General features: G+C 73.6%; 43 protein-coding genes (1 of these 43 only partly in view). 16 read left to right on the forward strand and 27 right to left on the reverse strand.

The genetic code is table 11. The annotated features are described in order from the left end of the window. Window positions 1–21, forward strand: partial view of a phosphatase PAP2 family protein gene (locus ABTY61_RS05915; RefSeq protein ID WP_350503666.1) — the end only. Its footprint begins 993 nt before the window's first position; the window shows 21 of its 1,014 coding nt (coding positions 994–1,014); its start codon lies beyond the left edge, outside the window; its stop codon occupies window positions 19–21. 11 nt (window positions 22–32) lie between these two features. Beyond that, entirely contained in the window at window positions 33–575 is a 543-nt protein-coding gene (gene mug / locus ABTY61_RS05920; protein ID WP_350503667.1) for a G/U mismatch-specific DNA glycosylase, read from the forward strand. Between the two features lie 14 nt (window positions 576–589). On the opposite strand, the gene ABTY61_RS05925 is transcribed toward mug, so the two are convergent. Continuing rightward, a complete protein-coding gene (locus tag ABTY61_RS05925; RefSeq protein ID WP_350503668.1) occupies window positions 590–1,504 on the reverse strand; it encodes a LysR family transcriptional regulator in 915 nt (304 codons plus the stop codon). Between the two features lie 137 nt (window positions 1,505–1,641). On the opposite strand from ABTY61_RS05925, the gene ABTY61_RS05930 reads away from it, so the two are divergent. Continuing rightward, window positions 1,642–2,640 (forward strand): NADP-dependent oxidoreductase, encoded by a 999-nt coding sequence (locus ABTY61_RS05930; RefSeq protein ID WP_350503669.1) that lies wholly within the window; start codon window positions 1,642–1,644, stop codon window positions 2,638–2,640. Between the two features lie 28 nt (window positions 2,641–2,668). Here ABTY61_RS05930 and ABTY61_RS05935 read toward each other — a convergent pair whose 3' ends face one another. The 3 genes from ABTY61_RS05935 to ABTY61_RS05945 form a co-directional block, all read right to left on the reverse strand. Next, window positions 2,669–3,625, reverse strand: coding sequence for a M48 family metalloprotease (locus ABTY61_RS05935; protein WP_350503670.1), 957 nt, complete (start codon window positions 3,623–3,625; stop codon window positions 2,669–2,671). A 3-nt stretch (window positions 3,626–3,628) separates the two neighbouring features. After that, the gene (locus ABTY61_RS05940) at window positions 3,629–4,054 is read right to left on the reverse strand and encodes a BlaI/MecI/CopY family transcriptional regulator (RefSeq protein ID WP_350503671.1); all 426 of its coding nucleotides are present in this window, start codon (window positions 4,052–4,054) and stop codon (window positions 3,629–3,631) included. Between the two features lie 122 nt (window positions 4,055–4,176). Then, window positions 4,177–5,088: a DMT family transporter gene (locus ABTY61_RS05945; RefSeq protein WP_350503672.1), complete on the reverse strand. Its 912-nt coding sequence runs from the start codon at window positions 5,086–5,088 to the stop codon at window positions 4,177–4,179. Here ABTY61_RS05945 and ABTY61_RS05950 point away from each other — a divergent pair. Continuing rightward, window positions 5,087–6,541: an aminotransferase-like domain-containing protein gene (locus ABTY61_RS05950; protein WP_350503673.1), complete on the forward strand. Its 1,455-nt coding sequence runs from the start codon at window positions 5,087–5,089 to the stop codon at window positions 6,539–6,541. The two genes, ABTY61_RS05945 and ABTY61_RS05950, sit on opposite strands and share 2 nt — an antisense overlap. A gap of 34 nt (window positions 6,542–6,575) precedes the next feature. Here ABTY61_RS05950 and htpX read toward each other — a convergent pair whose 3' ends face one another. The 11 genes from htpX to ABTY61_RS06005 form a co-directional block, all read right to left on the reverse strand. Continuing rightward, window positions 6,576–7,439, reverse strand: coding sequence for a zinc metalloprotease HtpX (htpX, locus tag ABTY61_RS05955; RefSeq protein ID WP_350503674.1), 864 nt, complete (start codon window positions 7,437–7,439; stop codon window positions 6,576–6,578). 185 nt (window positions 7,440–7,624) lie between these two features. After that, complete coding sequence (locus ABTY61_RS05960) at window positions 7,625–9,166, reverse strand: NADH-quinone oxidoreductase subunit N (protein WP_350503675.1); 1,542 nt, start codon at window positions 9,164–9,166, stop codon at window positions 7,625–7,627. Between the two features lie 56 nt (window positions 9,167–9,222). Beyond that, window positions 9,223–10,779 (reverse strand): complex I subunit 4 family protein, encoded by a 1,557-nt coding sequence (locus ABTY61_RS05965; RefSeq protein WP_350503676.1) that lies wholly within the window; start codon window positions 10,777–10,779, stop codon window positions 9,223–9,225. A gap of 53 nt (window positions 10,780–10,832) precedes the next feature. Continuing rightward, the gene (locus ABTY61_RS05970) at window positions 10,833–12,878 is read right to left on the reverse strand and encodes an NADH-quinone oxidoreductase subunit 5 family protein (protein ID WP_350503677.1); all 2,046 of its coding nucleotides are present in this window, start codon (window positions 12,876–12,878) and stop codon (window positions 10,833–10,835) included. Further along, the gene (nuoK, locus tag ABTY61_RS05975) at window positions 12,875–13,252 is read right to left on the reverse strand and encodes an NADH-quinone oxidoreductase subunit NuoK (protein WP_350503678.1); all 378 of its coding nucleotides are present in this window, start codon (window positions 13,250–13,252) and stop codon (window positions 12,875–12,877) included. Before nuoK ends, ABTY61_RS05970 begins: the two co-directional genes overlap by 4 nt. After that, a complete protein-coding gene (locus tag ABTY61_RS05980; RefSeq protein ID WP_350503679.1) occupies window positions 13,252–13,992 on the reverse strand; it encodes an NADH-quinone oxidoreductase subunit J family protein in 741 nt (246 codons plus the stop codon). Before ABTY61_RS05980 ends, nuoK begins: the two co-directional genes overlap by 1 nt. After that, a complete protein-coding gene (locus tag ABTY61_RS05985) occupies window positions 13,989–14,606 on the reverse strand; it encodes a NuoI/complex I 23 kDa subunit family protein (protein WP_350503680.1) in 618 nt (205 codons plus the stop codon). The genes ABTY61_RS05980 and ABTY61_RS05985 overlap by 4 nt, the downstream gene beginning before the upstream one ends. Then, window positions 14,603–15,562, reverse strand: a complete 960-nt coding sequence (gene nuoH, locus ABTY61_RS05990; protein ID WP_502895222.1) for an NADH-quinone oxidoreductase subunit NuoH — start codon at window positions 15,560–15,562, stop codon at window positions 14,603–14,605. The genes ABTY61_RS05985 and nuoH overlap by 4 nt, the downstream gene beginning before the upstream one ends. Beyond that, a complete protein-coding gene (locus tag ABTY61_RS05995) occupies window positions 15,559–16,692 on the reverse strand; it encodes an NADH-quinone oxidoreductase subunit C (RefSeq protein ID WP_350503681.1) in 1,134 nt (377 codons plus the stop codon). Before ABTY61_RS05995 ends, nuoH begins: the two co-directional genes overlap by 4 nt. Continuing rightward, window positions 16,689–17,324, reverse strand: a complete 636-nt coding sequence (locus ABTY61_RS06000) for an NADH-quinone oxidoreductase subunit B (protein WP_350503682.1) — start codon at window positions 17,322–17,324, stop codon at window positions 16,689–16,691. The genes ABTY61_RS05995 and ABTY61_RS06000 overlap by 4 nt, the downstream gene beginning before the upstream one ends. Next, on the reverse strand, window positions 17,315–17,731 hold the full coding sequence (locus ABTY61_RS06005) for an NADH-quinone oxidoreductase subunit A (RefSeq protein ID WP_350503683.1): 417 nt from the start codon (window positions 17,729–17,731) through the stop codon (window positions 17,315–17,317). Before ABTY61_RS06005 ends, ABTY61_RS06000 begins: the two co-directional genes overlap by 10 nt. Window positions 17,732–18,016: 285 nt before the next feature. Between ABTY61_RS06005 and ABTY61_RS06010 the strand changes: the two genes are divergently transcribed. Continuing rightward, window positions 18,017–19,237, forward strand: coding sequence for a sensor histidine kinase (locus ABTY61_RS06010; RefSeq protein ID WP_502895223.1), 1,221 nt, complete (start codon window positions 18,017–18,019; stop codon window positions 19,235–19,237). Between the two features lie 158 nt (window positions 19,238–19,395). Here ABTY61_RS06010 and ABTY61_RS06015 read toward each other — a convergent pair whose 3' ends face one another. After that, window positions 19,396–20,490, reverse strand: a complete 1,095-nt coding sequence (locus ABTY61_RS06015; protein WP_502895231.1) for a S1C family serine protease — start codon at window positions 20,488–20,490, stop codon at window positions 19,396–19,398. Window positions 20,491–20,712: 222 nt separating this feature from the next. Between ABTY61_RS06015 and galE the strand changes: the two genes are divergently transcribed. After that, window positions 20,713–21,699, forward strand: a complete 987-nt coding sequence (galE, locus tag ABTY61_RS06020; RefSeq protein ID WP_350503684.1) for a UDP-glucose 4-epimerase GalE — start codon at window positions 20,713–20,715, stop codon at window positions 21,697–21,699. A 39-nt stretch (window positions 21,700–21,738) separates the two neighbouring features. Here the strand turns inward: galE and ABTY61_RS06025 are convergent, their stop codons facing one another. Further along, the gene (locus tag ABTY61_RS06025) at window positions 21,739–24,174 is read right to left on the reverse strand and encodes an outer membrane protein assembly factor BamB family protein (RefSeq protein WP_350503685.1); all 2,436 of its coding nucleotides are present in this window, start codon (window positions 24,172–24,174) and stop codon (window positions 21,739–21,741) included. A gap of 425 nt (window positions 24,175–24,599) precedes the next feature. Between ABTY61_RS06025 and ABTY61_RS06030 the strand changes: the two genes are divergently transcribed. Continuing rightward, window positions 24,600–25,247, forward strand: a complete 648-nt coding sequence (locus tag ABTY61_RS06030) for a TetR family transcriptional regulator (protein ID WP_188307623.1) — start codon at window positions 24,600–24,602, stop codon at window positions 25,245–25,247. Window positions 25,248–25,514: 267 nt separating this feature from the next. Here ABTY61_RS06030 and ABTY61_RS06035 read toward each other — a convergent pair whose 3' ends face one another. From ABTY61_RS06035 to ABTY61_RS06060, 6 genes are all read right to left on the reverse strand, one after another. Beyond that, window positions 25,515–26,459 (reverse strand): beta-ketoacyl-ACP synthase III, encoded by a 945-nt coding sequence (locus ABTY61_RS06035; protein ID WP_350503686.1) that lies wholly within the window; start codon window positions 26,457–26,459, stop codon window positions 25,515–25,517. Between the two features lie 122 nt (window positions 26,460–26,581). Next, window positions 26,582–27,865: a L,D-transpeptidase family protein gene (locus tag ABTY61_RS06040; RefSeq protein ID WP_350503687.1), complete on the reverse strand. Its 1,284-nt coding sequence runs from the start codon at window positions 27,863–27,865 to the stop codon at window positions 26,582–26,584. Between the two features lie 115 nt (window positions 27,866–27,980). Then, window positions 27,981–29,144 (reverse strand): aminofutalosine synthase MqnE, encoded by a 1,164-nt coding sequence (gene mqnE, locus ABTY61_RS06045; protein WP_350503688.1) that lies wholly within the window; start codon window positions 29,142–29,144, stop codon window positions 27,981–27,983. A 100-nt stretch (window positions 29,145–29,244) separates the two neighbouring features. Further along, window positions 29,245–30,207 carry a threonine ammonia-lyase gene (locus tag ABTY61_RS06050; protein ID WP_350503689.1) on the reverse strand — a complete coding sequence of 321 codons (963 nt, stop codon included), beginning with the start codon at window positions 30,205–30,207 and terminating at the stop codon, window positions 29,245–29,247. Window positions 30,208–30,211: 4 nt separating this feature from the next. Then, complete coding sequence (locus ABTY61_RS06055) at window positions 30,212–30,670, reverse strand: Lrp/AsnC family transcriptional regulator (protein ID WP_030055719.1); 459 nt, start codon at window positions 30,668–30,670, stop codon at window positions 30,212–30,214. A 119-nt stretch (window positions 30,671–30,789) separates the two neighbouring features. Then, a complete protein-coding gene (locus tag ABTY61_RS06060) occupies window positions 30,790–31,464 on the reverse strand; it encodes a UbiX family flavin prenyltransferase (RefSeq protein ID WP_350503690.1) in 675 nt (224 codons plus the stop codon). Window positions 31,465–31,554: 90 nt separating this feature from the next. Between ABTY61_RS06060 and ABTY61_RS06065 the strand changes: the two genes are divergently transcribed. The 3 genes from ABTY61_RS06065 (at window position 31,555) to ABTY61_RS06075 (ending at window position 35,451) form a co-directional block, all read left to right on the forward strand. After that, window positions 31,555–32,301 carry a cyclase family protein gene (locus ABTY61_RS06065; RefSeq protein ID WP_350503691.1) on the forward strand — a complete coding sequence of 249 codons (747 nt, stop codon included), beginning with the start codon at window positions 31,555–31,557 and terminating at the stop codon, window positions 32,299–32,301. A gap of 109 nt (window positions 32,302–32,410) precedes the next feature. Beyond that, window positions 32,411–33,127, forward strand: coding sequence for an MOSC domain-containing protein (locus ABTY61_RS06070; RefSeq protein WP_350503692.1), 717 nt, complete (start codon window positions 32,411–32,413; stop codon window positions 33,125–33,127). A 278-nt stretch (window positions 33,128–33,405) separates the two neighbouring features. After that, on the forward strand, window positions 33,406–35,451 hold the full coding sequence (locus ABTY61_RS06075; RefSeq protein ID WP_350503693.1) for an LPXTG cell wall anchor domain-containing protein: 2,046 nt from the start codon (window positions 33,406–33,408) through the stop codon (window positions 35,449–35,451). Window positions 35,452–35,530: 79 nt separating this feature from the next. Here the strand turns inward: ABTY61_RS06075 and ABTY61_RS06080 are convergent, their stop codons facing one another. Together ABTY61_RS06080 and ABTY61_RS06085 are read right to left on the reverse strand one after the other, a co-directional pair. After that, the gene (locus ABTY61_RS06080) at window positions 35,531–35,899 is read right to left on the reverse strand and encodes a VOC family protein (protein WP_350503694.1); all 369 of its coding nucleotides are present in this window, start codon (window positions 35,897–35,899) and stop codon (window positions 35,531–35,533) included. Window positions 35,900–35,959: 60 nt separating this feature from the next. After that, a complete protein-coding gene (locus ABTY61_RS06085; protein WP_350503695.1) occupies window positions 35,960–36,802 on the reverse strand; it encodes a TetR/AcrR family transcriptional regulator in 843 nt (280 codons plus the stop codon). A gap of 96 nt (window positions 36,803–36,898) precedes the next feature. On the opposite strand from ABTY61_RS06085, the gene ABTY61_RS06090 reads away from it, so the two are divergent. From ABTY61_RS06090 to ABTY61_RS06100, 3 genes are all read left to right on the forward strand, one after another. Then, window positions 36,899–38,125, forward strand: a complete 1,227-nt coding sequence (locus ABTY61_RS06090) for an FAD-dependent oxidoreductase (protein WP_350503696.1) — start codon at window positions 36,899–36,901, stop codon at window positions 38,123–38,125. Between the two features lie 97 nt (window positions 38,126–38,222). Then, window positions 38,223–38,978 (forward strand): alpha/beta fold hydrolase, encoded by a 756-nt coding sequence (locus tag ABTY61_RS06095; protein WP_350503697.1) that lies wholly within the window; start codon window positions 38,223–38,225, stop codon window positions 38,976–38,978. A gap of 271 nt (window positions 38,979–39,249) precedes the next feature. After that, window positions 39,250–40,116, forward strand: a complete 867-nt coding sequence (locus tag ABTY61_RS06100; RefSeq protein ID WP_350503698.1) for an NAD(P)H-binding protein — start codon at window positions 39,250–39,252, stop codon at window positions 40,114–40,116. A 27-nt stretch (window positions 40,117–40,143) separates the two neighbouring features. On the opposite strand, the gene mqnP is transcribed toward ABTY61_RS06100, so the two are convergent. Together mqnP and ABTY61_RS06110 are read right to left on the reverse strand one after the other, a co-directional pair. After that, on the reverse strand, window positions 40,144–41,049 hold the full coding sequence (gene mqnP / locus ABTY61_RS06105; protein WP_350503723.1) for a menaquinone biosynthesis prenyltransferase MqnP: 906 nt from the start codon (window positions 41,047–41,049) through the stop codon (window positions 40,144–40,146). Beyond that, complete coding sequence (locus tag ABTY61_RS06110) at window positions 41,037–42,494, reverse strand: menaquinone biosynthesis decarboxylase (RefSeq protein WP_350503699.1); 1,458 nt, start codon at window positions 42,492–42,494, stop codon at window positions 41,037–41,039. Before ABTY61_RS06110 ends, mqnP begins: the two co-directional genes overlap by 13 nt. A gap of 94 nt (window positions 42,495–42,588) precedes the next feature. Between ABTY61_RS06110 and ABTY61_RS06115 the strand changes: the two genes are divergently transcribed. From ABTY61_RS06115 to ABTY61_RS06125, 3 genes are all read left to right on the forward strand, one after another. Continuing rightward, window positions 42,589–43,029, forward strand: coding sequence for a PLD nuclease N-terminal domain-containing protein (locus tag ABTY61_RS06115; protein WP_350503700.1), 441 nt, complete (start codon window positions 42,589–42,591; stop codon window positions 43,027–43,029). Window positions 43,030–43,480: 451 nt separating this feature from the next. Continuing rightward, window positions 43,481–45,082, forward strand: a complete 1,602-nt coding sequence (locus ABTY61_RS06120; protein WP_350503701.1) for an acyl-CoA carboxylase subunit beta — start codon at window positions 43,481–43,483, stop codon at window positions 45,080–45,082. Between the two features lie 73 nt (window positions 45,083–45,155). Then, window positions 45,156–45,365, forward strand: coding sequence for an acyl-CoA carboxylase subunit epsilon (locus tag ABTY61_RS06125; protein ID WP_350503702.1), 210 nt, complete (start codon window positions 45,156–45,158; stop codon window positions 45,363–45,365). Window positions 45,366–45,505 lie beyond the last annotated feature (140 nt).

The following is a 45,505-nucleotide window of genomic DNA, read 5'->3' on the forward strand; positions in this document are numbered from 1 at the left end:
GGGTGCACTCCCACTCCCTGAGGGCCACTCCGATGAAGCCCACCCCCGAACAGCTGCGGGCCGCGCAGGACACCACCATCCCGGACATCACCGGGCCCGGGCTGCGGGTGCTGTTCTGCGGCATCAACCCCGGCCTGTGGTCCGGGGCCACGGGGCACCACTTCGCCCGCCCGGGCAACCGCTTCTGGCCCGCCCTGCACCGCTCCGGCTTCACCGCACGCCAGTACCGCCCGGACGAGCAGGGCGAACTGCCCGCCCTCGGCCTCGGCATCACCAACGTCGCCCCGCGCACCACCGCCAAGGCGGACGAGCTCACCGCCGAGGAACTGCGCGCGGGCGGCGCAGCGCTGCGCGAACGGGTGCTGCGACTGCGGCCCCGCGTCCTCGCGGTGCTCGGCATCGGCGCCTACCGGACGGCCTTCGGGCAGCGGCGGGCCGCGATCGGGCGCCAGCCGGAGGGCATCGGCGACACCGAGGTGTGGGTCCTGCCCAACCCGAGCGGCCTCAACGCCCACTACACCCTGGACGCGCTGGCCGCGGAGTTCCGCAAGCTCCGGGAGAGCCTCGACGACTGAAACGTGCCGGTGGCTCAGGCCGGGCCCCGGGCGGCCGTCAGCCCCTCCGGCAGCGGTAGCTCGCGCAGTTCGCGGATCAACGCCCGGACGGCGGCCGTGCCGGCCAGCTCGGGGGTGGTGACGTACCCGACGAAGCGGCTGGGCGGCTGCGGGCCGAGGTCGGTGACGGCCAGCCCGGGCGGGGCGCCGAGCAGTGCCGTCCGGGGCATGACTGCCATGCCGAGGCCCTGGGCGACCAGCGAGAGCGCCACCGTGTCGTCCTCCACGTCGACGGTCGCGGGCGGGAGCCAGTCCTGCCGGCGCCACCAGTCCCTGGTGTAGGAGTCGCAGTTCTCCGCCCAGTCCACCAGCGGCAGCCCGCGGGGCTCCGGGTGGTCCTGCGGGTGGGCGAGGGCGTACGACTCCCGGTACAGCCGCACCGCGACCAGTCCGGGGACGGGCGGCGGGCCGCCGGCGTCCAGGGTGGCCAGCCCGAGGTCGGCGAGGCCGTCGGCGACCTCCCCCGCGGTGCCCCGGCCGAGCTCCCGGACGATCCGCACCCGCGGGGTGAGCCCGGGGTGCCGGGCGGCGAGCCGGGCCAGGACGGGCGGCAGCAGGTGGGCGGCGGCGCTGCGGAAGGCGGCGATCCGCAGCGTGCCGGTCAGCGGCCCCGCCGGGTCGGCGCCCGCGCCCCGCACCTCGGGGCCCATCACGGCCAGCAGCCGTAGGATCCGACGGGCGTACCCGACCGCCCGCGCGCCGGCCTCAGTGGGGCGTGCGCCGTGGCGCCCGCGCTCGAAGAGCACCGCGCCGAGCTTCCGTTCGCAGGCGCGCACGGCGTGCGAGACGGCGGACTGGGTGGTCTCCAGGCGCGCGGCGGCCGCCGTGAAGCTGTGCTCCTCGTCGACGGCGACCAGGACGCGCAGCTCGTGCGGGGCGAGTTCGGTCATACGGCGAACCTACCGGCATCCATCGACGCCGCTCATGGAACCCTCCGTTCCATCGCCGCCGCCCCCTGCCCGGCCGCTCCGCCGCTTCCTACCGTGGTCACGTCCGACCCCGCCACCGACCGTACGGAGCACCGCCGATGTCCCGCCCCACCGCCCGCGCCGTCCACCTGGTCTCCCGCCCCTCGGGCGCGCCGAGCGCCGAGAACTTCGCCTTCGTCGACGAGACCGTCCCGGCGCTCGCCGCCGGGGAGGCCCTGGTCGAGAACGTCTACCAGTCCGTCGACCCGTACATGCGCGAGGAGATGGACGAGGGCGGCTGGGAGCTGCACGCCCCGCTGGAGGGCCGCACCATCGGCCGGGTGGTGGAGTCCCGGGCCGACGCGCTGCCGGTCGGCGCCCTGGTGTTCCACCGGCAGGCCTGGCGCACCCACTCGGTGGTGACCGCCGACCGGGCCAACCTGCTGCCGGACTTCGACGGTGTCCCGGTCAGCGCCCACCTGTCGATCCTCGGCGGCACCGGGCTGTCCGCCTGGGTCGGCCTGACCCGGATCGCCAAGCTCCAGCCCGGCGAGACCCTGTTCGTCTCGGCCGCGGCCGGCGGTGTCGGCACCGCCGCCGGCCGGTTCGCCCGGCTGCTCGGCGCCGGCCGGATCATCGGCAGCGCCGGCTCCGCCGCGAAGGTCGCCCACCTCACCGAGCACGTCGGCTTCGACGCCGCCTTCGACTACCACGACGCCCCGATCGCCGACCGGCTGCGCGAGGCCGCCCCGGACGGGCTGCACGTCTACCTGGACAACGTCGGCGGCGCGCACCTGGAGGCCGCCATCGGCGCGATGCGCGACCACGGCCGGATCGCCTGGTGCGGTGCCGTCGCCCAGTACAACAGCCCGCTGGACCCGCCGCCGGCGCCGCGCAACCTCTTCGACGTGGTCGGCCGGAGCCTGCGCCTGGAGGGCTTCCTGGTCCGCGAGCACCTGGACGCCCGCCCCGGGCTGTACGACTTCGCCGTCCCGCACCTGCGCTCCGGCGCCCTCGTCCCGGACGAGACGGTCGTGGACGGCTTCGACCAGGTGGTGGAGGCCTTCCTGGGCGTGCTCAGCGGTGCCAACACCGGCAAGATGCTCGTCCGGCTCTGAGCCCCGGCCCCGCCCACGGCGGCCGGGCCTACAGCGGGGTGACGGCCTTCAGCACCACCAGCAGGGCCACCGCCGCGTTGAGCGCGCACAGCGCCGAGGCCGCCGTGCCGACCGCGGCGACCATCGCCGCCAGGCCCGCCGGGGTCTTGGCCGGCGGCCAGTTGCGGGCCGTCGGCACGGGGCCCAGCAGCGCGGCCACCCGGCGCGGCACCGGGCCGGGCGCGGGGGCCGGGGCGGCGAAGGCCGCGAAGCCGGGCACCGGGGCGGCGTGCGAGACCAGCGCCGCCCGGGCCACCGCCCGGGCGGTGATCCGCCGGTCCCCGACCGCCTGGGCCGACTCCTCGTCCGCCCACCGCTCCGCGCTGAACGCCACCGCGTCCTGCAGCGGCCGCAGGAAGGGGTTGACGCAGGCGGCGAGCTGGGTGGTCAGCAGGTAGCGGTGGTGGCGGTGGCGCAGGTGCGCCCGCTCGTGTGCGAGCAGCGCCTCCCGCTCGTCCTCGGCCAGCCCGGCCAGCATCCCGGTGGAGACCACCACCCGCCCGGGCGAGCCGGGCAGCGCGTAGGCGTACGGGCTGCGGTCCGGCAGCACCGCGAGGTCGTCGGCCCCGGCCGGCCCCTCGGGCAGCCCGGCCAGCGCCCGCCGGGCCCGGGAGCGGACCCGCAGGTGCCGCACGACCGTCCGGCCGCAGGCGAAGCCGACCATCACCAGCAGCCACATCGCGGCCGTGCCGACCGTCTCGTGGTACGGCAGCGCGTGCCGCACGACCGGGTCGGACCAGCTGTCCGGCAGCGGATTGCCGGGGATCTGCGCGGTGCCCACCACGCCGATCAACCCGAGGCAGAGCACGCTGCACACCGCCATCACGGCGCTGATCACGGTCATCAGCCGGGCGGCGCCGCGCGGGTGCAGGTGCTGCTCGGTCAGCCGGGCGATCGGCACCGCGGTCAGCGGCAGGATGAGCGGGAGGAAGACGAAGAAGCCCACGGGTCAGCTCTCACGGTCGGCCGCTGCGGGCTCCGCGGACGCGGCGTCCAGCAGCGCCCGCAGCAGTTCCTCGTCGTGCGGCAGCAGCGCGGTGACGAAGCTGGCGAGGACGGCGTCCCGGTCCGCCTCGCCGTCGAGCATCCGGCGCATCCGCAGCGCGGCCAGCCCGGCGGCGTCGGCGGAGGCCTGCCACAGGTACGAGCGGCCGGAGCGGCTCCGGGAGACGGCGTTCTTGGCGTGCAGCCGGGACAGGATGGTCATCACCGTGGTGTACGCCAGATCGCCCTCCAGGCGTTCCTGGACCCACCCCGCGGTGGCCGGGCCGGGCGCCCGCTGGAGCACCGCCAGCACCTGCGCCTCCAGCTCGCCCTGGCCGCGCCGTCGGGCCGGCGCGTCCCCGGACGCCGGGGCGTGCCTCTCGTCTGCCATGACGGCCCACTCCCTCCGGATGCCGCACCCCGGACCGACGCGGGGCGCGGGGTCATCCTAACGAGCGCAGGCCTCCTCCGGACGGCCCAACGCGAGGGTTCGGACCCGCACCAGGGCCCTGGCTAGCCACGGGCCCGCTGGGTGACCACGATGCAGAGCAGCACCACCCCGGCCGTCGCCGGCGCGGCGACCGGCAGGTCCTCGCCGAGCAGCAGCACCGACCAGACCAGCGTCAGCAGCGGCTGGGCGAGCTGGAGCTGGCTGGCCCGCGGCACCCCGATCACCGCCATCCCCCGGTACCAGAACACGAACCCGCCGAACTGGGAGACCGCCGCGATGTACCCCAGCCCGACCAGCGCCTCGGCGCCCAGCCGGACCGGTTCGGCGGACAGCCCGTAGGCGGAGGTCAGCAGCATCACGGGCAGCGCGGCCACCACCGCCCAGGCGATCACCCGGGCGCCCGGGAGGTCCCGGGACAGCCGGCCGCCCTCCGCGTACCCGGCCGCGCAGACCAGCACGCCGACGAGCAGGTAGAGGTCGGCGACGGTCGGCCGGCCGTGGCTCTGCAGCAGGGTGAAGCCGAGCACGGCCGCCGCGCCGGTCAGGGCCGCCGCCCAGAACGCCCGGGACGGCCGGCGGCCGGTGCGCAGCGCCGAGGCCACCGCCGTGGCCAGCGGCAGCAGGCCGATGACCACCGCCGAGTGGGCGGTCGAGGAGGTCCGCAGGGCGAGCGTGGTGAGCAGCGGGAAGCCGATCACGCAGCCGGCCGAGACCACCAGCAGGCCGGGCCACTGCCGGGCCTTCGGGAGCGGGGCGGCGGAGGCCAGCAGGTAGAGCGCGGCGATCAGGCCGGCCAGGGTGCCGCGCAGCCCGCTCGAGGTCCACGGGCCGAAGCCGGTGAGGGACCACGCGGTGGCCGGGAAGGAGAGCGAGAAGGAGGCCACCCCGAGGGCGGCGAGGGCGGTGCCGGAGGCCGGGCCGGCGGACCTGGGTGCTACCGCCGCAGAATGGGTAGCGCTATCTTGTGCCGTCATGAATGAGCGTAGCAGCGTGACCGAACTCGCCGACATCCTGCGGAGGGAGGTCGAGCGCTACCCGGAGGGGCGGAAGCTCCCGTCCAGCCGGGCGCTGATGGAGCGCCACCAGGTCAGCCCGGTGACGGTCTCCCGCGCCATCGCGGTGCTGGTCGCCGAGGGTCTGGTGGTCTCCCGGCCGGGCGCGGGGGTGTTCCGGGCGGCGGCCTTCGCGGCCGCCCCGGACTCCCCCGCGGCCCCGGCCGCCCGGCCCGGCGACCTCTCCTGGCAGGAGGTCGCACTCAGCGCCGACTCCGGCCCGCGCGACCTGCTGGCCGCCCCGGTGTTCGCCACCCTCCGGGTGCCGCCGCCGGGCGTCATCGACCTCAACAGCGGCTACCCGCACTCCTCGCTGCTGCCCGAGCGGCTGCTCGCCGCCGCCCTGGCCCGGGCCGGCCGCCGCCCGGGCGCCTGGGACCGCCCGCCCACCGACGGCCTCACCGAGCTGCGCGGCTGGTTCGCCCGCGACATCGGCGGCCACGCCGGGCCGATCGGCGCCGGGGACGTCCTGATCACCTCCGGCGGGCAGGGCGGGCTGACCGTCGCGATGCGCTCGCTGGCCGCGCCCGGCGCGCCGGTCCTGGTCGAGTCGCCGACGTACTCGGGCATCCTCGCGGTGGTCCGGGCGGCCGGGCTGCGGCCGGTGCCCGTCCCGGTCGACGCCGACGGCGTCCGCACCGAGCTGCTGGCCGATGCCTTCGAGGCCACCCGGGCCCGGGTGTTCGTCTGCCAGCCGCTGTTCCAGAACCCCACCGGCGCGGTGCTCTCGCCCACGCGCCGGGCGGAGGTGCTGCGGATCGCCCGGGCCGCCGGGGCCTTCGTGGTCGAGGACGACTTCGCCCGGCTGCTGGTCCACGCCGACGCCCCGGCCCTGCCGCGCCCACTGGCCGCCGACGACCGGGACGGGGTGGTGGTGCACCTGCGCTCGCTCACCAAGGCGGCCTCCCCCAACCTGCGGGTCGGCGCCCTGACCGCGCGCGGCCCGGCGCTCGCCCGGCTGCGGGCCACCCAGGTGGTGGACAGCTTCTTCGTGCCCCGGCCGCTCCAGGAGGCCACGCTGGAGCTGGTCTCCGACCCCGCCTGGGCCCGTCACCTGCGCACCCTCGCCGCCGAGCTGCGCGACCGCCGCACCGCCGCCGTGGCCGCCCTGCACCGCGAACTGCCCGGCGTGCTCGACGCCTACCGGCCCGGCGGCTACCACCTGTGGCTGCGGTTCCCGGACGGCACGGACGACGGCGCCCTGGCCGACGCCGCCCTGCGCAAGGGCGTCCAGGTGACCCCGGGCCGGCCGTACCACGCCGCCGAGCCCCCGTCCCCGCACCTGCGGTTGAGCTACGCCGCCGCCGACAGCCCCGCCCAGGTCGCCGAGGGGATCCACCGGCTGCGGGAGGCGTACCAGGAGTCGACCGGCTGAACGGGCCGAGTGGACGGGAGTTCGAAGAGGGGTGCTACGCCCGGTGCCCGGCCATCCGCTCCAGCCGGGCGATCCGCTCCGCCATCGGCGGGTGGGTGGAGAACAGCCGCGCACCGGCCTCGCCGGGGCGGAAGGGGCTGGCGATCATCATGTGGCTCGCCGTCTGCAGCTGGGGCTCCGGCGGGAGCGGCAGCTGGCGGGTGCCGGCGTCGAGCTTGCGCAGGGCACTGGCCAGGGCGAGCGGGTCGCCGGTGATCCGGGCGCCGTCGGCGTCGGCCTGGTACTCGCGGGAGCGGCTGACGGCCATCTGGATCAGCCCGGCGGCGACCGGCCCGAGGATCATGATGGCGAGCATCCCGAACAGCCCCGGACCGTCGTCGTCCTCGCTCCGGCCGAACGGGACCAGCCAGGCGAAGTTCACCAGGAACATCACCACCGAGGCCAGCGCCCCGGCCACGGAGGAGATCAGGATGTCCCGGTTGTAGACGTGGCTGAGTTCGTGCCCGAGCACGCCGCGCAGCTCGCGCTCGTCCAGGATCTGCAGGATGCCCTCGGTGCAGCAGACCGCCGCGTTGCGCGGGTTGCGGCCGGTGGCGAAGGCGTTCGGGGCCGGGGTCGGGGAGATGTAGAGCCGGGGCATCGGCTGGCGGGCCGAGGTGGAGAGCTCGCGCACGATCCGGTACAGCCCCGGGGCCTCGAACTCGCTGACCGGCCGGGCCCGCATGGCCCGCAGCGCGAGCTTGTCGCTGTTCCAGTAGGCGTAGGCGTTGGTCCCGAGGGCGACCAGCAGGGCGATCAGGAAGCCGGTCCGGCCGAAGAAGCCGCCGATCACCAGGATCAGCGCCGAGAGGCCACCGAGCAGGACGGCGGTCCTCAGTCCGTTGTGCCGGCTGTGCACGTCAGGCCCTCCAGTGGTGCGGTGGGGAAGCCCTTTCCGCCTCGTCCCTCTTGCCCGCTCAACGGGCGGGCCCCGGGACCTTGTTCCCTTGTGACCGACGAGACACCGCCGTGCCACCCGGACGGCCCCGGACCGGACCGCGGCCGGATCCCCTCCCCCGGCCCGCCCGGGGCCCGGCCGGCCGCTCAGAACAGACTGCCGCCGGCCACCTGGAGGACCAGCTGCGGGGCGACCGAGAGCACCACCGCCGCCGAGGCGGTGAGCCCCAGCGTGGCGGTCAGGCTGACCGGCAGCCGGCGCTCGGCGGTGTCGGCGACCGAGGCCGGGTCGGCCGGGGCGAACAGCCGGGCCGTCCACAGCAGGTAGTAGTACAGGGCGACGACCACGTTGACGGCCATCACCACGGCCAGCCACCCCAGCCCGGCGTCCACGGCCGCGCGGAACACCACGACCTTGCCGAACAGGCCGATCACGCCGGGCGGCAGCCCGGCCAGGCAGAGCAGGAAGAAGGCCAGCGCGAGCGCCGTCCAGCGGTTGCGGGCGAACAGGCCGCGGAAGTCGTCCACGCTCGTCCCGGCCCGGCGGCCGACGGCGGCGACCACCCCGAAGGCACCGAGGTTCACCACGCCGTAGATCAGCGCGTACGCGGCGGTCGCGCCCAGCGGGTCGGCCCCGGTCGGCGCGTAGCCGGCCGCGGCGAGCGGCACCAGCAGGTACCCGGCCTGGCCGACCGAGGACCAGGCCAGCAGCCGCACCGCGCTGTACCGGGTGTCGAAGCGCTGCCGCAGCGCGCCGACGTTGCCGACCGTCATGGTGACGGCGGCCAGCACGGCGAGCACCAGGCCCCAGGTGTGGGCGTAGGGGCGGAACGCGACGGTGGTGGCGAGCGCGAGCCCGGACAGGCCGGCCGCCTTGCCGACCACCGAGAGGTAGCCGGCCACCGGCAGCGGGGCGCCGGTGTAGGTGTCGGGCACCCAGAAGTGGAAGGGGACGGCGGCGACCTTGAAGGCGAAGCCGACCAGGGTCAGCACGGCCCCGGCCTCGGCCAGGGTCCTGAGCTGCCCTGGCGCGTGCTCCAGTCCCTGGGCGACGGCACCGAGGTGCAGGCTGCCGCCGGCCGCGTAGACGAAGCCGATGCCGAGCAGCATCACGGCGGTCGCGGTCACCGAGGAGACGAAGAACTTCAACGCGGCCTCGGCGCCCCGGCCGTCCCGGCGCAGCGCGACCAGGGCGAAGGCGGGCAGCGAGGCGACCTCCAGGGCGATCACCATGGTGGCGAGGTCGCGGGAGGCGGGCAGCAGGGCGGCGCCGGTGGCGCTGGAGAGCAGCAGGAACCAGTACTCGCCGCGGGGCAGCTTCTGGTCCTCCACCGTGTGCATCGACAGCAGCGCCGCGATCAGCGCACCGCCGAGGGCCAGCAGCTGGAAGACCAGGGCGAAGTGGTCGGCGACGTAGGAGCAGCCCGCGCTGTCAGTGGCCCCTGCTACGTTCCGGAGGCAGAAGGTCGCCCGGGGTGACCCCCCGGTCAGCGGAAGGAGGGCGAGGAGGGCGAGGGCGAGTCCGGCGGCGGCCAGCTGGCCGAGCCGGCGCTTGTGCCGCTCGGGCAGGAAGAGGTCGGTGACCAGCACCGCGAGGGCGGCCACGGCGGCGATCAGCGGGGGCGCGATCGCCACCCAGTCCACGGACTGGATCAGGCTGCCCGGGTTGGCTACGGCGAGGGAGGTCACAGTGTGCTGCCCCGTGGAGTGAGGTCCGAGTGCGGCGGTGTGGGCTGCGAGCACGGTCAGCCACCCCCGAGGAGGTGCTTGACGGCAGGATCGGAGAGCCCGAGCAGGAGGGCGGGCCAGAGTCCGGCCACCAGGGTGAGCGCGGCCAGCGGCGTCCAGCTGACGGCCTCGTACGGCCGCAGGTCGGCCACCTCGCCGACCGGCGCGGGCTGCTCGGGGTCGCCCATGCAGACGCGCTTGACCACGATCAGCAGGTAGGCGGCGGTGAGCAGGGTACCGAGGCCGGCCAGGGCCATGTAGGTGACGAAGGCCGGGCGGGACAGGCCGGCGGCCGGGTCGAAGGCGCCGAACATGGCGAGCAGCTCGCCCCAGAAGCCGGCCAGGCCGGGCAGGCCGAGGCTGGCCACGGCGGCGAAGGCGAGCAGCGCGCCGATCCGGGGTGCCCGGCCGTACAGGGCGGCGCCGGTGGCCCCGGACAGGGTGTCCAGGTCCGCCGTGCCGTAGCGGTCCTTGACGGCTCCGACCAGGAAGAACAGCAGGCCGGTGATCAGACCGTGGGCGATGTTGGCGAACAGGGCGCCGTTGACGCCCACCGGGGTGAGGGAGGCGATGCCGAGCAGCACGAAGCCCATGTGGCCGACGGAGGAGTACGCGATCAGGCGCTTGAGGTCGCCCTTGGCGCCGGGGCGGGCCAGCGCCAGGCAGGCCAGCGAGCCGTAGACGATGCCGACGGCGGCGAAGGCGCCCAGGTAGGGCGCGAGCGTCGCGGTGCCGTCCGGCACGACCGGGAGGAGGACGCGGACCAGGCCGTACGTGCCCATCTTCAGCAGCACGCCGGCGAGCAGCACCGAGCCGACCGTCGGGGCGGCGGTGTGGGCGTCGGGGAGCCAGCTGTGCAGCGGCCAGGCGGGGGCCTTCACCGCGAGCCCGACCATGATCGCGAGCGCGGCGACCACCTGGGTGGTGTGGCTCAGGCCGTTGCCGTGCCCGGCGGCCAGCGCCTGCATGTCGAAGGTGCCGGCCTTGCTGCCGATCAGCAGGAAGCCGAGCAGCATCACGGCCGAGCCGAGCAGCGTGTAGAGGATGAACCGGTTGGCGGCCGGGGCCTTCGCGCCGCTGCCCCAGCGGGCGATCAGGAAGTACATCGGGATCAGCACGATCTCGAAGGACAGGAAGAAGAGGATCAGGTCCAGCACCGCGAAGGTGGCGAGCATGCCGACTTCGAGGAGGAGGAACAGCCCGACGAAGGCCTGCGCCGAAGGCACTCCTTCTCCGTCCGGCAGCCGCTTCTCCGAGTACAGCGCGCAGAGAAAGGTCAGCAACGCGGTCAGCACGATCAGCGGCAGCGAGACGCCGTCCACGCCGAGGTGGAAGCGCACGTGCAGGGCCGGGATCCAGGAGACGTCGGTGGTGGCCTGCATCCGGGCCGGTGCGTCGTGGTCGAAGCCGGCCGCGAGGGCGACGGAGAGCAGCAGCACCGCGCCGGTGACGACGGAGTTCAGCCGCAGCGCCCGCCGGCCGGCGACGGCCCGGTCCGGGCCGAAGACCGGCGCCAGGGTGAGCGCGGCGCCGAGCAGTGGCAGCACCAGGAGGGCGATGAGGACCGCGTTCATCGGGGGCTCCCAGCGGAGGTGAACGGGACGGGGGTGGGGGTCGACAGCACCGGCTACACCGCCACCAGGACGGCCAGCAGGACGACCCCGGCCAGCAGGGCGCTGAGGTAGGTCTGCGCGTTGCCGGTCTGCGCGAGCCGGACGGCCCGGCCGAGCAGGTTGGCGCCGATCCCGCTGCCCTGCACGTAGCCCTCGACCACTTCGCGGTCGAGGAAGCGGACCAGCCGGGCCGCGGCGGTCACCGGGCGGACGAACAGCAGGTGGTAGAGCCGGTCGACGCCGAAGCCGTGCCGGGCCGGTCCGAACAGCGGGCCGAGCAGGGTGCGCCCGGGGTCCGCGACGATCACCTCGGCGGCCGGGGCTCCGGCCTGCTCGGGCACCCGCCCGGCGGCGGCCGGGGCGGGACGGCCGGTGCCCAGCCGCGCGGCGGCCGAGCGCCAGGCGCCGTACGCGGCGAGCACGCCGACCACGGCGAGACCGGTGCCGGTCACGGCGGTGACGCCGCTGGGGCGCAGCGAGCCGCCGTCCAGCAGGGCGGGCAGCCAGTCCGAGCGCAGTCCGGCGACGCCGAAGCCCATGGTCGGGACGGCCAGCACCCACAGCGGCCAGCGCATCGCGGGCGGCTCGGCGGTGGCCGGGTCGGCCTCGTCGGGCTCAGGCGAGTACGGCGCGTCGGCTTCGTGCTCGGCCGGGGCGGCCTGGGCGGCCGCGGCGGTCGGCGCGGCCGCGCCCGCCGGGCTGTGGAAGGCGACCAGGAACAGCCGGGCCGCGTACGCGCCGGTGAGCAGTGCGGTGAGCGCGGCCGAGATCAGCACGATCCACCCGGCCGCCTGGGGCACCGCCGAGGCCGGGCCGAGGCCGTTGGTCAGCGCCTCGCCGTTGGCGGCGTGCTCGGCGGCGGTCAGCACCGCCTCCTTGCTGAAGAAGCCGGAGAACGGCGGCAGCCCGGCGAGCGCGACCAGGGCGATGCCCATCGTCCAGTAGGCGTCCGGCACCCGCTTGCGCAGGCCGGGGACCCTGGACATCGCGGAGATCGAGTTGGTGTGCGCGGCGTGGATCACCACCCCGGCGGCCAGGAACAGCAGCGCCTTGAACGCACCGTGGCTGACCAGGTGGAACACCGAGGCCTCGCGGTCCCCGCTGGCCAGCGCGCCGGCCATGTAGCCGAGCTGGCCGACGGTGGAGTAGGCGAGGACCCGCTTGAGGTCGTCCTGGGCGAGCGCGCAGAGCGCCGAGCCGATCATCGTCACGGCGGCCATCACCGCGAGCACCACCAGCGCCGCCCCCGACTGGAGGAACACCGGCAGCAGCCGGGCCACCAGGTAGATGCCGGCCGCGACCATGGTGGCGGCGTGGATCAGCGCGGAGACCGGCGTCGGACCGGCCATCGCGTCCGGGAGCCAGGTGTGCAGCGGGAACTGGGCGCTCTTCCCGGCGACGCCGGCGAGCAGCAGCAGCGCGATCAGCGTCGGGTGGCCGAGCCGGCCCTCGCCCGCGGCCGCCAGCACGTCGCTGATCCGGAAACTGCCGGCGTCCGCGCCGAGCAGGAAGATCCCGAACAGGAACGGCACGTCGCCGAGCTTGGTGACCAGGAAGGCCTTGAGCGAGGCCGAGCGGGCGTCGGCGGTCTCCCAGTGGTGGCCGATCAGGAAGTACGAGCAGACGCCCATGACCTCCCAGCCGACCAGCAGCACCACGAGGTCGCCCGAGTAGACCACCAGGAACATCGCCGCGGTGAACAGCGAGACCAGCGCCGCGTACGAGGGGTAGCGCCGGTCCTCCTTGAGGTACGCGGTCGAGTAGACCTGGACGCAGGTGGCGACCAGGCCGACCAGCACCGAGATCAGCGAGGTGAAGCCGTCCAGGTGGACGGAGAGCGCGATGTCCGGGCCGCCGGTCGGGGTGAGCCGGGTGGCCGCGTCGAGCGTCTGCCCCGTGCCGAGCTGGAGGGCGACCACCAGGGCGAGCACGGCCGAGACGGCGACCGGGACGATCGCCAGCGGCCGGGCCAGCCCGGGCGCCTTCTTGCCGACGGCCAGGGTGGCGGCGGCCCCGAGCGCGGGCAGCGCGGGGACGAGGACGGGCAGGGCGAGGTTCATGCGGTGGCCCGGCCCTTCAGTGCCTCGGCCGCGACCGGCTCGTCCTCGGCCGGGGTGTGCGGCTCGGCCGGGTCGCCGAGCGCGGTGGCCCGGTCGATGTCGGCGGTGCCCCGGGCCCGGAACAGCAGCAGGACGATGGCCAGCCCCAGCCCGATCTCGGCGGCGGCGACGGTGATGGTGAACAGGGTGAGCGCCTGCCCGGCGTGCAGCGAGTCGCGCAGCCAGGCGTCGAAGGCGACCAGATCGAGGTTGACGGCGTTGAGCATCAGCTCGACGGACATCAGCACCAGGACGGCGTTGCGCCGGGCGAGCACGCCGTACACGCCGACGCTGAACAGCAGCGCGGCGAGCACGACGGGGTAGGCGAGGTGCATCAGCTCTCCTCCTCCGGCGCGGACGTCTGCGACGCGGACGTCTCCGGCGCGGCTTCCGGTACGGCTTCCGGCACGGCGGTCGGCGCCGTGCGCGGCACGGTCGCGGCCACGGTCCCGTTCGACCCGACCGGCCGTCCGGCCCGCACCTTGCCCGCCCGGGGCGCGGGCACCCGGCGCCCGGACCCGCGCGACAGCACGATCGCGCCGACCAGCGCCGCCAGCAGCAGCACGGACAGCGCCTCGAAGGGCAGCACCCAGTTGCGGAACAGGCTGGCCCCGGTGACGGAGGCCGAACCGCCGCCCGCACCGAGGTCGATCCAGGAGGTCCGGAAGGCGTCGACCACCAGCGTCACCAGCGTCCCGGCCGCGGCCAGCGCCACGACCAGGGCGACCCAGCGGTTCTTGGAGTCGGCGTCCGGCGAGCGCCCGATCGGCGCCTTGGTGAGCATCAGCCCGAACAGCACCAGGACGACCACCGAGCCCAGGTAGATCAGCACCTGCACCCAGGCGATGAACTCGGCCGTGAGCAGCAGGAACTCCACCGCCAGACCGCCGAGCGCGACCACCAGCCAGAGCGCGGCGTGCACCAGCTGCTTGGTGGTCACCGAGACCACCGCCGAGCCGAGCACCGCGATGCCGACCAGCAGGAAGACGATCTCCTGCCCGGACGGGGACAGGAACGAACGGGCGGCCGGCTCCAGGGAACCGGTCGCCGCGAGGAGCGTGGCAGCGGCGTTCACGCGTCGTCACCCTTCTCCTCGACGGACCCGACCGACCCGACGGACTCGACAGTCTCGGCGGTTGTGACAGCGGCAGCGGCCTCGGCGGCCGCAGCGGCGGCCGCCAGCTTGTCCGCCGCCTTGCGCGCGGTGGCGATCTCCTTGGGCTCCTCGGCCGCCGGGTCCAGCGCCGGCGGCGCCGGGACGGTCCACATCCACTCGCGGAGCTTCTCCCGCTCGTGGGTCAGCTCGTGGATGTCGGTCTCCGCGTACTCGAACTCCGGCGACCAGAACAGCGCGTCGAAGGGGCACACCTCGATGCAGATCCCGCAGTACATGCAGAGCGAGAAGTCGATGGCGAAGCGGTCCAGCACGTTGCGGGTGCGGGCCCGGGCGTTCGGCTCGGCGGCCGGCAGCGTCTCCTTGTGGGAGTCGATGTAGATGCACCAGTCCGGGCACTCGCGCGCGCAGAGCATGCACACCGTGCAGTTCTCCTCCAGCAGCGCGATGACGCCGCGCGAACGCGGCGGCAGCACCGGCTGCACGTCGGGGTACTGCGCGGTGACGGTCTTCTTCGTCATCGTCCGCAGCGTCACGGCCAGGCCCTTGGCGAGACCGGCACCGGGAAAACTCATGCGATCGCCACCTTGATGATGCCGGTGAGGGCGAGCTGGACCAGCGCGAGCGGGATCAGCACGATCCACGCGAAGCGCATCAGCTGGTCCTCGCGCAGACGGGGGTAGGTGACCCGCAGCCAGATGACCAGGAAGGCCAGCGCGAAGGTCTTGAGGAGCATCCAGAGCCAGCCGAGCTGGTCCGCCATCGGCCCGTGCCAGCCGCCGAGGAACAGCACCGCGGTCAGCGCCGACACCACCAGGATGCCCGCGTACTCGGACAGCAGGAACAGCGCGAAGCGCAGCCCGGTGTACTCGGTGTACGCGCCGAAGATGATCTCCGAGTCGGCGACCGGCATGTCGAACGGCGGCCGCTGGAGCTCGGCCAGACCGGCCGTGAAGAACACGAAGGCGCCGATGAGCTGCCAGGGCAGCCAGTACCACTGCCAGGCGTCCAGGATGCCGGGCAGCGACAGGGTGCCGGCGGCCATCGCCACCGAGGCCGCCGCGAGCACCATCGGCAGCTCGTAGGACATCAGCTGGGCGGCCGTCCGCAGGCCGCCGAGCAGCGAGAACTTGTTCGCCGAGGCCCAGCCGGCCATCAGCTTGCCGATCACGCCGACGCCCATCACGGCCAGCACGAAGAACAGCCCGGCGTCGATCGCCTGGCCGACGAAGCCGTCCGGGCCGACCGGGATCGCCAGCAGCACGAACAGGTACGGCAGCAGCGAGACGGCGGGCGCCAGCTGGAAGACCCGGCGGTCCGCGTCGGCCGGGACGATGTCCTCCTTCTGGACGAACTTCACCCCGTCCGCGACGAGCTGCGCCCAGCCGTGGAAGCCGCCCGCGTACATCGGACCGAGCCGGCCCTGCATGTGCGCCATGACCTTGTGCTCGGTCTGGCCGATGAGCAGCGGGAAGACCAGGAAGACGACCAGGGTCGCGACGCAGCGGAGCACCGTGTCGAGCAGGTTCACGCGCCGTCTCCGTCCCGGTCGGCCGGGTCGGCCGCCGTGTCGTCCTTCTGCTCCGGCTCGGCCGTGGGCTCCGCGGGCCCGTCGGCCGCCGGCTTCCCGTCGGCCGCCGGCTTCTCGTCGTGGGCCGGCACCGGATTGTGCCAGGGCGCGTCGGAGGACGCGGGCCGTACGGGAGCGGGACGCTCCGGCCCGGGCTCGTCGGCGGCCTGGCTGACCGAACCGTCGGAGACCGACCTGGTCCGGCGCGGCCGGTCCGCCCGCACCGCCGGGGCACCCTCGGCAGCCGGCACATCGGCAGCGGCACCGTCAGCGGCTGCCGGAGCCTCGCCGCCCGCCTGGCTCGCCGACCCCTCGGCCACCGACCTGGTGCGCCGCGGCCGGTCCGCCCGCACCACCGGAGCACCCTCGGCAGCCGGCACACCGGCACCGGCAGCAGCCGCAGCGCCGGCGCCCGCAGCAGCGCCCGCCCGGGGCGTACGCGCCGCCGCGCCCGCGGCCCGCGCACCGCGGGCGGGCCGCTCGGCGACCGGCGGCAGGGTGCCCTTGAGCGGCCCCCACTCGTTCGGGTCCGGCACGCCGGCGGGCTGCATCTTGCGCCGGGCCGGGCCGCCGCCGTGGTCCGACTCGCCCGGCTCCTTGGCGCCCGGCCAGTCCTTGGCGACCCGCGCCGCGAGCACGAACTCCTTGCGCAGCGGGTGCCCCTCGAAGCCGTCCGGCAGCAGCAGGGTGACCAGGTGGGGGTGCCCGGAGAAGTCGATGCCGAACATCTCGTGGGTCTCGCGCTCGTGCCAACCGGCCCCGGCGTACACCGCGACGGCGCTCGGCAGCGCGGCCCGCTCGCGCGGTACCCGGGTGCGCAGGGCGAGGTGCCGCACGCCCGGCGCCTCGACGGCGGCGAGGTGGGCGACCACGGAGAAGCCCTCGGCGAGCTCGTCGACGGCGCTCAGCCAGTCGAAGAAGCCCAGGCCCAGCACGTCCCGGGCGCTGGTGAGCGCCTCGATCCAGTGCTCGGCCGGCACGTCGACGGTGATCAGCCCGTACGCCTCGGCGCCGGCCGCCCACTCCCCGACCGACGCCGCGTACTGCTCGGCCGTGAGCCGCTCGCCAGGTCGCTCGCTGTGCTCGCTCACGAGGCCCCTCCCCCGTTCGAGGGCCCGGCCACCAGCGGACGGCGCAGCGCCGAGGCGGGCGCGGCGTAGCGGTCGGGCAGGGACTCGGCGGCGATCTTCTCCTGGAGCTTGAGGATGCCCTGGAGCAGCGCCTCGGGCCGCGGCGGGCAGCCGGGCACGTAGACGTCGACCGGGATGATCTGGTCCACGCCCTTGGTGACGGAGTAGGAGTCCCAGTAGGGGCCGCCGGAGTTGGAGCAGGCGCCGAAGGAGATGACGTACTTCGGCTCGGGCATCTGCTCGTAGAGGCGCTTGACGGCGGGCGCCATCTTGTCGGTGACCGTCCCGGAGACGATCATCAGGTCCGCCTGCCGGGGGCCGGGCGCGAACGGGATGACGCCCATCCGGATGAAGTCGTGCTTGGCCATGGACGCGGCGATGAACTCGATCGCGCAGCAGGCCAGGCCGAAGTTGAAGCACCAGAGGCTGTAGCGGCGGCCCCAGTTGAGCACGACCTTGACCGGGTCGGGCGCGAGCCGGGCCAGCGGGCCGATGCCGCGGCGCTCGACCGCGCCGGGGTTGGCGGGGTCGGGCAGTCCGAGCGGGACGGGACCGCCCTGGCCACCGTGCGAGTGGGTGTGCGTCACGTCCATTCCAGAACGCCCTTCTTCCAGGCGTAGAGCAGTCCGACCGCGAGGAAGCCGATGAAGAGGAACATCTCCACCAGCGTTCCGGCCCCGTACCCGGCGGCGGCGAAGACCGTCGCCCACGGGAACAGGTAGATCGCGTCGACCGCGAAGATCACGTACAGGAACGCGTACACGTAGTACCGGATCTGGGTGTGCGCCCAGTCCTCGCCCACCGGGTCCACCCCGCACTCGTAGGCGAGGAGCTTCTCGGGCGAGTGGACCACCGGCCGCAGCAGCCGGTTGGCGGTGAACGCCACGGTCACGAAGAGCACGCCGATGACGGCCAGCAGGCCCATCGCGGCGTACGCGTCGAAGTAGCCGCCGCCGACCGCCGGGTCGGCCGCGACGGCAGCCGCCTGCTGCCCCTCCATGCCTTCGCCTCCACCTCGGCCGCGAACCCGCCCTCAAGACAGTTCTACGACTTTTCCTCACACGGTCTTAACCATGGCCAATGCGTGAGTCTAAGGGGCGGGCTCCACTCCCCCCGAAACCTGCCCGGTCCGCAAGACGTCCCGTGGACAACCCGGTGAACACCCGGGGACCCCGGGGGGTGGGGATAACCCCCGGCCGGGAGGAAGTATCACCCCCATGGCACAGCGCCTCCCCCGTTCGGGATGCTGGGGTCCGCCAGCTCGATCGAGGGGACGGATGATCCGATGAAGTCGCTGAACCGCGCCGTGGACGCCATCAAGGAGCAGGACGCTCGGATGGAGCGCCCGCCGCTGTACGGCGCGCGGATGTGGCGCCAGGTCGGGCACCTGATGCTCAACTTCCCACTGGGCGTCGCCGGCTTCGTGCTCTCGGTGACCGCGCTGTCGGCCGGCCTGGGGCTGGCGGTGACGGTGATCGGCCTGCCGGTGCTGGCCGCCGGCCTGGCCGGCTCCCGCGCCCTGGGCGCCCTGGGCCGCAGCCGGGCGCGCACGGCGTACGGCTCCGCGATCGACGATCCGCAGCCGGTGCAGCAGCGCCGCCCGGGCATGGTCGGCTACACCATCGCCCACCTCACCGACCTGCTGAACTGGCGCTCGGCGCTCTACAACGTGCTGATGCTGCCCTGGGGCATCCTGAGCTTCACCCTGACCCTGGTCTCGGTGGTCGCGCTGTGGCCGGTGCTGCCCTTCGTGGTGCGCGCGATGGCCGCGGTCGACCGGATCCTGATCGAGTCGCTGCTCTTTCCCGGCGCGCTGGCCGAACGGGTGCGCGAGCTGGAGGACGACCGCGGCACCGTGGTCGACACCGCCGCCGCCGACCTGCGCCGGATCGAGCGCGACCTGCACGACGGCGCCCAGGCCCGCCTGGTCGCGCTGGCGATGGACCTCGGCATGGCCAAGGAGCGGCTGCGGGAGGTGGAGAGCCAGGAGGACATGGCGGCCGCCACCCGGATGGTCGACAACGCGCACGGCGAGGTGAAACTGGCCCTCCAGGAGCTGCGCGACCTGGCCCGCGGCATCCACCCGGCGGTGCTCACCGACCGCGGCCTGGACGCGGCGCTGTCCGCCGTCTCGGCCCGCTGCACCGTCCCGGGCGGGGTGAAGGTGAACGTCGACCTCACCGGGCCGGACGGCGAGCCCGAGCGCCCGGACTCGGCGGTCGAGGGCATCGCCTACTTCACCGTCAGCGAGCTGCTGACCAACGTCTCCAAGCACGCGGGCGCCGACACCGCCTCGGTGGACGTCTGGCGCTCGGACGACCAGCTGATGGTGCTGGTCCAGGACGACGGCCGGGGCGGGGCCGCCCCCTACCCGGGCAGCGGCCTGGGCGGGCTGGCCGAGCGGATCCGGGCGGTGGACGGGGTGTTCCTGGTGGAGAGCCCGGCGGGCGGCCCGACCACCGTCACCGTGGAGCTGCCCTGGCGCACCCGCACCGCCCGCCGCTAGGGCCGCCCGGGAACGCGAGGGCCGTCCAGGAACGCGAAGGGGCGCCGGGACCCGTCCGAGGCAGTGGACCGGTCCCGGCGCCGGGCCGGTACGGCAGTCGGCCCGCGGAACCCTTGCACGGTGGGCGGGCCGGCCGGCGTACCGGGGTCGGGGGGCGGCTAGGAGCTGCTCTCCAGCGTGCCGAGGGTGACGTCGGCGGTCTTGCTGTTGCCGTCCCTGGTGTAGGTGACGGTGACCTTGCTGCCCGGGGTGAGCGAGGCCAGCGCGGTGGTGAGCGCGTTCAGCGAGTCGACCGGGGTGTCACCGATCTTGGTGATGACGTCCCCGGCCTGGAGCCCCGCCGCGGCGGCCGCGCCGCCCTGGCTGACCGCCACGATGACCGCGCCGGCCGGCTGGAACTGCTGGTTGAAGCTGGTCCGGGCGGTGATGCCGAGCGCGGCCCGACCGGTGTTGGTGACCTTGCCCTGCTTGATCAGCTGGTCGGTGATGCTGGTGATGGTGGACGCCGGGATGGCGAAGCCGATGCCGGGGGCGGCCGCGCCGTTGGTCTGCGGCTCGGTCGCGGCGAGGGTGTTGATGCCGATCACCTGGCTGTCCAGGTTGACCAGCGCGCCGCCGCTGTTGCCCGGGTTGATCGCGGCCGAGGTCTGCACCATGTTGCCGATGGTGGCGCCCGGCGAACCGCCGCCGCGGGGCTCGGAGACGGTCCGCCCGGTGGCCGAGACGATGCCCTGGGTGACGCTGCTGGAGAGCCCGAGCGGGCTGCCCATGGCCAGGGTGATCTGACCGAGCTGGACCTTGCCCGAATCGCCGAAGGTCGCCGGCTTGAGGCCGCCGGGCGGGTTGCTGAGCTTGATCACCGCGAGGTCGGAGTCGGGGTAGCTGGCGACCAGGGTGGCGTCCAGCGCCTTGGTGGAGTTGGCCAGTGTGACGGTGAAGGTGCTCGCCGAGCCGACCACGTGGGCGTTGGTGACGATGTCGCCCTTGTCGTCGTAGACGATCCCGGAGCCGAGGCTGTCGCCGGTGGTGATCTGGACCACCGAGGGCAGCACGTCGGCGATCACCTTCTGGTACGCGTCCTGCAGCTGGTTGGCGCCGCCCGGCTGGGCGGCGGGGGCGGCGGAGGCCTGCTTGCTCGCGCCGGAGGAGGAGCCTGCCGAGGGCGAGGAGGCCGAAGAGGAGGACGAGCTGCTGCACCCGGCCAGCGCCAGGGCGAGCGCCGTGACGGCCGCGACCGCGCCCGGCGCGAGCAGCCGCCGGTGCGCCGCCTTGGGTCCGGTCGGCCGGGGGCCGGCCGGCAGCGGTCGGTTGTGTTCCTTCTTTCGGCTCACCTGGCTGCCTCCGATTCGACACCGCGCCAGGGGCGCGGGGCATGAGAGCACGGAAATCTTTGTCAGCATTCCACCGATTTGTCCGTTTTGCTGGCTGGACTCGCCCGAGCTCGGGGGCCGAAACCGAACGCCTAGGATTGCCGCATGACTTGGTTGATCACCGGCGGTGCCGGATACATCGGCGGGCACGTCGTCCGCCAGCTGCTCGACGCCGGTGAGCGCGTCGCCGTCCTGGACGACCTCAGCACCGGCGACGCCTCCCGGGTGCCGGCCGGTGTCCCGCTGATCGAGGGCTCCACCCTGGACCGCGCCGTCCTGGACGCCGCGATCCGCGAGCACGGCATCGAGGGCGTCCTGCACTTCGCCGCCAAGAAGCAGGTCGGCGAGTCGGTCGAGCAGCCGTTCCTGTACTACCGGGAGAACATGATCGGCCTGCAGACGGTGCTGGAGGCCGCGGCCGAGGGCGGCGTCAAGCGCTTCCTGTTCTCCTCCTCCGCCGCCGTCTACGGCATGCCGGACGTCGACCTGGTCACCGAGTCCACCCCCTGCGCCCCGATGAGCCCGTACGGCGAGACCAAGCTGGCCGGCGAGTGGCTGGTCGCCGCGGCGGGCAAGGCCCACGGGATGTCCACCGTGGCCCTGCGCTACTTCAACGTGGCCGGCGCCGCCTCCCCCGAGCTCTCCGACGCCGGGGTGTTCAACCTGGTCCCGATGGTCTTCGAGCGGCTGACCGCCGGCCAGGCGCCGCGGGTCTTCGGCGACGACTACGCGACCCCGGACGGCAGCTGCGTCCGCGACTACATCCACGTCTCCGACATCGCCTCGGCCCATGTCGCCGCCGCCAAGCGGCTGGCCGCCGACCCGGCCGGCGAGACCGCGCTGGTGCTCAACATCGGCCGCGGCGAGGGCGTCAGCGTCAAGGAGATGATCGAGGTCATCGGCAAGGTCACCGGCTACGACACCACCGCCGAGGTGACCCCGCGCCGCCCCGGCGACCCGGCCCGGGTGGTGGCCTCCGCCGACCTGATCCACCGCGAGCTGGGCTGGACCGCGAGCCACGACGTGGCGGACATGGTCTCCTCCGCGTGGGAGGGCTGGTGCAGCCGCCACCCCGGGGCCCGCAAGGCCTGACCCCCGGGCAGCACCACCGGACGGCGGTGTCCGCCCCGCTCAGCGGGCGGGCACCGCCGTGCCGTAATAGGCGTCCAGCGCGTACACGCAGCGGTCCTTGGAGCCGACGAAGACCCGCCCGCCTACCGCCACCGGGGAGCCGGTGAGCTCGCCCTTGGTGCCGAGCTCCCAGCGCAGCTGACCGGTCGCCAGGTCCAGGGTGTGCAGCGAGTGGTCCCGGCTGCCCAGGTGCACCAGGCCGTCGGCCACCGCCGGGGAGCCGACGATCTCGCCGCGCGCGGTGTAGCGCCAGCGCTCCCGGCCGGTCGCCGCCTCGAAGGCGTACAGCACCTCACCGCTGCCCACCAGCACCATGCCGTCCCCGACCACCACCGGTTCGGCGCCCTGGCGGCTGCCGGTGACCCCGCGCCAGCGGTCCGTTCCGGTGGCCGCGTCCAGCGCGTAGACGGTGCCCAGGTAGTCGGCCACGTAGACCGCGTCGCCGTCCAGCGCCGGCGGGGTGAACAGCACCACCGGGGCGTCGAAGCGCCAGCGCTCGGTGCCGCTGGCCGCGTCCAGCGCGTACACCCGGGTGCCCGCCGTCACGTACAGCACGCCGCCGCGCTCGACCGGGTGCGCGGGCACGTCCTCGCCGACCTGGAAGGACCAGCGCAGGCCGGCGCCGCGCGGGTCCACGCAGCGCAGCCGTCCGGCGCCGTAGTAGTAGGCGGCGCCGGCCACCAGGACCGGGCCGGACTGCGGGTTCTCGTAGTCCTGCTGGGCATCGTCGGCGCGCCACAGCTCGGCGCCGGTGGCGGCGGCGCGCAGCTGGACGCCGCCGCCGCGCACGCCGCAGCAGAGCACGCCGTCGGCGGCGGAGAGCGAGTAGACCCAGCCGTCCAGCGAGGTGCGCCAGCGCTCGGTGCCGTCCGCGACGTCCACGGTGTACAGGTGCGGGCCGTCCGCGGCGTGCACCCGGCCGGCGTCCACCGCGAGCGCCCAGGCGACGTCCCGGGTCTTGTAGCGGCGCTCGCCGGAGGCGATGTCCAGCGCGTGCACCTCGAAGCTGGAGACGAAGAGCGTGCCGTCGGCGACCACCGGGGTGCCCCAGACGTCGTTGGACATCCGGAACCTCCAGGGGCGCCAGCGGGCGGCCGGCGGCGGCGTGGAGGCCGGGGGGACCGGGACCGGTGGCGGGGTCGGCGCCGCCCGGCGGACCCAGTCGGTCGCGGCCGGAGCGGTGCCCGGGCCGGGCTGCTCGTGCTCGGCACGGGGCCCCGGGCCTATCCGCACCGAGGCGCCGGACAGCTGCACCTCGACGGCCACGGCACCGGTGGGCGCGCGGTGCTTGTTCTTGGAGGGGATCTTCGCGGTCGGGACGGCGTCGTCCGGGCTCCCCGGGCGCGGACCGGTGTGCACCGGCCCGGCGTGCACCGGCCCGGCGTGGACCGGACCAGACGGCGGCGCGTGCCCGGCGCCCGGGTAGGTGCGCGGGTCGTCCGGGCCGGGGTGCTGCGGCGGCACGTGCGGCTGCGGCGGGCCCTGGGTGTGCGGCGGCCGCACCGGCTCGGCCGGACCGGCGTACGGGCGGGCCTGGGGGCTCGGGCGGCGGCCGCGCTTGCGCTCGATCAGCTCCAGCGCGTGCGGGGGCAGCCAGTCGCCGGCCTCGCCGGTGGCGTCGTCCCGGGAGAACAGGTGCGGGGCCAGTTCGGCCTGGATCTGCGCCGGGGTGGGCCGGCGCTCGGGCGCCTGCTGCATGCAGGCGCGGACCAGGTCCATCAGCTCGGGCGCCATGCCGGTGAGGTCCGGCTCCTCGCGGAGCAGCTGGAACACCGTCTCGACCGGGTTGGAGCCCCGGAACGGCGGGTGCCCGGTGGCGCAGAAGACCATCAGCGAGCCGAGCGAGAAGACGTCGCTGGCGCCGCGGACGGTACGGCTGTCCCGGGCCTGCTCCGGGGACATGTAGGCGGGGGTGCCGACCGCGACGTTGGTCATGGTCAGCCGGGTGCTGGAGACCCCGGCCGCGATGCCGAAGTCGATCACCTTCGGGCCGTCCTCGACCACCAGGACGTTGGAGGGCTTGAGGTCGCGGTGGATCAGCCCGGCCGCGTGGATGGACTCCAGCGCCTCGGCGATGCCCGCGACCAGCCAGCGGGTGGCGCCGACCGGCAGCGGCCCGCACTCCTCGACCAGGTCCTCCAGCGAGGGCGCCGGGATGTACGCGGTGGCCAGCCAGGGCACCCGGGCGTCCGCGTCGGCGTCCACCACGGCCGCCGTGTAGAAGCCGCCGACCGTCTTGGCCGCCGCGATCTCACGGGCGAAGCGGACCCGGAACAGCTCGTCCTCGGCCAGCTCCCCCCGGACGGTCTTGATGGCCACTCGTCGCCCGGCCGCAGAGCGCGCCAGGTAGACCAGCCCCATCCCGCCCGCGCCGAGCCGCCCCAGCACCTCGAAGGGCCCGATCCTCCTCGGATCGTGCGCCGTCAGCTGGTCCACTCCGCAGCCACCTCCCCGTCATCCGCACCCGCCGCGTGGTGCCGGACCCGATTCTCCAATGCCGCCCGGTGCATCTCCAACCTCCCCCACCGGGAGGAGGCCGCCGCCCCGGGCCGACAGTCCGCTGGTCAGCAGTGACGGAACGGCCGGATTCTGACGCCCGATCCGGCCGCGGCTTGCGCCCCGGGGCCCGGACCGTCGACGTGTCGACCCGGACCGACAGTCACGCTCTGTCACTCGACCACCCCTCAGCGGACTCGCCGTCACGCTATGGGGTCAAAAGCACACGGGGGGGCTTCAAGACCGGCTTCGGACCCCGGTGAATATCCGTCCGAAGTGCTTCAGGCCGCTATAGCAACCCCCCGTGCGGAGTAATAGTCGCATCACCGAATCGCGCCAAGATCGTGCCACGGTAAGCTGACGGCATGACAGGACAAGTTCGCACCGTCGACGGTCGCGTCGCCGGGCGACGCGGACAGGAGACGCGGCAGAAGCTGCTCGACTGCCTCCGCGAGATGCTCAGCACGTCGCCCTATCGGGACGTCAAGGTCATCGACGTCGCCCGTATGGCGGGTACCTCCCCCGCGACCTTCTACCAGTACTTCCCGGATGTCGAGGGCGCAGTCCTCGAAATCGCCGAGGAAATGGCCAAGGACTCCGACACCCTCAAAGAGCTGGTGGCCGGAAAGTCCTGGGCAGGGAAGTCCGGACCGACCACTTCGGAAGAACTGGTCGACGGATTCCTCGCCTTCTGGCGCAAGAACGACGCCATTCTCCGAGTGGTCACGCTCGGTGCCGCAGAAGGGGACAAGCGGTTCTTCAAGATCCGCATGACCGTCCTCAACTCGGTCGCCAAGCCACTCGCGGAGGCCGTCAAGGAACTCCAGGCGAAGGGTCAGGCCGACAAGTCGCTCGACCCGAACGCCGTCGCCGGGGCCCTGGTCTCGCTGCTCGCCTCGGCGGCCGAGCACCAGAAGGCCTTCACCTCCTGGGGCGTCAAGGTCAAGGACCTCAAGCCCAACCTCGCTCCCCTGGTGTACCTGGGCGTCACCGGCAAGAAGGCGCCCAAGTAGGACCGTCCTCCGACCCACCATCCGCTCCGCGCGCAGCCCCGGCCTCCTGTCCGGGGAACGACGGACGGCGGCCGTGTCCTCGGGGGAGGTCCGCCGACGTACCGCACGCGCGCCAGACATGCCGGTGGGCGGGCACCCCTCACACAGGGTGCCCGCCCACCGGCATGCTGCTGATCGCCCACTCGCCTCCGGGGCGCTCTGCCCCGGGGCCGACGGTCGGCGCTCCCCTTCGGCCCGGGGCGGGCGTCCGGGAAGCGGGCGGGCGGATCAGGGGCAGCGGACCACTTGGCCGGCGTAGGCCAGGCCGCCGCCGAAGCCGAAGAGCAGGACCGGGTCGCCCGGGGAGAGTTCGCCGCGCTCGACCAGCTTGGAGAAGGCGAGCGGGATCGAGGCGGCCGAGGTGTTGCCGGAGTCGACCACGTCCCTGGCCACCACCGCGTCGGCGAGGCCCAGCTTGGCGGCGATCGCGTCGATGATCCGCAGGTTGGCCTGGTGCGGGACGAAGCCCTTCAGCTCCGACGGGTCGAGCCCGGCCCGCTCGCAGGCCTGCCGGGCCAGCGGGGCGAGCTGGGTGGTGGCCCAGCGGAACACCGACTGGCCCTGCTGGCTGATCACCGGGTCCCAGCCGGTGATCACCACGGCGTCGCCCCGTTCGGGCTCGGAGCCCCAGACCACCGGGCCGATGCCCGGCTCGGCGCCCTCCTCCTGGGCCTCGACCACCGCGGCGCCCGCGCCGTCGCCGAAGATCACGCAGGTGGAGCGGTCGGTCCAGTCGAGGGTGTCGGACATCCGCTCTGCGCCGATCACCAGCGCCCGCCGGGCCGCCCCGGCCCGGATCGCGTGGTCGGCGGTGGCCAGCGCGTACGAGAAGCCGGAGCAGACCGTGTTGATGTCGTACGCGGCGGGCGCGCGGACGCCCAGCCGGGCGGCCACCGCGGCGGCCGTGTTGGGACTGCGCTCGATCGCGGTGCAGGTGGCGACCACGACCAGGTCGATCTCCGCCGCCGTCCGGCCGCTGTTGGCCAGCGCCTTCTGCGCGGCCTCGGTGGCGAGGTCGACCAGGGTCTCGCTCTCGGCGATGTGCCGGGTACGGATGCCCACCCGGGCGCGGATCCATGCGTCGTCGGTGTCGACGAGTGCCGCCAGGTCGTCGTTGGAGAGGACCTTGGAAGGCTGGTAGTGCCCGAGTGCCACAATGCGCGAACCGCTCATGCTGCCATGGAACCGGGTTACCCGCTGGTCAACCGGGCATGACCGGCTACAGGATCCGCACCTGTGATCTGTAGGGGCTCCACAAGGCCCTTGCGGCGTCTGGGCCCGGGCGTCCGCCGAGGTCAGGCGGCCAGCGAGGTGGCGTCGCCCATCACGATCACCGGATGGGCGGCCGGGTCCAGGGTGCGGATCAGCTGGGCCATCTTGTCCTCGGGTATCGACACGCAGCCGTGGGTCGGGCCGTCGTGGTCGACGTGCAGCCAGATGCCGCCGCCCTTCTTGCTGCCCATCGGGCGGCGCATGTCGAGCGGGGAGCTGCCGGCGACCCGGTTGTAGTTGATCGCGACCACGTAGTCGAAGGAGCCCGCCAGCTGGTCGCCGAAGAAGCCCGTGCCGGAGACCACGAAGCTGGCGTCCTTGTCGTACGGGAGCTTGCTGCCGGGGTTGGCGTTGCGGCCGCCGGCGTCGGTGAGCTCGAAGACGCCGATCGGGCTGCGCAGGTCGCCCTCGTTGTGGTCGGTGGTCCAGCCGTTCTTGCCGTTGTGGCCCTGCCAGGTCTCACCGGCCAGCCAGCGGCCCTCGGGGGTGCGGGTCCACAGGGTGACGCTGTTCTTGTCGGTGTCCTTGCCCTGGCCGGTGGCGACCACGACCTGGGCGGTCGTGGCCGGGATCTTCGCGGTGAAGGCGGCACCGAGGCCGGGTATCGCGGCCAGCGAGCCGTCCGGGCGGGTCTCGCCGCGCCCGGCGGCCGCGGGGGCGGCCTGCCGGTCGGCGGCGGCCTGGACGGCCGCGGGGTCGGGCGTCACGGGGTGGTCGGGCTTGCTGACGCCCTCCGGTCCGGGGCCGTCGGCGGCCGCGGCGACGGACTTGGTGCCGTCCTGGCCGACGGTGTACCAGCCGGCGGCGGCCGCGACCAGCAGCGCGGTGCCGGCCATCACGGCCTTGCCGTGACGTTTCGGCTTGGCCTTGCGCCGCCGGCCCCGGGCGGCGGCCCGGCCACCGGGCGCGGGGGCCGCTGCGGCGAGGGGCGTGACGGAGGCGAGGGGTGCGAGGGGCTCGACCGGTGCGGGCTCCTCGTAGACCGGCTGCTCGTAGACCGGCTGCTGGTAGGCCGTCTCCTGGTAGACCGTCTCCTGGTAGACCGACGGCTCGTGGAACGCCGGCTCCTGGTGGGCGGGCTCCGGCTCGACGACGTACGGCTGGAAGGGCTGGAACGGCTGCTCGTACGCCCCGGAGTACCCGTCAGCCGTCTGCCGGTACTCGCCGTAGTACTCCTGTGCGACGGGCTGCGGGTACGCCTCGTACGCGGTGTACGGCGCCTCGTGCGACTGCTGCGGCACCCCGTACACCGGCTCCTGCATCGGCTCGTACGGTGGGTACTCGGTGGCGCGATGAGAACCGGACATGTCGTCGATCCTGCCAAACGCCCTACCCGTTGGTAAACCCGGGTCGCGTGCGGGAGCCGTGAAGACGCCGCCGCCCGGAGCGCGGGTGCGGTCCGGGCGGCGGGGAAAGCGCAGGTCAGAGGCGCATTGCCTGCGGCGTCTCGCGACGCGTCAGGTCGGGGCCGTCGTACTCGCGGATGACCTCGTAGCGGGTGTTGCGCTCCACCGGGCGGAAGCCGGCGTCCCGGATCAGGCCGAGCAGGTCCTCGCGGCCGAGCTTGTTCGGGGTGCCGAAGTTGTCCGCGTCGTGGGTGATCTTGTACTCGACCACCGAGCCGTCCATGTCGTCCGCGCCGTGGCTGAGCGCCAGCTGGGCGGTGGTGACACCGTGCATCACCCAGAAGACCTTGACGTGCGGGACGTTGTCGAACAGCAGCCGGGAGACCGCGAAGGTCTTCAGCGCCTCGGCGCCGGTGGCCATCTCGGTACGGGCCATCAGCTTGTTGCGCACGACGCCGTCCTTGGAGTCGTGGAAGTCGTGCTGGTAGCGCAGCGGGATGAAGACCTGGAAGCCGCCGGTCTCGTCCTGCAGCTCGCGCAGCCTCAGCACGTGGTCGACCCGGTGGCGGGGCTCCTCGATGTGGCCGTACAGCATGGTGGCCGGCGTCTTGAGGCCCTTGGCGTGCGCGAGGCGGTGGATCCGCGACCAGTCCTCCCAGTGGGTGTCGTGGTCGACGATGTGCTGGCGGACCTCCCAGTCGAAGATCTCCGCGCCGCCGCCGGTCAGCGACTCCAGGCCTGCGTCGATCAGCTCGTCCAGGATCTCGTCGGCGGGCAGGCCGCTGATCTTCTCGAACCAGTGGATCTCGGTGGCGGTGAAGGCCTTCAGCGAGACGTTCGGCAGCGCCGCCTTGAGCTCCCGCAGCGAGCGCGGGTAGTAGCGCCACGGCAGGGTCGGGTGCAGCCCGTTGACGATGTGCAGCTCGGTGAGGGACTCGCTCTCCATCGCCTTGGCGAGGCGGACGGCCTCCTCGATGCGCATCGTGTAGGCGTCCTTCTCGCCCGGCTTGCGCTGGAACGAGCAGTACGCGCAGGACGCGCTGCAGACGTTCGTCATGTTGAGGTGGCGGTTGACGTTGAAGTGGACGACGTCGCCGTTCTTGCGCGTCCGCACGTGGTGGGCCAGACCGCCCAGCCAGGCCAGGTCGTCGCTCTCGTAGAGCGCGATCCCGTCCTCGCGGGTCAGCCGCTCACCCGCGTAGACCTTCGCCTCCAGCTCGCGCTTGAGCCCTGCGTCCATGCGGTGCCCCGCCTCCTCAGACATTCGATTCCTTGCCGGAGACGAGGTTACGCCTATGCCGCGCGCAGCCCGGCGAGGGCGTGCCCCCCGGACAGGCCCCCTACGCCGCGAGCAGCTCCGCGAGCAGACCCGGGTCGACGTTGCCGCCGCTGACCACGGCGGCGACCGACCGGCCCCCGGTCTCGGCGGCGCGGTGGAAGTACGCGGCCGGGGCGACCGCCCCGGAGGGCTCGGCGACCAGCCGGCCGCGGCGGGCCAGCAGGGCGACGGTGGCGCGGATCTCGTCCTCCGTGACGGTGACGATGTCGTCCACGTAGGCGGTGATGTGCTCGTACGGCAGCACGCCGACCGAGGGGGTGCGCAGGCCGTCCGCGACCGTCCGGTAGGTGTCGGCGACCGGCCACTCCACCCGGCGGCCGGAGCGCAGGCTCGCCTGGGCGTCGGCGGCCAGCTCCGGCTCCACCCCGATCACCCGGACGCCCGGGCGGGTGAGCTTGAGCGCGGCCGCCGTCCCGCCGATCAGGCCGCCGCCGCTGACCGGCACCAGGACGGTGTCCAGTCCGGCCGGGGCGTCCTCGGCGATCTCCAGGCCGACCGTGCCCTGGCCCGCGATGATGAACGGGTCGTCGTACGGCGGCACCCAGACGTAGCCGTGCCGCTCGGCCAGCTCGGCGGGCAGGGCGTCCCGCTCCGCCGGTGGGACGAGGATCACCTCGGCGCCGTACGAGCGGGTGGCCTCCACCTTCACCGCGGGCGAGGTGTCCGGCATCACGATCACGGCCTTCAGGCCGAGCAGCTGCGCCGCGTAGGCGACCGCCTGCGCGTGGTTGCCGCTGGACTGGGCGACCACGCCGCGGGCGCGCTCGTCCGCGGTCAGCGCGGCCAGCCGGTTGTAGGCGCCGCGGGTCTTGAAGGCCCCGGTCGGCTGGAGGTTCTCGGGCTTGAGCCAGAGCCGCCGCTCGCCCTCGGACGCCCAGGGGGCGGGGACCAGCGGGGTGCGCACCGCGACTCCCGCGATCCGCTGCCGGGCGGCGTGCAGCTCCTCCAGACCGACCAGGACCATCTCGTCACTCTCCTACGGGGGGTAGCTCGCTGACCCGGTTCTCCCACTTCGTGGAGAGTACGACGGTGGTGCGGGTGCGGGCTACGCCCTTCGTGCCCGAGATCCGCTTGACCACCGACTCCAGGCCGGCCACGTCCGCCACCCGGACCTTGAGCATGTAGGAGTCGTCACCCGCGATGAACCAGCAGTCCTCGACCTCGTTGAGGTCCTTCAGCCGGAACGCGACGTCCTCGTGGTCGGCGGCGTCGGTGAGCTGGAGGCCGATCAGGGCCGTGACGCCGAAGCCGAGCGAGGCCGGGTTGACCGTCGCGCGGTAGCCGGTGATCACACCGGCCTGCTCCAGGCGGTTGATGCGGTCCGTGACGCTCGGGCCGGAGAGTCCGACCAACCGGCCCAGCTCGGCGTAGGACGCACGGCCGTTCTCCCGGAGCGCCTGGATGAGCTGCCTGTCCACCGTGTCCATATACCGTCCGCGTCCTTCCGAACCTCGCCAGACCCACAGATCATTATCCGGATTCAAAGGCGCCGTGCGCTGACCGACCCGGATATCGCAGAGAAGATACTCTCCCGCCCCCGGTCTCCTTACTCCCCCTCAGCCCGAGCCGCCTCCGCGTCGCCCGGTTTGCGGGCCGCCGCGCCCAACTCGCCCTCCCAGCGCAGGTACAGGGAATGCGGCACGCCGACCGCGTCCAGCACCCGGCCGGCCACGAAATCCACGAGTTCGCGCACGGTGGAGCCGCCGGCGTAGAAACCGGGCGAGGCGGGCAGCACCACCGCGCCCTGCGCGTCGAGTTCCACCAGGTGCTTCAACGTCACCCCGTTGAGTGGTGTCTCGCGCACGCAGACGACCAGCGGGCGGCGCTCCTTGAGGGTGACGCTGGCCGCCCGCTGCAGCAGGTCCTTGCTCAGGCCGAGGGCGATCCCGGCCACCGCGCCGGTGGTCGCGGGGACCACCAGCATGCCCTTGGCCGGGTACGAGCCGCTGGACGGGCCGGCCGCGAAGTCCCCAGCGGGCCAGTACCGGACGTCGTCCAGGCCCTCCGGCGTCCCCAGCCACTCGGCGAGGTCGGTGCGCCAGTGGGCGTCCCGGAAGGAGATGCCGGTCTCGTCCAGGATGGTGAGCCGGGCGGCCCGGCTGACGATCAGGTCCACCGCCTCACCGGCGGCGAGCAGCGCCCGGATCACCGAGGCCGCGTACGGCGTCCCCGACGCTCCCGAGACCCCGACCACCCACGGCTGACGCTTCGCAGTTCCCATGGAGGCATTCTGTCCCGCCCTCACCTGCGGCTTCGCCCCGGGCACGACGGAGCGGGCCCGCGCGGGCGCGCCCCCTGGGAGGATGGGCGCATGGCAGCGACCCTCGTCGACCTCACCCATCAGGTGACCACCGCGATGCCGGTCTACCCCGGCGACCCGGCCGTCCTGCTGGCGCCCGCGCTCACCACCGCCACCGCCGGGGTGAACGTGCTGGCCCTGCACCTCGGCTCGCAGTCCGGGACGCACGTGGACGCGCCGTACCACGTGGACGTCACCTGGCCGACCCTGGACGGGCTGCCGCTGGAGCGGTTCACCGGCCCGGCGGTGGTCGCCGACCTGCGCGGACTGGAGCCCCGGACGGCCGTCACCCCCGAGCTGCTGGCGCCCGCACTGGAACGCTGCGGCGAGGGCGTCGTCCTGCTGCTGGCCACCGGCTGGGCCCGGCACTGGGGCACCGACGCCTACCTGGCCCACCCCAGCCTGACCGCGGCCGCCGCCGAGGCGATCGTGGCCGCCGGGGTGCGGACGGTCGGGGTGGACGCGCTGAGCGTGGACCCCACCCCCGACCCGGGGCCGGAGGACCCGGCGGTGGCCGCGCTGCTCGCCGACCTCACCGACGAGCACGACGGGCCCGACCCGGTGGAGGAGCCGACGCTGGCCGCCCACCGGGTGCTGCTGGGGGCGGGCGGCGGCGGGGTGATCGCCGAGAACCTGACCGACCTGCGGGCGCTGCTGGCGGCCCAGGAGGCCGGCCTGCCGGTGGAGGTGTCGCTGTTCCCGCTGCGGCTGGTGGCCGCGGACGGGGCGCCGGTGCGAGCGGTGGCGCGGCTGGGCTGACCGGGCGTGGCGCGGCCGGGCCGCCCGGGCTCCGACGAGTCGGCCGGACGCCGACGAGGTCCACACTTGGTCTAGACCAACTCTGGTGGCGCCACTAGGCTTTCCGGCCATGGCTGAGATCATCGGAGTGGTCGAGCGACTCTGGCGCTACCCCGTGAAATCCACCGGCGGTGAGCGGCTCGACTCCGTCGACGTGGACGTGCGCGGCCTGGCCGGGGACCGCCTCTACGCCGTCCGCGACGCCTCCGGGAAGCTCGGCTCGGGCAAGAACACCCGCCGCTTCCGCCGGATGGACGGCCTGCTCCGGCTCTCCGCCCGGCTCGGCCGCCGGATCGACGGCCCCGAGCTCTTCGACCCGCTCGGCCGCCCGGTCGACCACCCGACCGCCTTCCTGCGCGCCTACCTCCAGCGCGCGGACGTCGAACTCGCCCGCGAGGACGCCGTATCGCACTTCGACCGGCAGCCCGTCAGCGTGCTCAGCACCGCCACCCTGGACTGGGTCCGCGAGGCCGTCCCCTTCGCCGTGGTCGACGAACGCCGCTTCCGCCCCAACATCGTGCTGCGCACGCCACCGGGCACCCCGCCCTTCGTCGAGGACTCCTGGCTCGGCCGGCACGTCCACGGCGAGGCCCCGGACTGCGCCCGGCTCGCCTTCGTGACCTCCAGCGAGCGCTGCGCGATGGTCGGCGCCCCGCAACCCGGCCTGCCGCACGCGCCGGAGATCCTCAAGGCCGTCGTGCAGGCGCACGACGGGCGGCTCGACGCCCTCGCCGAGGTCGCCGCCCCCGGGCGGCTGCGGCTCGGCGACCGGCTGGTGCTGGACTGAACCGCTGGAGGAACGACGAGGGGAAGCTACGGGAAGAACGCCCGAACCCGCAGGTCAGAGGCGTTCTGAGATTCTCCGAAAAAACTTTGAAACCACCTGCAACCCCCGTGTCCCCCGCACGTCTATCTGAGTGAGCGGCGGGGAGACCCGCCGGAGCGGACCGCAGGCGACACCGGGGCACCACCTCGGACCTCGAGTCCGGACCACGAACCACACCTGATCGACCGGTGTCAGAAGACTGCCGGTGAACACCCTGGGGGGTATGCACTATGTCTGTCGTGCGCGCACGTCGTTCCCGCTCCACCGTTCTCACCGCCGCCACCCTGGGCGTGCTGGTGGCCACCGGCGCGGTGATCGCCTCCCCGGCCGCCTTCGCCGCCGACGCTCCGGCCGCCGCCACCACCACCGCCACCCCCGCGCCGACCGCCGAAACCCCGGCCGACAAGCCGACCCTCCAGGTCAAGGCCCCGGAGACGGTCGGCCGCGGCGGAGAGCCGGTCGAGTTCACCGAGACCGTCACGAACCCCGGCGCCACCGAGGCCTCGTTCAAGCTGCGGGTCAAGGCCACCACCGACGCCAGCCCCTTCGCGTACCAGGCCATCAAGGTCGACTACCGCGACGCGGACGGCACCTGGAAGCCCGTCACCGACACGGTGCCCGCCCTGACCGTCGCCGCCGGCGCCACCAGGACCGTCCAGCTGCGCCTCACCACCGGGCTCCACACCTACTGGAGCAACACGGTGTCCACGGTGACGCTCAGCTCCGCCGTCCTCGACGCGACCGGGAACACCGTCCTCGCCGAGAACACCGCGGCGGTCTCGGCCAGGTACATCACCCTGGAGGTCGGGAACGCTCCGACCACCGCCGTCATCGGCGGCGCACCGGTCGAGTTCGACGTCACCGTCAAGAACCCCACCGCCTCCCGCTTCACCAACGTCTCCAAGGTCGTGCAGGCCGACAAGTACAGCACCCTCCAGATGCAGAAGGCCGACGGCAGCTGGGAGGCCCTCACCGGAACCCCCCTCCCGCGCTCCGACAACGACCTGCTCTACAAGCTCGCGGACGACCAGAACATGGCGCCCGGCGAGACCTTCACCCGGCACCTGCGCCTCGGCTTCACCGGCGACGCCAAGATCGGCACGACGTACGTCCACCCGATGGCGCTGCTGGACCAGGGCCCCGACTACTCGCCCGTCGTCGTCGGCCCCCAGTACGTCGCGGTCAACCTGACCGGCTCCCCGCTGGGCCTGTCGGTGCAGGAGCCGTCGTCGATCGGCAACGGCGGCAAGGCCGTCGAGTTCACCGAGACCGTCACCAACGCGAGCAGCTCCGACGCGCCGTTCGACCTCAAGCTCGACGCCAGCAACCCGCTCGCCCGCAGCGAGGGCCGCATCGCCCTGGAGTCCCTCGACTCCGACGGCGCCTGGAAGCCGGTCGGCCTCACCTTCAAGCAGCAGGCCGACGGGTTCCACTTCGTCGGCTCGCTCACGGGCGTCACCGTCCCCGCCCAGGGCACCAAGACCGTTCAGCTGCGGCTCTCCGCCCCGCTCAACAACGACTGGGCCGGCCAGAGCGGCACCATCAAGCTCGCCTCGGCCGTCCTCGACCAGTCGGGCCAGTCCGTGCTCGCCTCCAGCACCAAGGACGTCGCGCTCAAGGCGCTCAGCGTGCAGACCAAGGGCGCGCCCACCACCGCCGCCCCCGGCGGTGCCCCGGCCGAGTTCGACGTGAGCTTCACCAACCCGAGCGCCTCGGCCTACGACAACGTGTCGCCCGTCGTCCAGACCGACCGGCGCAGCACCCTCCAGGTCCAGAAGGCCGACGGCAGCTGGGAGAACATCACCGGCGTCGCGGCCCGCCAGCCGGGCGCCGACCAGGTCGTCTACCACCTGACCGCGGACAAGGACCTGGCCGCCGACACCACGGTCACCAAGCACGTCCGCATCGGCTTCACCTCCGACGCCCCGATCGGCCGGACGTACGTCAACACCACGGCCGTCCTCGGCGAGGGCACCGACTACCCGGCCTTCGTCGGCCCGCAGGGCTTCCCCGTCGACGTCACCAACACCCCGGCCGGCACCACCGACAAGGCTGCCGCCGACGGCACCACCGCCGTCAAGGCCGGCCTCACCACCGGCTCCGGCTCCGGCTCCGGCTCGGACACCACCACCGGCACCGCCGGCAGCACCGACACCCAGCTGGCGGGTGGCGCGCTCGCCCACACCGGCTCGGACGGCATGCTGTCCGCCGCGGCCGCGGCCGCGGGCCTGCTCGCCAGCGGCATCGGCGCGCTGTTCTTCGCGCGCCGCCGGCGCAGCGCCTGACGCCTCGGCTCCACCGAGCACCCGAGCCCCGGCTCCCGGTACCGTCCGGGGGCCGGGGCTCGGCGATTCCGCGGCCGCTCTAGCCGCGGACCAGGCAGAAGGGGTGGCCGGCCGGGTCGGCGTAGGTCCGCCAGCCGCCCGCGTCGTGCAGCCGGACGGCGCCGAGGGCGAGGACCTCGGGCTCGGCGGCGTCGAGGTCCGGCACGTCGACGTCCAGGTGCGCCTGCTGCGGGTGCTCGGGGCTCGGCCAGCGGGGCGGGCGGTGGTCGGTGACGCCCTGGAAGCAGAGCACCGTGCCGCCGTCCAGGTGCAGGGTGGACCAGTCCACGCCGAGCGACCAGCGCCGGTCCGGGCGGTCGACCTCGCCGCCGAGCAGCCCGGCGTAGAACCGGGCGAGCAGGCCCGGGTCCGGGCAGTCGAGCACGAGGCACTGCAGGGTGCCGATCACGGGCGTTCTCCTCCGGTGGGCTTCGCTTCCGGGGTCGATCCTCCTCCCGCGGCGCGGAGTTCAGCCGGTCAGGGCTCCGTCCGGCCGGGCTCCGTCCGGGTGCACCGGCCCGGCGGCCTCGGGAGCCCCCGGCGGCAGGACCACCGCCCGGAGGTAGGCCTCGACGAACAGGTCCAGCACCTCCTCCAGCGGGGGCAGGCCGGCGCCGAGGGCGGGCTCCAGCACCGGTCTCAGCAGCACGTGGTTGACCAGCGGGCCGATCATCAGCTGGGCCAGCACCGGGAGCGGCAGCGGGCGCAACCGGCCCGCCTCGATGTGCGGCAGCAGCAGCCGGGAGAGTCCGTCGAACATCCGGGGCAGGTGGGACGCCATCATCCGGGCGGCGGGGCCGTCCGGTCGGCCGAAGAGGTCGGCGAAGACCGCCGGAACGACCCGGGGCTCGCCGCCCCAGGCCGCGGCGAAGGTGCGGTGGATCGCCCGGACGGTGTCCTCCACGCCCTCCGGCGGGTCCGCGGCCAGCGTCTCCAGGTCCGGCAGCGGGCCGTACTGGAGGAAGACGGCGGCGAACAGGCCGTCCCGCCCCTCGAAGACGGTGTGCAGGCTGGGCAGCGAGCAGTCGGCCCGGTCGGCCACGGCGTCCAGGGTCACCCCGGCCAGGCCGCGTTCGGCCACCAGCCGGGCCGCCGCCTCGATCGCCCGCTCCCGTACCGGCGGCCGTCCGCCCGGGTCGACGCCGGTCTGCCGGACGGCCTCGTCCAGCGGGGCCCGGGAGCCGCCGAGGCGCCGCAGCAGGGTGCTGCGCGACATGCCGGCCGCCGAGGCGATCGCCGTCAGCGGGACGTCCGCGACGTCCTGTCCCCGCTCCTTCGCCGCCGCCAGGGCGGCCGCCACCAGATCGTTCATGTGAGACATCGTACTACTTGACACCTGAGACGGTTCCAGAGACGCTCTATATGCACGTTCCACCCAGGAACGGCAAGGGATCCAGGGGAGAGAGCCATGAGCGTCGTCATCTCCGGGGGCGGACCGGCCGGAATGGTGTTGGGTCTGATGCTGGCCCGCGCGGGCGTCGAGGTGACCGTGCTGGAGAAGCACGGGGACTTCCTGCGCGACTTCCGCGGCGACACCGTCCACGCGTCCACCGTGCGCCTGATGGACGAACTCGGCCTCGGCCGGAAGTTCGCCGCCCTGCCGCAGAGCCGGCTCGGCAACCTCGTGGTGCCGGTGCCCGGCGTCGGCCAGGTCGAACTGAGCGCCTACGACCGGCTGCCCGCGCCGTACAACTACATCGCCATGATGCCGCAGTGGGACCTGCTCAACTTCCTGGTCGAGGAGGCGCAGCGGGAACCCTCCTTCACCGTGCGGATGAACACCGAGGCCACCGGACTGCTCCGGGAGAACGGCCGGGTGGTCGGAGTCCGCTACCGCACCCGGGACGGCGAGGAGGGCGAGCTCCGCGCCGAACTCACCGTCGCCGCCGACGGCCGGCACTCCACCCTGCGCCGGGAGGCCGGCCTGGTGCCCAAGGAGTACCCCGTACCCTTCGACACCTGGTGGTTCCGGCTCCCCCGGCACGCCCACGAGCAGGCCGGGCAGCCCAGCCTCATCCCCGCCTTCGGCGACCGCGAGATGGTCCTCAGCCTCCCCCGCGACGACTACTTCCAGATCGCCTACTTCAAGCCCAAGGGCTCCGACCCCCAGCTGCGCGCCGAGGGCGTCGACCGCTTCCGCGCCAGGATCGCCGGGCTCCTGCCGCAGTACGCCGACCGGGTCGACCGGTTGACCGGCATGGACGAGGTCCACCTGCTCGACGTCAAGCTCAACCGGCTGGACCGCTGGTACGTCGACGGGCTGCTGCTGATCGGCGACGCCGCCCACGCGATGTCCCCGGCCGGCGGCGTCGGCATCAACCTCGCCATCCAGGACGCCGTCGCGGCCGCCGCCCTGCTCGCCGAACCGCTGCGCCGCGGCCGCCCGACCGTCGCCGCCCTGGCCCGGGTCCAGCAGCGCCGCTGGTGGCCGACCGTGGTCATGCAACGCCTCCAGCGGGTCCTGCACGGCATCATGTTCGTCCCGGTGCTCACCGGGCGCCGCTCCGGGCCGCCGACCGCGTTCGTCACGCTCACCCGCCGGGTGCCCGCCGTCCGGACCGGCATCTCCCGGCTCCTCGCCCTGGGGCCGCGCCCCGAGCACGCCCCGGCCTTCGCCCGCCGACCGTCGGCCTGACCGGGCGGACGGCCCCTGGGCGGGCGGCCCGACCGGGCGACCGGCCCGCCACGGACCGGCCGTTCGGACGGGCGGTTTCCGGGGAACGACCCCCGGCATGACGATCCCTCACCGCCTGACCGGCACCGGCGACCACCCCGTCCTCGTCCTGCACGACTGGTTCGGCACCAGCGCGGGCTGGGGCCCCTTCCTCGACTACCTCGACGGCAGGGCGTTCAGCTACGCCTTCCTCGACTACCGCGGCTACGGCGAGCGCAAGGACGTCACCGGCGCCTACACCCTCGCCGAGATCGCCGCCGACGCGCTCGCCCTCGCCGACCAACTCGGCTGGGACCGCTTCTCCGTGGTCGGCCACTCGATGGGCGGCAAGGCGGCCCAGCAGGTGCTGGCCGAGGCGCCGCTGCGGGTGCGCAAGCTGGTCGGCCTGGCCCCGGTGCCCGCCGGGGCGTACCCGCTGGACGAGGCGGGCGCGGCGCTGTTCTACGGCGCCGCCGAGGACCGTGAGAAGCGGTACGCGATCCTCGACCTGGTCACCGGGCAGCGGGCCGGCCGGGTCTGGCTGGACCGGATGGTCGACCAGTCGCTGCGGCTGTCGACCAGAGAGGCCTTCGGCGGCTACGTCCAGGACTGGGCCTCGGCCGACCTGGAGCACCGGATCAGCGGGAACCCCGTTCCGGTCAAGGTCATCGTCGGCGAGCACGACCTCGCGCTGACCGCCGACGTGATGCGGGGCACCTGGCTGGAGCACTACCCCAACGCCGAGTTGGAGGAGCTCGGCGGCAGCGGGCACTACCCGATGTACGAGGCGCCGGTGGCGCTGGCGACCTCGCTGGAGTCCTTCCTGCACAACTGACGCCCGCACAACTGACGCCCGCGCAGCCGACGCCCGCGCAGCCGACGCCCGCTCAACCGATCCGCGGAGTTCACCCGTTCGGGTGAGTTCCCGGCCGGGGGCGGGGATGTCCGGCAGGCTCCCGCCCGCCGCTGACCGGCCGTCGGCCTGCGGGAACGCCCGGGTCGGCCGGGGGCGGCGGCCCGCGGCCGACCCGGGCGTAGACGCCGACGCATGCACCGGAGACCCGTACGCATGGGGAGTCGGAGCCTCCGCACCTACCGTCGGAGTCATGACGGAGAAGACAACCGACGACGCGTCGACCGTGCTGCTGCTCGGCGCCCCCGGCGCGGTCGGGCGCCACCTCGGGCTGCAACTCGCCGCCGCGGGGGTGCGGGTGCGGGCTCTGACCCGGCGCGTGGACCGGGCCCGGCAGCCGGGCTACGTCCTGGGCGACCTGCGCGACCCGCGGTCCCTGCAAGCGGCCGCGCACGGCGTCGACGCGGTCTTCCTGGGCTGGCCGTTCGCCACCGCCGAGGGTGCCGCGGAGGCGGTGGCGGCGCTGGCCGGCGAGGTCGGGCGGGTGGTCCTGCTCTCCTCCGCCGCCGTCCAGGACGTCCCGGGCGCCGGCCCGTACTCGCCCGGACGGCCGGACGGGGAGGTCGAGGCGCTCCTCGCGGCCGGCGGGCTGCGGCACACCGTGCTGCGGCCGCACGGCTTCGCCGCCGACGCGCTGCGGTGGGCCGAGGAGATCCGGGCCGGGGGCGCCGTGCGCGGCTACGGCGGCGGGGCCGGGCTGAACGTGGTCGACGAGCGGGACATCGCGGCGGTCGCCGCCCGGGCGCTGACCGAGGACGGGCACGACGGCGCCCGCTACGTCCTCACCGGCCCCGAGTCCCCCACCCAGGCCGAGCAGGTGCGGATCATCGGCGAGGCCGCCGGGCGGGAGGTCCGCTGGGAGGAGATCCCCCGCGAGGCGGCCCGCCACCGGATGCTCACCACCGGCTGCCCACCGGCCCTGGTGGACGGCGCCCTGGACTTCCTCCACACCCGCACCGCCACCCCCGAACCGGTCACCACCACGGTCCAGGACGTCACCGGCCGGCCCCCACGCCCCTTCCGCGCCTGGGCCGCCGACCACGCCCACCTGTTCCGCTGAGAGGCCCGGCGGGCGACTCCCGCCCCGTCAGATGCCGAGGCCGCGGATGACCAGGTCGACCAGGGCGAAGAAGAACAGCGAGATGCCGACGAAGCTGTTCGTCTGGAAGAAGGCCCGGTTGAGTCTGGAGAGGTCGTTCGGCTTCACGATGGTGTGCTCGTAGACGAACGCGCCGGCGACCACGGCCAGGCCGGTCCAGAAGGCGGCGCCGGCGTGGGTGAGCACCGCGAACCAGCCGAGCAGCAGGGTGGTCAGCACGTGGCAGACCCGGGCGCCCCGGATGGCGGCGGGGACACCGAAGCGGGCCGGCGGCGAGCCGACCCCGTGCTCCCGGTCGGACTCGACGTCCTGGCAGGCGTAGATCAGGTCGAAGCCGCCGATCCAGATGCCGACCGCGGCGCCGAGGACCACGGCCTCCCAGGACCAGCTGCCGGTCACCGCGAGCCAGGCGCCCACCGGGCCCATCGCCTGGGCCAGGCCCAGGATCGCCTGCGGGAAGTCGGTGAACCGCTTGCCGTAGGGGTAGACGACCATCGGCACCACAGCCACCGGCGCGAGGGCCAGGCAGAGCGGGTTGAGCAGTGCCGCAGCGCCGAGGAAGACCACCAGGGCGACCGCCGAGCCGACGTACGCGGTCTTCAACGAGACGGCGCCGGTGACGAGTTCACGCCCGGCCGTGCGCGGGTTCCGGGCGTCGATCTCGCGGTCGATGATCCGGTTGGCGGCCATCGCGAAGGTACGCAGGCCGACCATGCAGACGGTGACGACGAACAGTTCGCCCCAGTGCACCCGCTTGTCCGCCAGGAACATGGCGGTCAGCGCGGCGATGTAGGCGAAGGGCAGGGCGAAGACCGAGTGCTCGATCATCACCAGGCGCAGGAATGCCTTGGTGCGCCCCGGGGTCTCGACCGCAGCGGTGCTCACAGTCCGTATTCCTTCCAGCGACGGGTGACCAGCGCGGCGGTCTCCGGGTCCGAGGACACCATCTCCGGCCAGCCGCCGTCCCGGGTGTAGCCCTCCTCGGGCAGCTTGCGGGTCGCGTCGATACCCGCCTTGCCGCCCCAGAACTGCTGGTAGGAGGCGTGGTCGAGGTGGTCGACCGGGCCCTCGACGACGGTGAGGTCGCGGCTGTAGTCGACGTTGCCGAAGGCCCGCCAGGCGACTTCCTGGTAGTCGTGGACGTCGCAGTCGGAGTCCACCACGATGATCAGCTTGGTGAGCGACATCATGTGGGCGCCCCAGATCGCGTGCATCGTCTTCTGGGCGTGCTTGGGGTACTTCTTGTCGATCGAGACGATCACGCAGTTGTGGAAACCGCCGGCCTCGGGCAGGTCGTAGTCGACGATGTCCGGGATGATGATCTTCAGCAGCGGCAGGAAGAACCGCTCGGTGAACTTGCCCAGCGGGCCGTCCTCCGTCGGCGGGCGGCCGACCACGATGGACTGCAGGATCGGCCGGCGGCGCATGGTCACGCAGTCGATCGTCAGCGCCGGGAAGGGCTCCTGCGGGGTGTAGAAGCCGGTGTGGTCGCCGAACGGGCCCTCGGGGAGCATCTCGCCGGGCTCCAGCCAGCCCTCCAGGACCACCTCGGCGTCGGCCGGGACCTGCAACGGGACGGTCTTGCAGTCGACCATCCGGACCCGCTCGCCCGCGACGAAGCCGGCGAACAGGTACTCGTCGATGTCGCCGGGCAGCGGCGCGGTGGCGGCGTAGGTGACGGCCGGCGGGCAGCCGAAGGCGATCGCGACCGGGAGGCGCTCGCCGCGCTTGGCCGCGACGGCGTAGTGGTTGCGGCTGTCCTTGTGGATCTGCCAGTGCATCCCGATGGTGCGGCGGTCGTGCCGCTGGAGCCGGTAGAGGCCGAGGTTGCGGACGCCGCTGTCCGGGTCCTTGGTGTGGGTCAGGCCCAGGTTGAAGAAGGAGCCGCCGTCCATCGGCCAGGTGAACAGCGCGGGCAGCTCGTCCAGGTTGACGTCGTCACCGGTGAGCACGACCTCCTGGACCGGGGCGTCGCCGGCCTTCACGTGCCGGGGCGGGACGTGCGCCATCGAGGCGAGCTTGCCGAAGGCGTCCCGGAAGCCGGTGAAGCCCTGCGGCAGTTCGGGCTTGAGCAGGCCGGCGATCTTCTCGGCGATGTCCTCCGGGCCCTTGAGGCCGAGCGACTTGGCGAGCCGCCGCTCGGTGCCGAAGACGTTCATCGCGAGCGGCATCGACGAGCCCTTGACGTTCTCGAACAACAGCGCCGGGCCCTTGGCCTTCTGCACCCGGTCGACGATCTCGCCGATCTCCAGGTGGGGGTCCACCTCCGCCTTGATGCGCTTGAGGTCGCCCTCGCGGTCGAGGGCCCGGAGAAACGAACGGAGATCGTCGTATGCCATGCCTGTCAGTATCCGCCACCCGATAGCCTGGCTTGCGTCAAGGGCCCCGGGAGGCGCCCGCCACCACCACCCTCGACGGGGGGAGACCACAGCCGTGCTGAGGATTCTTCTGACCATCGTCCTTCCGCTCGTGCTGTGGGTGTGGGCGTTCATCGACTGCCTGACCACGCCCGAGGCTGAGGTGAAGCACCTGCCGAAGCCGATCTGGGTGATCATCGTGCTGCTCTTCCCGCCGCTCGGCCCGATCGCCTGGCTGCTGGCCGGGAAGCAGCGCGGCTTCCTGCGGGCGGGTGCCCCGGACGGGCAGCCGGGGCGGCCGCCCGCCGGAGGCCGACCCGGCCCCGGCGCCCCGCGCGGCGGTCGGCCGCTGGCCCCGGACGACGATCCGGAGTTCCTGGCGTCCCTCGGGAACGAGTCGTTGAAGAAGGACGACAAGGACCACGAGTCCATGCTGCGTCAGTGGGAGGCCGATCTGCGCCGCCGGGAGCAGGAACTGCGCGGCGGGGACGAGCCCGAGGACGGGCGAAAGAGCTGATCGGAGCGGTTCGGCCGGTCCCCCGGACAGCCCACCCGGACACCCACGGGTGGGCTGCGGCGTTTTTGGCGCTTCCCTACGACCGGGGAGCCTCCAGCACGATTCGACCGCTTTCCGGCGCCGCGGTCCAGCCGTGCTTGAGCGGTACCCCAGACGGCCGCCCTACAGTGCTGCGAGACGGCCCTGACCTGCTCTTTCATTCACGCTCAGCTCATCGGACCATCATCCGCCCGACAACCCCCGGTATTCGAACGGTCACCGAGCGCACGGCCTTCGAACCGGCAGCTTCTGTACAGGCCTCACAGCTAAACGAACTCGACCTTGTACGGAATCGACGCCGAAACCAGCGCACGGCCCCTCGTACAGTCATAAGTGAAGAAGTTGATTCGCAGCTGGGGGCACAGCAGACGTTGGCTGTCGGACAGTTCCCTCACCCTTGGAGTGGTTCGAGATGACGGTTGTGCATGAGGCGCCGGTCGGCGGCGAGGTCCCCGAGGTCCCGGCTGACGCCAAGGGGCGGGTCGCCGAGCTCCTCGAGCTCCGCGAGCAGGTGCGCCGCGGCCCGAGCGACAAGGCCACGGAGGCCCAGCACGCGAAGGGCAAGCTGACCGCCCGCGAGCGGATCGACCTGCTGCTGGACGAGGGCTCCTTCCGCGAGGTCGAGCCGCTGCGCCGGCACCGCGCCCAGGGCTTCGGCCTGGAGGCCAAGAAGCCGCACACCGACGGCGTGGTCGTCGGCTGGGGCACCGTGCACGGGCGCACCGTGTTCACCTACGCGCACGACTTCCGGATCTTCGGCGGCGCCCTGGGCGAGGCCCACGCGCAGAAGATCCACAAGATCATGGACATGGCCATCGCGGCCGGCGCCCCGCTGGTCTCGCTGAACGACGGCGCCGGCGCCCGCATCCAGGAGGGTGTCACCGCGCTGGCCGGTTACGGCGGCATCTTCCAGCGCAACACCAAGGCCTCCGGCGTCATCCCGCAGATCTCGGTGATGCTCGGCCCGTGCGCCGGCGGCGCCGCGTACTCCCCCGCGCTGACCGACTTCGTCTTCATGGTCCGCGAGACCTCGCAGATGTTCATCACCGGCCCGGACGTGGTCCAGGCCGTCACCGGCGAGAAGATCAGCCAGAACGGCCTGGGCGGCGCCGACGTGCACGCGGGCGTCTCGGGCGTCTCGCACTTCGTCTACGACGACGAGCAGTCCTGCATCGAGGAGGTCCGCTACCTCCTGTCGCTGCTGCCGCAGAACAACCGCGAGATGCCGCCGTCCGTGGTCAGCGAGGACCCGGTCGAGCGCCGCAACGACAGCCTGCTGGACCTGGTGCCCGTCGACGGCAACCGCCCGTACGACATGCGCAAGGTGATCGAGGAGATCGTCGACCACGGCGAGTTCCTGGAGGTCCACGAGCGCTGGGCCACCAACGTGCTCTGCGTGCTGGCCCGGGTCGACGGCCACGTCACCGGCATCATCGCCAACCAGCCGCAGTCGCTGGCCGGCGTGCTCGACATCAACGCCAGCGAGAAGGCCGCGCGCTTCGTCCAGATGTGCGACGCCTTCAACATCCCGCTGGTCACCCTGCTGGACGTGCCCGGCTTCCTGCCCGGCGTCGACCAGGAGCACGGCGGCATCATCCGGCACGGCGCCAAGCTGCTGTACGCGTACTGCAACGCCACCGTGCCGCGCATCTCGCTGATCCTGCGCAAGGCCTACGGCGGCGCCTACATCGTCATGGACTCCCGCTCCATCGGCGCGGACCTGTCCTACGCCTGGCCGACCAACGAGATCGCCGTGATGGGCGCCGAGGGCGCGGCCAACGTCATCTTCCGCCGCGAGATCAACGGCGCCGAGGACCCCGACGCCATGCGCGCCGAGAAGATCAAGGAATACAAGAGCGAGCTGATGCACCCGTACTACGCGGCCGAGCGCGGCCTCGTGGACGACGTCATCGACCCGGCGGAGACCCGCCTGGTGATCGCCTCGGCCCTCGCGATGCTCCGCACCAAGCACGCCGACCTGCCCAGCCGCAAGCACGGCAACCCGCCGATGTAGCAGCGGGGTTCGCAGCAACAGGCCGTACCGGGCACCACCACACACCACAGCAACCGGGGGAGAAACCAAGGACATGACCGCTTCCGCCGAACCCCTCGTCCGCATCGTCCGCGGCAGCCTCTCCGACGAGGAGCTCGCCGCCCTGACCGCCGTCCTGATGGCCCGCGCCGCCGCCGCGCAGCAGGCCGCGGCCACCGCACAGGTCGAGCCGATCGCCAACTGGCAGCGCCTGGAGCGCCGCCCGGCCTACTACTCGCCGGTCAGCTGGCAGCAGGCCGCCTGACGGTTCCGGACCGCCGGCACCGAGAGACGGGCCCCGACGGCCGGTCACCCCCCGGTTGCTGTGGTGTGTGGTGGTGCCCGGTACGGCCTGTTGCTGCGAACCCCGCTGCTACATCGGCGGGTTGCCGTGCTTGCGGCTGG

Source organism: Kitasatospora sp. NPDC096128 (assembly GCF_040303105.1).
Lineage (GTDB): Bacteria > Actinomycetota > Actinomycetes > Streptomycetales > Streptomycetaceae > Kitasatospora.

Coding starts and splice junctions, on each gene's coding strand:
- ABTY61_RS05950 (WP_350503673.1), top strand. CDS start 5,087: ATGAATGAGCGTAGCAGCGTGACCGAACTCGCCGACATCCTGCGGAGG.
- ABTY61_RS06035 (WP_350503686.1), bottom strand. CDS start 26,459: ATGAGCGGTTCGCGCATTGTGGCACTCGGGCACTACCAGCCTTCCAAG.
- ABTY61_RS05930 (WP_350503669.1), top strand. CDS start 1,642: ATGTCCCGCCCCACCGCCCGCGCCGTCCACCTGGTCTCCCGCCCCTCG.
- ABTY61_RS06000 (WP_350503682.1), bottom strand. CDS start 17,324: ATGGACGTGACGCACACCCACTCGCACGGTGGCCAGGGCGGTCCCGTC.
- ABTY61_RS06065 (WP_350503691.1), top strand. CDS start 31,555: ATGGCAGCGACCCTCGTCGACCTCACCCATCAGGTGACCACCGCGATG.
- mug (WP_350503667.1), top strand. CDS start 33: ATGAAGCCCACCCCCGAACAGCTGCGGGCCGCGCAGGACACCACCATC.
- ABTY61_RS06055 (WP_030055719.1), bottom strand. CDS start 30,670: ATGGACACGGTGGACAGGCAGCTCATCCAGGCGCTCCGGGAGAACGGC.
- ABTY61_RS06005 (WP_350503683.1), bottom strand. CDS start 17,731: ATGGAGGGGCAGCAGGCGGCTGCCGTCGCGGCCGACCCGGCGGTCGGC.
- ABTY61_RS06010 (WP_502895223.1), top strand. CDS start 18,017: ATGAAGTCGCTGAACCGCGCCGTGGACGCCATCAAGGAGCAGGACGCT.
- ABTY61_RS06050 (WP_350503689.1), bottom strand. CDS start 30,207: ATGGTCCTGGTCGGTCTGGAGGAGCTGCACGCCGCCCGGCAGCGGATC.
- ABTY61_RS06110 (WP_350503699.1), bottom strand. CDS start 42,494: ATGGCATACGACGATCTCCGTTCGTTTCTCCGGGCCCTCGACCGCGAG.
- ABTY61_RS05965 (WP_350503676.1), bottom strand. CDS start 10,779: ATGAACGCGGTCCTCATCGCCCTCCTGGTGCTGCCACTGCTCGGCGCC.
- ABTY61_RS06125 (WP_350503702.1), top strand. CDS start 45,156: ATGACCGCTTCCGCCGAACCCCTCGTCCGCATCGTCCGCGGCAGCCTC.
- nuoK (WP_350503678.1), bottom strand. CDS start 13,252: ATGCACCTCGCCTACCCCGTCGTGCTCGCCGCGCTGCTGTTCAGCGTC.
- ABTY61_RS06030 (WP_188307623.1), top strand. CDS start 24,600: ATGACAGGACAAGTTCGCACCGTCGACGGTCGCGTCGCCGGGCGACGC.
- ABTY61_RS06095 (WP_350503697.1), top strand. CDS start 38,223: ATGACGATCCCTCACCGCCTGACCGGCACCGGCGACCACCCCGTCCTC.
- ABTY61_RS06100 (WP_350503698.1), top strand. CDS start 39,250: ATGACGGAGAAGACAACCGACGACGCGTCGACCGTGCTGCTGCTCGGC.
- ABTY61_RS06120 (WP_350503701.1), top strand. CDS start 43,481: ATGACGGTTGTGCATGAGGCGCCGGTCGGCGGCGAGGTCCCCGAGGTC.
- ABTY61_RS06060 (WP_350503690.1), bottom strand. CDS start 31,464: ATGGGAACTGCGAAGCGTCAGCCGTGGGTGGTCGGGGTCTCGGGAGCG.
- ABTY61_RS05985 (WP_350503680.1), bottom strand. CDS start 14,606: ATGAGTTTTCCCGGTGCCGGTCTCGCCAAGGGCCTGGCCGTGACGCTG.
- ABTY61_RS06070 (WP_350503692.1), top strand. CDS start 32,411: ATGGCTGAGATCATCGGAGTGGTCGAGCGACTCTGGCGCTACCCCGTG.
- ABTY61_RS05945 (WP_350503672.1), bottom strand. CDS start 5,088: ATGACGGCACAAGATAGCGCTACCCATTCTGCGGCGGTAGCACCCAGG.
- ABTY61_RS06040 (WP_350503687.1), bottom strand. CDS start 27,865: ATGTCCGGTTCTCATCGCGCCACCGAGTACCCACCGTACGAGCCGATG.
- galE (WP_350503684.1), top strand. CDS start 20,713: ATGACTTGGTTGATCACCGGCGGTGCCGGATACATCGGCGGGCACGTC.
- ABTY61_RS05940 (WP_350503671.1), bottom strand. CDS start 4,054: ATGGCAGACGAGAGGCACGCCCCGGCGTCCGGGGACGCGCCGGCCCGA.
- ABTY61_RS05970 (WP_350503677.1), bottom strand. CDS start 12,878: ATGAACCTCGCCCTGCCCGTCCTCGTCCCCGCGCTGCCCGCGCTCGGG.
- ABTY61_RS05925 (WP_350503668.1), bottom strand. CDS start 1,504: ATGACCGAACTCGCCCCGCACGAGCTGCGCGTCCTGGTCGCCGTCGAC.
- ABTY61_RS06085 (WP_350503695.1), bottom strand. CDS start 36,802: ATGAACGATCTGGTGGCGGCCGCCCTGGCGGCGGCGAAGGAGCGGGGA.
- mqnE (WP_350503688.1), bottom strand. CDS start 29,144: ATGGACGCAGGGCTCAAGCGCGAGCTGGAGGCGAAGGTCTACGCGGGT.
- ABTY61_RS06090 (WP_350503696.1), top strand. CDS start 36,899: ATGAGCGTCGTCATCTCCGGGGGCGGACCGGCCGGAATGGTGTTGGGT.